This window comes from Nonomuraea sp. NPDC049649, assembly GCF_040675175.1.
Taxonomy (GTDB): Bacteria; Actinomycetota; Actinomycetes; order Streptosporangiales; family Streptosporangiaceae; genus Nonomuraea.
On sequence record NZ_JBFAOH010000010.1, the window covers coordinates 55326 to 112146 of the forward strand.

The 56821-nt window shown below is 71.5% G+C and carries 46 protein-coding genes and 3 tRNA genes (2 of these 49 only partly in view); 19 read left to right on the forward strand and 30 right to left on the reverse strand.

All coding sequences use genetic code 11. The features are described 5' to 3' along the window. From AB0J42_RS15830 to AB0J42_RS15860, 7 genes are all read right to left on the reverse strand, one after another. On the reverse strand, positions 1–1577 hold the 5' portion of the coding sequence (locus AB0J42_RS15830; protein WP_364294235.1) for a glycoside hydrolase N-terminal domain-containing protein. 1237 nt of this gene lie to the left of the window's left edge; the window shows 1577 of its 2814 coding nt (coding positions 1–1577); its start codon is at positions 1575–1577; the stop codon falls past the left edge of the window. Between the two features lie 154 nt (positions 1578–1731). Beyond that, positions 1732–5214, reverse strand: coding sequence for a ThuA domain-containing protein (locus tag AB0J42_RS15835; protein WP_364294238.1), 3483 nt, complete (start codon positions 5212–5214; stop codon positions 1732–1734). Positions 5215–5416: 202 nt separating this feature from the next. Beyond that, the gene (locus tag AB0J42_RS15840) at positions 5417–6250 is read right to left on the reverse strand and encodes a sugar phosphate isomerase/epimerase family protein (RefSeq protein WP_364294241.1); all 834 of its coding nucleotides are present in this window, start codon (positions 6248–6250) and stop codon (positions 5417–5419) included. Between the two features lie 40 nt (positions 6251–6290). Beyond that, complete coding sequence (locus tag AB0J42_RS15845; RefSeq protein WP_364294244.1) at positions 6291–7487, reverse strand: substrate-binding domain-containing protein; 1197 nt, start codon at positions 7485–7487, stop codon at positions 6291–6293. Beyond that, positions 7474–8424, reverse strand: coding sequence for an ABC transporter permease (locus tag AB0J42_RS15850; protein ID WP_364294247.1), 951 nt, complete (start codon positions 8422–8424; stop codon positions 7474–7476). The genes AB0J42_RS15845 and AB0J42_RS15850 overlap by 14 nt, the downstream gene beginning before the upstream one ends. After that, positions 8421–9389: an ABC transporter permease gene (locus AB0J42_RS15855; RefSeq protein ID WP_364294250.1), complete on the reverse strand. Its 969-nt coding sequence runs from the start codon at positions 9387–9389 to the stop codon at positions 8421–8423. The genes AB0J42_RS15850 and AB0J42_RS15855 overlap by 4 nt, the downstream gene beginning before the upstream one ends. After that, the gene (locus AB0J42_RS15860; RefSeq protein WP_364294253.1) at positions 9390–10829 is read right to left on the reverse strand and encodes a sugar ABC transporter ATP-binding protein; all 1440 of its coding nucleotides are present in this window, start codon (positions 10827–10829) and stop codon (positions 9390–9392) included. 280 nt (positions 10830–11109) lie between these two features. Here AB0J42_RS15860 and AB0J42_RS15865 point away from each other — a divergent pair, with 280 nt between their 5' ends. Genes AB0J42_RS15865 through AB0J42_RS15895 form a run of 7 tightly spaced genes read left to right on the forward strand, consistent with a single transcriptional unit; the run spans position 11110 to position 17688 of the window. Next, complete coding sequence (locus AB0J42_RS15865) at positions 11110–12240, forward strand: inositol-3-phosphate synthase (RefSeq protein WP_364294256.1); 1131 nt, start codon at positions 11110–11112, stop codon at positions 12238–12240. Beyond that, positions 12237–13082, forward strand: a complete 846-nt coding sequence (locus AB0J42_RS15870; RefSeq protein ID WP_364294259.1) for an SCO3242 family prenyltransferase — start codon at positions 12237–12239, stop codon at positions 13080–13082. Before AB0J42_RS15865 ends, AB0J42_RS15870 begins: the two co-directional genes overlap by 4 nt. Continuing rightward, positions 13079–13945, forward strand: a complete 867-nt coding sequence (locus tag AB0J42_RS15875; protein ID WP_364294262.1) for a sugar phosphate isomerase/epimerase family protein — start codon at positions 13079–13081, stop codon at positions 13943–13945. Before AB0J42_RS15870 ends, AB0J42_RS15875 begins: the two co-directional genes overlap by 4 nt. Beyond that, entirely contained in the window at positions 13890–14396 is a 507-nt protein-coding gene (locus AB0J42_RS15880; RefSeq protein WP_364294265.1) for an EboA domain-containing protein, read from the forward strand. Before AB0J42_RS15875 ends, AB0J42_RS15880 begins: the two co-directional genes overlap by 56 nt. Further along, positions 14397–15242 (forward strand): TatD family hydrolase, encoded by an 846-nt coding sequence (locus AB0J42_RS15885; protein ID WP_364294268.1) that lies wholly within the window; start codon positions 14397–14399, stop codon positions 15240–15242. A 2-nt stretch (positions 15243–15244) separates the two neighbouring features. After that, a complete protein-coding gene (gene eboE / locus AB0J42_RS15890) occupies positions 15245–16357 on the forward strand; it encodes a metabolite traffic protein EboE (RefSeq protein ID WP_364294271.1) in 1113 nt (370 codons plus the stop codon). Then, on the forward strand, positions 16357–17688 hold the full coding sequence (locus AB0J42_RS15895) for a nucleotide pyrophosphatase/phosphodiesterase family protein (protein ID WP_364294274.1): 1332 nt from the start codon (positions 16357–16359) through the stop codon (positions 17686–17688). Before eboE ends, AB0J42_RS15895 begins: the two co-directional genes overlap by 1 nt. A gap of 73 nt (positions 17689–17761) precedes the next feature. Here the strand turns inward: AB0J42_RS15895 and AB0J42_RS15900 are convergent, their stop codons facing one another. The 3 genes from AB0J42_RS15900 to AB0J42_RS15910 are packed head-to-tail and all read right to left on the reverse strand — an operon-like array spanning position 17762 to position 24738. Beyond that, positions 17762–19492 (reverse strand): ThuA domain-containing protein, encoded by a 1731-nt coding sequence (locus AB0J42_RS15900; RefSeq protein WP_364294277.1) that lies wholly within the window; start codon positions 19490–19492, stop codon positions 17762–17764. Between the two features lie 11 nt (positions 19493–19503). Further along, on the reverse strand, positions 19504–22335 hold the full coding sequence (locus AB0J42_RS15905) for a PQQ-dependent sugar dehydrogenase (protein WP_364294280.1): 2832 nt from the start codon (positions 22333–22335) through the stop codon (positions 19504–19506). 45 nt (positions 22336–22380) lie between these two features. After that, the gene (locus AB0J42_RS15910) at positions 22381–24738 is read right to left on the reverse strand and encodes a ricin-type beta-trefoil lectin domain protein (RefSeq protein WP_364294283.1); all 2358 of its coding nucleotides are present in this window, start codon (positions 24736–24738) and stop codon (positions 22381–22383) included. Between the two features lie 371 nt (positions 24739–25109). Between AB0J42_RS15910 and AB0J42_RS15915 the strand changes: the two genes are divergently transcribed. Next, complete coding sequence (locus AB0J42_RS15915; RefSeq protein WP_364294286.1) at positions 25110–25847, forward strand: FCD domain-containing protein; 738 nt, start codon at positions 25110–25112, stop codon at positions 25845–25847. 10 nt (positions 25848–25857) lie between these two features. Here the strand turns inward: AB0J42_RS15915 and AB0J42_RS15920 are convergent, their stop codons facing one another. After that, positions 25858–27024 carry a mandelate racemase/muconate lactonizing enzyme family protein gene (locus AB0J42_RS15920; protein WP_364294289.1) on the reverse strand — a complete coding sequence of 389 codons (1167 nt, stop codon included), beginning with the start codon at positions 27022–27024 and terminating at the stop codon, positions 25858–25860. A 606-nt stretch (positions 27025–27630) separates the two neighbouring features. Between AB0J42_RS15920 and AB0J42_RS15925 the strand changes: the two genes are divergently transcribed. Beyond that, positions 27631–28953: a lectin gene (locus AB0J42_RS15925; RefSeq protein WP_364294292.1), complete on the forward strand. Its 1323-nt coding sequence runs from the start codon at positions 27631–27633 to the stop codon at positions 28951–28953. 213 nt (positions 28954–29166) lie between these two features. Here the strand turns inward: AB0J42_RS15925 and AB0J42_RS15930 are convergent, their stop codons facing one another. Continuing rightward, positions 29167–30480 carry a tryptophan 7-halogenase gene (locus AB0J42_RS15930; protein WP_364294295.1) on the reverse strand — a complete coding sequence of 438 codons (1314 nt, stop codon included), beginning with the start codon at positions 30478–30480 and terminating at the stop codon, positions 29167–29169. A 237-nt stretch (positions 30481–30717) separates the two neighbouring features. Between AB0J42_RS15930 and AB0J42_RS15935 the strand changes: the two genes are divergently transcribed. Beyond that, positions 30718–31188, forward strand: coding sequence for a hemerythrin domain-containing protein (locus AB0J42_RS15935; RefSeq protein ID WP_364294298.1), 471 nt, complete (start codon positions 30718–30720; stop codon positions 31186–31188). Positions 31189–31333: 145 nt separating this feature from the next. Here the strand turns inward: AB0J42_RS15935 and AB0J42_RS15940 are convergent, their stop codons facing one another. The 7 genes from AB0J42_RS15940 to AB0J42_RS15970 all read right to left on the reverse strand — a co-directional run bounded on the left by AB0J42_RS15940 (position 31334) and on the right by AB0J42_RS15970 (position 39486). Continuing rightward, positions 31334–32875, reverse strand: a complete 1542-nt coding sequence (locus AB0J42_RS15940; protein ID WP_364294301.1) for an aldehyde dehydrogenase family protein — start codon at positions 32873–32875, stop codon at positions 31334–31336. Further along, the gene (locus tag AB0J42_RS15945) at positions 32872–33777 is read right to left on the reverse strand and encodes an NAD(P)-dependent oxidoreductase (RefSeq protein WP_364294304.1); all 906 of its coding nucleotides are present in this window, start codon (positions 33775–33777) and stop codon (positions 32872–32874) included. Before AB0J42_RS15945 ends, AB0J42_RS15940 begins: the two co-directional genes overlap by 4 nt. A 40-nt stretch (positions 33778–33817) precedes the next feature. Continuing rightward, the gene (locus AB0J42_RS15950; RefSeq protein WP_364294307.1) at positions 33818–34657 is read right to left on the reverse strand and encodes an alpha/beta fold hydrolase; all 840 of its coding nucleotides are present in this window, start codon (positions 34655–34657) and stop codon (positions 33818–33820) included. Further along, positions 34654–35745: an ABC transporter permease gene (locus tag AB0J42_RS15955; protein WP_364294310.1), complete on the reverse strand. Its 1092-nt coding sequence runs from the start codon at positions 35743–35745 to the stop codon at positions 34654–34656. Before AB0J42_RS15955 ends, AB0J42_RS15950 begins: the two co-directional genes overlap by 4 nt. Continuing rightward, positions 35742–37295 carry a sugar ABC transporter ATP-binding protein gene (locus AB0J42_RS15960; RefSeq protein ID WP_364294313.1) on the reverse strand — a complete coding sequence of 518 codons (1554 nt, stop codon included), beginning with the start codon at positions 37293–37295 and terminating at the stop codon, positions 35742–35744. The genes AB0J42_RS15955 and AB0J42_RS15960 overlap by 4 nt, the downstream gene beginning before the upstream one ends. Positions 37296–37304: 9 nt before the next feature. Then, complete coding sequence (locus AB0J42_RS15965; RefSeq protein WP_364294316.1) at positions 37305–38318, reverse strand: sugar ABC transporter substrate-binding protein; 1014 nt, start codon at positions 38316–38318, stop codon at positions 37305–37307. A gap of 304 nt (positions 38319–38622) precedes the next feature. Continuing rightward, positions 38623–39486, reverse strand: a complete 864-nt coding sequence (locus AB0J42_RS15970) for a MurR/RpiR family transcriptional regulator (RefSeq protein ID WP_364294319.1) — start codon at positions 39484–39486, stop codon at positions 38623–38625. 242 nt (positions 39487–39728) lie between these two features. Between AB0J42_RS15970 and AB0J42_RS15975 the strand changes: the two genes are divergently transcribed. Continuing rightward, entirely contained in the window at positions 39729–39920 is a 192-nt protein-coding gene (locus AB0J42_RS15975) for a hypothetical protein (RefSeq protein WP_364294322.1), read from the forward strand. Positions 39921–39941: 21 nt separating this feature from the next. Here the strand turns inward: AB0J42_RS15975 and AB0J42_RS15980 are convergent. Continuing rightward, a tRNA-Val gene (locus AB0J42_RS15980) sits at positions 39942–40016 on the reverse strand. Positions 40017–40450: 434 nt separating this feature from the next. Here AB0J42_RS15980 and AB0J42_RS15985 point away from each other — a divergent pair. Continuing rightward, positions 40451–40867 carry an SsgA family sporulation/cell division regulator gene (locus AB0J42_RS15985; RefSeq protein ID WP_364294325.1) on the forward strand — a complete coding sequence of 139 codons (417 nt, stop codon included), beginning with the start codon at positions 40451–40453 and terminating at the stop codon, positions 40865–40867. A 10-nt stretch (positions 40868–40877) separates the two neighbouring features. Here AB0J42_RS15985 and AB0J42_RS15990 read toward each other — a convergent pair whose 3' ends face one another. After that, a complete protein-coding gene (locus tag AB0J42_RS15990; protein WP_364294328.1) occupies positions 40878–41519 on the reverse strand; it encodes a DUF305 domain-containing protein in 642 nt (213 codons plus the stop codon). 55 nt (positions 41520–41574) lie between these two features. Here AB0J42_RS15990 and AB0J42_RS15995 point away from each other — a divergent pair, with 55 nt between their 5' ends. Next, the gene (locus AB0J42_RS15995; RefSeq protein ID WP_364294331.1) at positions 41575–42924 is read left to right on the forward strand and encodes a hypothetical protein; all 1350 of its coding nucleotides are present in this window, start codon (positions 41575–41577) and stop codon (positions 42922–42924) included. On the opposite strand, the gene AB0J42_RS16000 is transcribed toward AB0J42_RS15995, so the two are convergent. The 4 genes from AB0J42_RS16000 to AB0J42_RS16015 are packed head-to-tail and all read right to left on the reverse strand — an operon-like array spanning position 42918 to position 47308. Next, positions 42918–44579 (reverse strand): serine/threonine-protein kinase, encoded by a 1662-nt coding sequence (locus tag AB0J42_RS16000; RefSeq protein WP_364294334.1) that lies wholly within the window; start codon positions 44577–44579, stop codon positions 42918–42920. The two genes, AB0J42_RS15995 and AB0J42_RS16000, sit on opposite strands and share 7 nt — an antisense overlap. Before the next feature lie 7 nt (positions 44580–44586). Next, positions 44587–45417 (reverse strand): aminotransferase class IV, encoded by an 831-nt coding sequence (locus tag AB0J42_RS16005; protein ID WP_364294337.1) that lies wholly within the window; start codon positions 45415–45417, stop codon positions 44587–44589. After that, complete coding sequence (locus AB0J42_RS16010) at positions 45414–46427, reverse strand: chorismate-binding protein (RefSeq protein WP_364294340.1); 1014 nt, start codon at positions 46425–46427, stop codon at positions 45414–45416. Before AB0J42_RS16010 ends, AB0J42_RS16005 begins: the two co-directional genes overlap by 4 nt. Then, positions 46394–47308 (reverse strand): LysR family transcriptional regulator, encoded by a 915-nt coding sequence (locus tag AB0J42_RS16015; RefSeq protein WP_364294343.1) that lies wholly within the window; start codon positions 47306–47308, stop codon positions 46394–46396. The genes AB0J42_RS16010 and AB0J42_RS16015 overlap by 34 nt, the downstream gene beginning before the upstream one ends. A gap of 58 nt (positions 47309–47366) precedes the next feature. On the opposite strand from AB0J42_RS16015, the gene AB0J42_RS16020 reads away from it, so the two are divergent. Then, positions 47367–48530: a Rid family hydrolase gene (locus AB0J42_RS16020; protein ID WP_364294346.1), complete on the forward strand. Its 1164-nt coding sequence runs from the start codon at positions 47367–47369 to the stop codon at positions 48528–48530. An 8-nt stretch (positions 48531–48538) separates the two neighbouring features. Here AB0J42_RS16020 and hutH read toward each other — a convergent pair whose 3' ends face one another. The 3 genes from hutH to AB0J42_RS16035 are packed head-to-tail and all read right to left on the reverse strand — an operon-like array spanning position 48539 to position 51310. After that, positions 48539–50089: a histidine ammonia-lyase gene (gene hutH, locus AB0J42_RS16025; RefSeq protein WP_364294349.1), complete on the reverse strand. Its 1551-nt coding sequence runs from the start codon at positions 50087–50089 to the stop codon at positions 48539–48541. A 17-nt stretch (positions 50090–50106) separates the two neighbouring features. Next, the gene (locus AB0J42_RS16030; RefSeq protein ID WP_364294352.1) at positions 50107–50811 is read right to left on the reverse strand and encodes a helix-turn-helix domain-containing protein; all 705 of its coding nucleotides are present in this window, start codon (positions 50809–50811) and stop codon (positions 50107–50109) included. A gap of 43 nt (positions 50812–50854) precedes the next feature. After that, a complete protein-coding gene (locus tag AB0J42_RS16035; RefSeq protein WP_364294355.1) occupies positions 50855–51310 on the reverse strand; it encodes a DUF4383 domain-containing protein in 456 nt (151 codons plus the stop codon). An 84-nt stretch (positions 51311–51394) separates the two neighbouring features. On the opposite strand from AB0J42_RS16035, the gene AB0J42_RS16040 reads away from it, so the two are divergent. The 3 genes from AB0J42_RS16040 to AB0J42_RS16050 all read left to right on the forward strand — a co-directional run bounded on the left by AB0J42_RS16040 (position 51395) and on the right by AB0J42_RS16050 (position 52365). Next, positions 51395–52141: an SDR family oxidoreductase gene (locus tag AB0J42_RS16040; protein ID WP_364294358.1), complete on the forward strand. Its 747-nt coding sequence runs from the start codon at positions 51395–51397 to the stop codon at positions 52139–52141. Between the two features lie 64 nt (positions 52142–52205). Next, a tRNA-Gly gene (locus tag AB0J42_RS16045) sits at positions 52206–52277 on the forward strand. Positions 52278–52290: 13 nt separating this feature from the next. Next, positions 52291–52365: transfer RNA gene (locus AB0J42_RS16050), tRNA-Val, on the forward strand. 173 nt (positions 52366–52538) lie between these two features. Here AB0J42_RS16050 and AB0J42_RS16055 read toward each other — a convergent pair. Then, a complete protein-coding gene (locus AB0J42_RS16055; protein WP_364294361.1) occupies positions 52539–55310 on the reverse strand; it encodes a LuxR C-terminal-related transcriptional regulator in 2772 nt (923 codons plus the stop codon). 167 nt (positions 55311–55477) lie between these two features. Here AB0J42_RS16055 and AB0J42_RS16060 point away from each other — a divergent pair, with 167 nt between their 5' ends. Then, positions 55478–55825: a VOC family protein gene (locus AB0J42_RS16060; protein ID WP_364294364.1), complete on the forward strand. Its 348-nt coding sequence runs from the start codon at positions 55478–55480 to the stop codon at positions 55823–55825. 51 nt (positions 55826–55876) lie between these two features. After that, positions 55877–56329: a DUF1801 domain-containing protein gene (locus AB0J42_RS16065; RefSeq protein WP_364294367.1), complete on the forward strand. Its 453-nt coding sequence runs from the start codon at positions 55877–55879 to the stop codon at positions 56327–56329. Here the strand turns inward: AB0J42_RS16065 and AB0J42_RS16070 are convergent. Further along, positions 56298–56821, reverse strand: the 3' portion of a protein-coding gene (locus AB0J42_RS16070) for a TetR/AcrR family transcriptional regulator (protein ID WP_364294370.1). 160 nt of this gene lie beyond the right edge of the window; the window shows 524 of its 684 coding nt (coding positions 161–684); its start codon lies beyond the right edge, outside the window — the gene reads right to left on this strand; its stop codon occupies positions 56298–56300. The genes AB0J42_RS16065 and AB0J42_RS16070 overlap by 32 nt on opposite strands.

Consider the following 56821-nt stretch of genomic DNA (forward strand, 5'->3'; position numbering starts at 1 on the left):
CCCGCGTGGTGGGCCAGTTCCGGGGAGTTCGACGGGTTGGTGACCAGGTATCCGAGGTTCGGTTCCGGTACGAGGGTCTCGAGGAAGAACTGGGCGGCGCCTTTCATCACCGGGTAGTACCGCTGGAGGAACTCCAGGTCGCCGGTGAAGCGGTAGTGGTCCCAGACCAGGGTGGCCAGCCAGGCTCCGCCGGTCTGCCACATGCCCCAGAAGGCGCCGTCCACGACCGACGTCCCCCGCCACGCGTCGGTGTTGTGATGGGTCACCCAGCCGCCGGCGTCGTACTGGACGCGGGCCGTCCGGGCGCCGCTGACCGCGAGGTCCTCCAGCATCGCGAAGACCGGTTCGTAGCACTCGGACAGGTTCGTCGTGTCGGCGGGCCAGTAGTTCATCGGCAGGTTGGCGTTGATCGTGTATTTCGAGTCCCAGGCCGGGGTGAGCGAGTCGTTCCAGATGCCCTGCAGGTTGGCCGGCTGCGTGCCCGGCCGGGAGGAGGAGATCAGCAGGTATCGCCCGTACTGGAACAGCAGCGCGGAGAACTGCGGGTCGTCGGTGTTCGCGTGCCGGGCGATCCGCACGTCGGTCGGCTGATCCGCCGCCGGGGTCCGGCCGAGGTCGAGCGTCGTACGCGTGAACAGCCGCTGGTAGTCGGCGACGTGCCGGCCGCGCAGGTCGCCGTAGGTCCTGCTGGTGGCCGCGTCGAGGTGGCGGCGGGCGATGCCCTGGTAGTCGCCGCCGGTGTCGCGGAAGTCGCGGTAGCTGGTGCCGATGGAGATCAGCACTGTCACGCTGTCGGCGGAGGTGACCTGCAGGGTGCCGCCGGAGCTGGTGACGCTGCCGCCTTCGGCGACGGCCCGCGCCAGCGCCAGGAACCGGACCGAGCCGGACACTCCTTCCATGTCGCCCGAGATGCCGTCGAGCGCGACCGTGGTGCCGTCCGGGCTGGAGCGCGTCGCCCGCTGCGGGCTGCCGAAGGTCGCGGAGAACGTGATGGAGCCCGGCCTGTCGGCGGTCAGGCGGACGGCGATCACCTGGTCGGGCGCGCTCGCGAGCATCTCGCGCCGGTACCGGACGCCGTTCTGCAGGTAGGACACGGCGGTGGTGGCCGTGGTGAGGTCCAGGTGGCGGTGGTACTCGGCGACTCCGGCGGCGCTGCCGAAGCCGAGCCGCAGATCACCGACGGTCTGGTACGCGAGCTGACCGGCCGGGTTGCCCAGCATGTTCTGGTCGATCATCGTCTGGGCCTGGCTCCACTGGTTCTGGAAGACCAGTTGCCGGATCTGGCCCAGCGCCGCCGCCCCTCGGGGATTGCTCTGGTCGTACGGCCCGCCGGCCCAGACGGTGTCCTCGTTGAGCTGCAGCCGCTCGGTGTCGACGTTGCCGAACACCATGGCGCCCAGGCGGCCGTTGCCGATGGGGAGCGCTCGCAGCCAGTCCGTGCCGGCGCTCTCGTCGTACCACAGGGCCAGGTCGCCGGCGGCGCTCACCTCGGGAGGGGGCGCCGAGGCGGGCCGGGCGGCGGCGGTCCAGCCCGGCAGCATGGCGGCTCCGGCGCCGGCCGCGCCGAATCTGAACACTTGCCTTCGCGACAGATCAGACATCTCGCATCCCTCCGGAGGGGGTGAATCGGTCCCCGCCGCGCTGTCACGCGCGGCGGGGACCGCGGCGGCGGCTGCCGTCAGCCGATCCGCCTGAGCCGGCGTCGCGGCTCGTCGGGGCGTGGCTCGGGGATCAGAGGCGGGTCCACTTCTGGTTGGCGCCGCCGTGGCAGGTCCAGATCTGCACCCTGGTGCCGTTGGCGGTGCCGGCGCCGTTGACGTCGAGGCACTTGTTCGCGCCCACGGCGGTGATGCTGCCGTCGGCGTTCAGGGTCCACTTCTGGTTGTTCTGGCCGTTGCAGTCCCAGATGATCACCGCGGTGCCGTCCGACGTGCCCGCTCCGTTGACGTCCAGGCACTTGTTGCCGTACACGCGCAGCTCACCCGAGCTGGTGGTGGTCCACTGCTGGTTGGGCTGGCCGTTGCAGTCCCAGATGAGCGCCTGGGCGCCGTTGGCCTGGGAGGCGCCCTCGACGTCCAGGCACCGGTTCGACGCCACGCCCCGCAGCGCGCTCGTGCTGTCCGGAGGCTGACCGTCGCCCTGCCCGACGCCGCTGCCGATGAAGGTGACGGAGTCCAGGTCGAACGAGTTCGCGGCCGGCGCCTTGAACACGACGTAGAGGTCACGGGTGCCGCCGGGGTCGGTGACCGTCACCGGGGACAGCGACACGTAGGTGTTCCACCCCCCGGTCGCGGGCACGGGGCCGGAGGCGATGAGCGCCCCTGTCGGTGAGCCGGCGCGCAGCTCGATGGACGCCCCGGTGCCGGACGGCGCCGAGACGCGGAAGGACACCGAGTCGATCCCCGACAGGTTGACCGGGCTGAAGGAGATCCAGTCGTTGTTGGAGATGTCGCCGATGCGCCTGCCGCCTTCGGCTCCGGACTCGTCGATCACGCGGATGCCGGACGAGCCGGTGAAGTGCTCGGCCTGCTTGCGTTTCGGTTGCAGGGTGATTCCGGCGGTGCCCTTCAGGCCGCCGCTGTCGGTGTAGTCGGCGGACAGGACGTAGTAGATGTCGGCGGCCCCGTCATGGCCGGAGGCGGTGGTCGTGACCGTCCCGGAGCAGCCGGTGTACTGGCCGGTGTCGTGGGCGTGCTGGTCATGGCCGAGCGCCGTGGTCACGGTGACCTCGGCGCAGTCCGCGGCGCCGTCCTCGGCGTCGGTGGCGGTCACCGTGTAGTCCACCTGGTCGCCGAGGTCGATGAACCCGCCGTCGGGCGGGGCCGAGAAGGCCACCTCGGGACGGGTGTTGCCGACCACGATGGGCAGCGTGACGCTGCCGGTCTTCCCTCCGGAGTCCCGTACGGTCAGCCTGGCGGCGAAGGTGCCGTTGGCCTGGTAGGTGTGGGAGGGGTTGGCGCTGGTGGAGGTGCCGCCGTCGCCGAAGTCCCACTCGTAGGTGATCGGGTCGCCGTCGGGGTCGGCCGAACCGGCCGAGGAGAACGCCACGGTGAGCGGTGCCACGCCCGAGTCGGGGGTGGCGCTCGCCTTGGCCAGAGGTGCGCGGTTCCCGGCCACGTAGTCGATCCGGTAGATGCTGTCGTCGGTGTTGGCGTGGCCGAAGCCGTTGCCCCAGTCGGCCATGTAGAGGGCGCCGTCCGGCCCGAACTTCATGTCGATCGGCGCACGCGGGGCGATCTGCGCCACGAACGGGTTGATCTTCAGCAGGTTCCCCGAGGAGTCCAGGCGGAACTCCTTGACGAAGTTGCGGCTCCACTCGTAGAAGAACGGCGTGCCGTCGAAGTACGCGGGGAACTTCCGCTCGGAGTCGCCGGCCTCGTCGTAGCGGTAGATCGGGCCGCCCATCGCGGCGGCGCCGCCGCAGCAGTCGATCTCGGGGAACTCGGCCGAGGCGTGGTAGTCGTACCACACGGTCGCCGGCTTGGCCGCCGGCAGGTTCGTCAGGCCGGTGTTGTTGGGCGAGTCGTTCACCGGCGCCGAGCAGTCGAACTTCGGGCCGGAGGTGCCGGTGGCGAAGTCGTAGTCGTTGAACGGGATGTTGTCGCCGACGCAGTACGGCCAGCCGTAGAAGCCGGGTTCCTTGATCAGGTTCCACTCGACGGTGCCCTCGGGGCCGCGGTTGGGGTTGGCGGCGCCCGCGTCCGGGCCGTAGTCGCCCAGCGAGATCCAGCCCGTCTCCTTGTCCACGGAGAAGCGGAACGGGTTGCGGAAGCCCATCGCGTAGATCTCCGGCCGCGTCTTGGCGGTGCCGGGAGGGAACAGGTTGCCGGACGGGATCGTGTAGGTGCCGTCGGGCTCGGGGTGGATGCGCAGGATCTTGCCGCGCAGGTCGTCGGTGTTGGCCGAGGACCGCTGGGCGTCGTAGTGCTCCCGGCCGGGCCGTTCGTCGATCGGGGTGTATCCGCCGGAGGCGTGGGGGTTGGTGTCGTCGCCGGGGCCGATGTACAGGTTCCCGTCCGGCCCGAACGCGAGGTAGCCGCCGGTGTGGCCGGGCTCGTCGACGTGACGGTACGCGGGGACCTCGATGATTTTCTTCTCGCTGGACAGGTCGAGGCTGGTCCCGTCGAAGGTGAACCTCGACACCCGGTTCACCTCACCGCCGTTCGCCGGCGAGTAGTTGAGGTAGATCCAGCCGTTGGCGGCGAAGTCAGGGTCCAGCGCCAGCCCGACGCCGCCGTCCTCACCGCCGTCGTACACCGGCAGGGTGCCGATGACTCTGGTGGCCCCGCCGCCGGCGGGGATCAGGTTCACCTTGCCGGAGCGCGAGATGTAGAAGACGCTGCCGTCGGCGGCCACGTCCAGTTCCATCGGCTGGTCCGGCGCGCCGTCGAGGGTCACCTTCTGGAACCGGGACGCGACCGTGCCGCCGCAGTCGCCCGGCGCCGCGCCCGCCGCCCAGCGCACGCCGCCCAGCAGGTGCTGCCGGAACAGGGGCTCGGAGTAGGAGGACGACTGGTGGCCCATCGCGGTGGCCCACACCCGGCCGCCCTCCGGGTTGTGGCACCAGGAGATCGGGTGGTCGGCGCCCATCCGGCTCGGCCCCGCGTCGTACGTGGTCTCGTCCGCGGTCACCAGCACGTGCACCGAGCCCCGCGCGTTCTTGTCGAAGTTGTACCACTCCTCCGTGCGCACCCACCGGTCCGGCAGGCCCGCCGTGGAGGGGTGGACCTTGTCGGCGACCTTGGCGGTGCCCTGGAGGACCGACGAGTGCGCGGTCATGTGGGCGCCCGCCATGATGACCTGGTCCCACCAGGGGAACTGCGCCTCGATGTTCATGTCGGTGGCGTTGTGGACCGCGACGACGCCGTGGCCGGCGCGCACGTAGGCCTGGAACGCCTGGCGCTGGGCGTCGTTGTCCCACACCATGCCGCTGGTCTGGAACATGATCACGGCGTCGTAGGTGTCCATGGCCGCGGACGTGAAGACGGCGGAGTCCTCACTGTGGTCGAGCTCGAAGTCGTTCTCGGACGCCAGCTGCTGGAACATCGCGACACCCGCGGGGATGGAGTCGTGCCGGTATGCGCCGCTCGCCGTCTCGGTGAACAGCAGCACCCGGAACTGCGGTGCCGCCGCCTGCGCCACCTGCGGCGACAGGGTCATCGACAGCCCTGTCAGGGCTGCGACCAGGGCTGAGAGCAGGCGTGATCTTCGCATGAAGGATCTCCTGGGGGGGTGCCGGCTGCGGTCGGAGTCGGAGGTGAAGCCCGCCGACAAACCTATTAAGCATGCTTATCCGGGATATCGGAACCGATGTTCCTCATCTATCCGACGCGGGCTTCTCTCAAGGGTTCACAAATCAGCAGGTCGAAGGGCCCAGAAGATCTCGCCCCAGGCGGATAAGTATGAAACTTTCAGGTCACAGGGTGCGCAGGTGGGCGAGACCGTCCACGGCCAGCCTGTCCTGGCTCTCCGCCAGCGGCCGCCAGACGGAGGCCGCGGTGGCGATGGTCCGGTTGTGCGCGGTGAACGACTCGATGACGAGCGGCCCCTGATAGCCGGCGTCGCGCAGGGCCCGGCTGAAGCCCGGCCAGTCGAAGCGGTCGGCCCCCGGCGTGCCGCGATCGGTGCCGCACACCTGCACGTGCGCGACGCGGCCGGCCGCCTGCCGCACCGCCCGGGCGGGGTCCTTCTCCTCGATGTTCATGTGGTACACGTCGAGTGCCAGGTGACAGTCCTCGGGCAGCGCGTCCAGCGCCTGCTCGACGGTGTTGACGAGGCTGGTCTCGTACCGGTTGAGCGGCTCGACGGCGAGCTTCACCCCGCGCTCGGCCGCATGGTCCAGGACGGGCCGCAGCCCCTCGCGCAGCTCGGCGTAGACCTCCCGGCGTTCGTCCGGCGAGAGCCGCCAGGTACGGCCGACAGAGGCGTAGGCCGGCCCCGCGATCACCGGGGAGCCGACGGTCACCGCCACGTCGACACAGTGCCGCAGGTAGTCCTGGGTGTCGCGGACGGTCTCCGGGGAGGCGGCCACGAGCTCGCGCCCCGGCGGCATGACCAGCACCACGGACGCGGCCAGCCCGTGCTCGGCCAGCACCGCCGCGGCCCGGTCCGGGTCCCAGTCGCCGGGCCGCTCGACGGGCAGCTCGATGACGTCGAAGCCCCACCGGGCGACGCGGGGCGCGAGCCGCGCCAGTTCGCCGTCGGTCAGCGGGGAGACCCAGACCCAGGTGTTCACTCCGATGGCGAACATGGCGCCCCTCCTCGTCGTCGGTTCAGCGGGAAGGAGCCGGTCAGCTCTTCTTCCCGCCCCAGGCCTCCGGGAACCCGGGCAGGTCCTCGCAGCCGCAGAGCGCGTAGTGCAGCGGCGGCATGTCGGGCTGGAGGTAGTCCCCCAGGGTCTCGCCGGTGACCTTGGGCTGCGGCAGGTTCCACGTCTCCGGCACCTGCTCGCCCCCGAGGATTCTCAGTGCGGCGATGATCGGGGTGCGCCACTGATAGGTCGGGTACGTGGGCGCGACGGCGGTGAGACCGGCGTCCTTCCACTTCTGCAGGAAGTCCTGCTGGTCCTCGCCGTTGATCGGCGGCACCGGCAGGCCGGCGTCCTCGAACGCCTCGATCGCGGCCACCGCCGTGGCGCCCGCGTCCATCCAGACGCCGTCGATCTTGCCGTGCCGCTGGATGTAGTCGCTGACGATGTTCTTGGTCTTGGCGGCGTCGCCGTCGGTGAACTCCACCCCCACCACCTGGAGGTCGCTCTGGTCGAAGACCACCTTCGCCGCCGACCAGCGGGTCTCCAGCACGTCGACGCCGGGCAGGATGCGCAGCGCCAGCACCTTGCCGCCCGCGGGCACCTTCTCGGTCAGGAACTCGGCGGCGTCGGCGCCGAAGGCGTAGCCGCCGATGGGTTTGATGAACGTCACCGGGCAGTCCGTCTCCACGCCCCGGTCGAACACGATGACGGGCACCTTCTCGCAGGCGGCCGTGACGGCGGGGGTGAGCGTCGCCGTGGTGTTCGGCGAGACGATCAGCGCGTCGCAGCCCTTGGCCTGCAGCTCGGCGATGTCGGAGATCTGCTTGTCGTCCTTGCCCTCGGCGTCCAGGGCGGTGAACTTCCCGATCTCCTCGTGCAGGCCCACCTCGGCCTGCATCGTCTTCCATCCGACCTGCCGCCAGGGGTTGTCGATCGCCGCGTTGGAGAAGCACAGGTGGTACGGCCCGTCCTTCTTGTACTGCGCCGTGTCGATCATCTTCGGGGCGATGGCCTGCTCCCAGGGCCTGTCCTCCGGGCCCTCGGGTGTCTGGGAGCGCATGGCGAGCTGGGCGTCGAAGTCCGCCTGGACGAAGAACTTCGACTGGGCGCCCGTACCGGAATCCTGGGTGCTCGCGGCGGACGCCGCGGGCTCGGTGGCGGCGGTCGGTTTGTCGGTCGTACAGCCGGTGAGGACGAGCGCGGCCAGCACGGCGATGGCGGCCTTAGGACGCGGCATGGGCGTCTCCTGTTCGGGGGGTGGGCTTGCGGGGAAGCCGGACGGCTCCTGCCGCGATCGCGGCGATGATGATGACGCCCTGCACGGTGAACTCCAGCGCCCCCGAGACTCCGTACAGGTTGAGCAGGGTGAACAGCGCCTCCAGCGTGACGGCGCCCGCCATGGCGGCCGGCACGGAGCCGCGGCCGCCGCCGAGCGTCACGCCGCCGAGGACGACGGCGGTGATGGCGGAGAACTCCAGCCCCTGGCCGACCTGGGCCGAGACTCCGGCGAAACCGCCGAGCAGGATCGCCGCGACGGCCGCCGCCAGGCCGGAGAGCATGAAAGCGAAGATCTTGACCCGGTCGACCCGGACCCCGGACAGCGCCGCGGCGCGCTCGTTGTCGCCGGCGGCCATCAGCGTCTTTCCGAAGTCGGCGCGCATGAGCCGGATCGCCGCCGCGCCCAGGACCACGAGGATCAGCACCGACCACGGCACCGGCCCGAGGCCGCCGCGGCCGAAGACGCGGAAGCCCTCCGACAGCGCGCCCCGCGGCGCGCCGCCGGTCCACAGGAACACCGCCCCGGACAGGACGAGCAGCATGCCGAGCGTCACGATGAACGACGGCACCCGCATCTTGGTGGTGACCACGCCGTTGACCAGCCCGACGAGCAGCCCGGCGGCGATCAGCAGGGCGAGGACCGGCCAGGTGGCGGACTCGTCGCCGTCGATGAGGCGTGCGGCGATCACCACCTCGGCCGTCACCAGCGAGCCGACCGACAGGTCGAACTCGCCGGAGACGATGACGAAGTACTGTCCCGCGGCGAGGATCACCAGCGGCGCGGCCCGCTTGAGGAACGCCAGGAATCCGGCGGGCTCCAGGAAGTGGGGGTTGACCAGGGCGATCGCGGTGAGCAGCGCCGCGAGGACCGCGAGGACGGGAAGCGCCCGCCTCATGCCGGCCGTCCCTGGGTGCGCCGGGCGTAGACGGCCACGGCGACGACGATGACCACGCCGCGGACCACGTCCTTGACGAAGGAGTTGACCTCGAGCTGGTTGAAGAGGGTGTCCAGGACGGCCAGCAGCAGGACTCCGGCCACGGTTCCGGCCACGCCGCCCTTGCCGCCTGCCAGCGCGGTCCCGCCGAGCACGACCGCGGCGATCGACTCCAGGTCGTAGCCGCCGTCGGTGCCCACCGTGGGGGCTCCGGCGCCGAGCCTGCTGGCCAGCAGCAGGCCCGCGACGCCGGCGCAGACGGAGCACAGCACGTGGGCGAGCACGATGACCCGGCCGGTGCGGATCCCGGACAGGCGGGCGACCTCCTCGTTCCCGCCGACCGCGTAGATGCGGTAGCCGAGCCGGGTCCTGCTCAGCAGGAACCAGGCCGCGACGGCCACGCCCGCCCAGAGCAGGGCGGAGACGGGGACCGGCCCGATCCGGGAGTAGCCGAGGACCTGGAACGACTCGGGCACCGCGCCCGCGGGCCCGTCGTAGAGGTGGTCGACGACGCCTTTGATGATCAGGGCGACGCCGAGCGTGGCGATGAAGGCGTGGACCCGGAGCCCGGTGATGACCAGGCCGTTGACCAGCCCCACCAGGGCGCTGACGGCCAGCACCGCGGCGACCGCCTGCCCGATGTTCCCGTCCTGGCCCGCCATGATCTCCGCCGCGACCAGCGAGGTCAGGCTGATCAGGTACGCCACCGACAGGTCGAGCGACCCGGCCAGGATCGCCAGCGTCTGCCCGATCGCCACGATGCCGAGGGCCGCGGAACGCTGCTGGATCCCGACGACGCTCTCCAGGGTGAGGAACTGACCGCCGTCGAGCGCGACGAGGGCCCAGCCGGCCGCGACCAGGCCGAGCAGCGCGAGGAACAGCACCTGCGCGGGGTCGCGCGGGCGGGCGCGCGTGAGCAGGTGCATTCAGGCCGCCTCTCCCGCGGCCAGCCGCATGACGGCCTCCTCCGAGGCACCGGCCGGCAGCGTGCCCGCGATGCGGCCGTCGCGCAGGACGACGATGCGATCGCTCATGCCGATGAGCTCGGGCAGCTCGGAGGAGATCATCATGATGGCCATGCCGTCGTTCGCCAGTTCGCGCATCAGGTCGTGGATCGCGGCCTTGGCCCCGACGTCGACCCCCCGGGTGGGCTCGTCGAACAGCAGCACCCGCGGCGCCATCGTCAGCCATTTGACGAGCACCGCCTTCTGCTGGTTGCCGCCGGACAGGTAGCGGACCTCCTGGTCCCGGCGCGCGGGCGAGAGGCGTACGCGTTCGAGCAGGCCGCCGACGGCGGCGCGGTTCCCGCCGCCCACCGCGCGGGCGACGAGCAGGACGTTGTCGCGTACGGACTGGCGCAGCGCGAGCCCTTCGGCCTTGCGGTCCTCGGTCACGAGCCCGATGCCCAGGGCCACGCCTTCCCGGACCGAGCGCGGGCGTGCCGGGATCATCTCGCCCGTGGTGAACGGCTCGGCGCCGAAGATCGCCCGGGCCAGCTCCGATCGGCCGGAGCCCTGCAGGCCCGCGATGCCGACGATCTCCCCGGCCCGCAGCTCCAGGTCGATGTCGCGGAGTCGGTGGTTGCCCGCGCCGCGCAGGCTGAGGCGTACCTCGCCGGCGCCCGCCGAGCGGGGCGGGAAGTAGGTGCCGAGGTCGCGGCCCACCATCAGGCGGATCAGCTCGCCGGGGGTGATCTCGCCGATCGGCAGGGTGGTGACGCGGGAGCCGTCCTTGAGCACGGTGACCCGGTCGGCGAGGTCGAACACCTCGCGTAATCGGTGGGAGATGTAGACGACGGCGACGCCGCGTTCCCTCAGCCGCCCGATCAGCCGGTAGAGCGATTCGACCTCGTGCTCGGCGAGCGCGGCGCTGGGCTCGTCCATGACGACGAGCCGGGCGTTCACCGACAGCGCCTTGACGATCTCGACGATCTGCTGCTGGGCCACCGGCAGGCGCTTGACGACGTCGCGCGGGCCGAAGGAGTTCTCGCCCAGCTCGTCGAGGAGCCGCGCGGTCGCCTCTTCCATGGCGGCCCGGTCGACCAGGCCGCGCCGGACGGGCTCGCGCCCGAGGAACACGTTCTCGGCGACGGTGCGCTCGGGCAGCAGGTTGAACTCCTGGTAGATGATCGCGATGCCGGAGCGCCGCGCCTCGATCGGATGGCCGAAGGAGACGGGCCGGCCGTCGATCTCGATGGCGCCCTCGTCGGGCGCGTGGACCCCGCAGATGATTTTCATGAGGGTGGATTTGCCGGCGCCGTTCTCGCCGACGACGGCGTGGACCTCGCCGGCCGTCACCGACAGGTCCACCCCGGACAGCACCCGCACGCCCAGGAAGCTCTTGCCGATGCCTCGCATGCTCAGCATCCGGTCAGCCTCCCGGGGCTGTGAGGAAAGTTTCAGGCCCAAGCCTCTTGGTGCGGGATGCTAAAGCGGGCTTATATCGACGGTCAAGCAAAAGTCAGGCACCCTAATGACGTAATCATCGGGATGACGTGGGCGAGACGGGCGGCGATGGGCCGGCAGCGCCGCGGAATCGGACGACGAAGAGCCTACTTATACTTGACCATCGGCGAAATCGGCTCTTACCATCGCGAAGACTCACTTCCGTTACATGCGGGGGTAGTCCCGACACGATGGGGCTTTCATGAGCAAGCTCGGTGTGTGGCTTATCGGGGCACGAGGGTCCGTGGCGACCACTGCCATTGTGGGCGCCGCGGCCATAAGAGCGGGAGCGGCGTCCCCCCGTGGATGCGTGACCGAGTCCGCCGGCTTTCCGGGGCGGCTGGTTCCGCTGACCGCCCTGGTCTTCGGTGGCCATGACGTCGCTGAAATCTCCTTATGCAAGCGCGCCGAACAACTGGCCCGGGCGGAGGTCATCTCACCGGACCTGCCGGAGCTGCTCGCGTCCGATCTGGAAGCCGCCGACGCCGAGATCCGGCCGGGCCACGTCCCCGGCGACGGGCAGAGCGCGGCGCGGCTGATCGACGACATCGCCGGCTTCCGCGCCCGCAACGGGTTATCCCGGGTGGTCGTCGTCAACGTGTCCTCGACCGAGCCGCCGGTGGACGCGCGCCCGGAGTTCGGCACGCTGGCCGACCTGGAGGAGCGGATCGCCGCGGGGGACGACGTCCTGCCGCCGAGTTCGCTGTACGCCTACGCGGCCTTCCACGCGGGGTGCGGTTACGTGGAGTTCACTCCGTCCACCGGGCCGGCCCTGCCCGCCCTGGCGGAGCTCGCCGCCCTCCAGAAAGTGCCGTACGCGGGACGCGACGGCAAGACCGGCGAGACCCTGGTCAAAAGCGCCCTGGCACCCATGTTCGCGGACCGGGCGCTCCGGGTCCGCTCCTGGTCCGGGCTCAACCTGCTCGGCGGCGGCGACGGGGCGACGCTCGCCGATCCCGCCGCCAGGTCCAGCAAGCGGCTCTCCAAGGACCAGGTCGTCGCGAAGGTCCTGGGAGAACCCGTGGAGGGTGAGACGCACATCGACTACGTCCCGGATCTCGGCGAGTGGAAGACCGCCTGGGACCACGTGAGCTTCGAGGGCTTTCTCGGCGTCCGGATGACGATGCAGTTCACCTGGCAGGGCTGCGACTCGGCGCTGGCCGCGCCGCTCGTCCTGGACCTGGCCCGGCTGGTCGCCCGCGCGCACGAGAAAGGACGGCACGGCGTCCTGCCAGAGCTGGCGTACTTCTTCAAGAGCCCGCTGGGGACGGACGAGCACTCCCTGGCCGCCCAGTACGCCCGGCTGCGCGCCTTCGCCGAGGAGCTGTCATGAGGGCACTGCTCGAACTGGTCCGCGCACCGGCCGCGCTGTCGGTGCCGGGCGACACCCTGGCGGGGGCCGCCGCCGCGGGACGGCGGCCGGCGGCCGGCCTGGCCCTGGCGTCGGTACTCATGTACTGGTCGGGAATGGCGCTCAACGACTGGGCGGACCGCGAGGAGGACGCCGCCGAGCGTCCCGAGCGCCCGATCCCGTCGGGCCGGATCAGCCCGGGCGCCGCGCTCGGGCTCGCGGCCGCCCTGACCGGCGCGGGCCTGGCCACCGCCGCCCTCGCCGACGGCCGTCGCGGTCTCACCGTCGCCGGTCTGCTGGCCGGCGCGGTCTGGGCGTACGACCTGCGGCTCAAACGGACGGCGGCGGGACCGGCGTCGATGGCGGCCTGCCGGGTGCTCGACGTTCTGCTGGGCGCGGGCGACCAGACCAGGGCCGCGCTGCCCGCGGCGCTGTCGATAGGCGCGCACACGTACGGGATCAGCGTCCTCGGCCGTGCCGAGGTGACGGGGGCGGCACCCGGCACGGCCGAGCGCGCGCTGGCGGCCAGCACCGTGGCGGCCGGGCTCGCGGCCGTCACCTGCGTGCGCGGCGGAGCCGCCGCCCGGGCCGGGGCGGGCGTCCTCATCGCCGGCTACCTCGCCTCCACCGTCCCGGTCCAGGCCGGGTTACGGACCCTGCCCGACCCCGGGAACGTCCGGCGGGCCGTCCGGCTGAGCATCCTCGGCCTGATCCCGCTCCAGGCGGCGGTGGTCGCGGGCGGCGGCCGGTTCGCGACGGCGGGCGCGCTGCTGTGCTCGCTCCCCGCGGGCCGGTGGCTCTCATCCCGGGTGGCGACCTCGTGAACTGGGCCTACTGCACCAACGGCTTCGCCGGCCACCGGCTCCCCGAGGCGCTCGCCGTCCTGGCCGACCTGGGGTACACGGGTGCGGCCATCACCCTCGACCACGGTCACCTCGACCCCTACGCCCCCGGGCTGGCCGCGGAGGTGTCCAGGATCGCCGGGGTCTGCGACCGCCTCGGCCTCGGCGTCGTGGTCGAGACGGGCGGGCGCTACACCCTCGACCCCGTGCGCAAACACCACCCGACCCTCATCAGCGAGGACGCCGGACGCCGGGCGGAGTTCCTGATCACGGCGATGCGCGTCGCCGCCGACCTGGGCGCTCCCGTGGTGCATCTGTGGAGCGGCGTCCAGCCCGGCGGCATGCCGGAGGCGGAGGCGTACTCGCGGCTGGCCCGCCAGTGCGCGCGGCTGCTCGACGAGGCCGATCGGGCGGGCGTCACGCTGGGGTTCGAACCCGAGCCCGGGATGCTGGTCGCCGACCTGGACGGCTACGAGCGGCTGCGCGCGATGCTCGGCGGCCATCCCCGGTTCGGCCTCACTCTCGACATCGGGCACTGCCACTGCGTGGAGCCGGAGGATCTGGACACCTGTCTGCGGCGGGCGCTCCCGTACACCGTGCACGTGCAGATCGAGGACATGCGGCGGGGCGTCCACGAGCACCTGGAGTTCGGCGAGGGCGAGATCGACTTCGCGCCGGTGCTCGCCGCCCTGCGCGGCTACCCGGGTCTGGTGGCCGTGGAGCTGGCCCGGCACAGCCATGCGGCCCCGCAGGTGGCCCGCCGATCGATCGAGTTCCTGAGGAGGGCCCATGAACGAGCCGGCACAGGAGTGGCGGGCCTCGGCCGTCCGGCAGGTCGAGGCTGACCCGCAGGCGATCCACCGGCTCTTCCCGCAGGCCGAACGGCGGGGCGGCCCGGGCGCCCGGCGCGCGCTGCTCGGCGCGCTGCGCGGCGACCACGCCGTGATCCGCAGCCTGTACGAGGGCGGCGACAGCGGCGAGCGGCTGGCGATCCTGACCGTCCTGCACGAGCTCGGCCTGGAAGACGCGGCCGTCGCGCTGGTGGAGGACGCGCTGCGCACCAACGACGCGCGGCTGGTCGCCGCGGCCCTCGGCCCGTACGGGTCGGCGTGGCTGGACGACCACGCCTTCCGGCAGGGGGTGCTCAAGTGCGTCTTCATGTCGATCCCGCTGGCGGCGGTGGCCGGGCTGGACCGCCGCTTCGACGCCGAGCTGGCCCGGATGCTGTCCGACTACGCCGCCGAGCTGCGGGCGGCCGGCCGGCCCGTCCCGCGCGACGTCCTGGAGAGGATCTGAATGCGCATCTTCGACCCCCACATCCACATGACCTCCCGGACCACCGACGACTACGAGCGCATGCACGCCGCGGGGGTGCGGGCCGTCGTCGAGCCCGCCTTCTGGCTGGGACAGCCCCGCACCAACGTGGGCAGCTTCCTCGACTACTTCGACGCGCTGCTCGGCTGGGAGCCCTACCGCGCCGCGCAGCACGGCATCCGCCACCACTGCGCGCTCGCGCTCAACCCCAAGGAGGCGAACGATCCGCGGTGCGCGGCGGTGCTGGCCGAGTTGCCGCGTTATCTGCTGAAGGGCTCCGTCGTCGCGGTCGGGGAGGTCGGCTACGACTCGATGACGGCGGAGGAGGAGAGGGTGTTCGAGGCCCAGCTCACGCTGGCGCAGGAGCACGAGCTCCCGGTGCTCGTGCACACTCCGCACCGGGACAAGGCCGCGGGCACCCGCCGGACGCTCGACGTGGTGCGGGTCGCCGGGATACCGCCCGGGCGGGTGCTCATCGACCACCTCAACGAGATGACCGTCGGCATGGTCGCGGAGTCGGGCTGCTGGATGGGGTTCTCGATCTACCCGCACACCAAGATGGACCCGGACCGGATGGTGGCCCTGCTCAAGGAGTACGGCACGGACAGGATGCTGGTGAACTCGGCCGCCGACTGGGGACGGAGCGACCCGCTCAAGACACGCCAGGTGGCCGACGCCATGCTCGCGGCGGGCTTCGGCGAGGACGACGTGGATCAGGTGCTGTGGCGCAATCCGGTCGCCTTCTACGGGCAGAGCGGCCGGCTCGACATCGACACCGGCTCGGAAACCGGTGCCGACTACGCCGGCAACACGATCAAGCGGGGCTGACCATGCGGCTGCGCCATCCGGACGGCTCGACGGTTCATCTGTCCTACTGCACCAACGTCCACGCCGCCGAGGACCTCCCCGGCATCCACCATCAGCTGTCCGGCGTCGCGGCCCGGGTCCGGCGCCTGCTCGGCACCGAACGGCTCGGGCTCGGGCTCTGGCTGTCCCAGCGCGCCGCCGCGGACCTCACCGCCCGGCCCGGAGAGCTCGCGGCGCTGCGCGAGCGGCTGACCGCGCTCGGGCTGGAGGTCGTGACCCTGAACGGGTTCCCCTACCGCGGCTTCCAGGACGAGGTCGTGAAGTACCGCGTCTACACCCCCGACTGGGCCGACCCGGAGCGGCTGCGCCACACGCTCGCGCTCGCCCGGATCCTCGCCGCGCTGCTGCCGGACGACGTCTCCGAGGGCACGATCTCGACCCTGCCCCTCGCCTGGCGGACCGGGTGGACGAGCGAGAAGGCGGCGGCGGTGCGGGCCAACCTCGACGCGGCCGCCCGGGGCCTGCGCGCGCTGGCGAGCCGTACCGGCAAGGTGATCCGGCTGGGCTTCGAGCCCGAGCCGGGCTGCATCGCCGAGACGACGTCCCAGGCGAGCGCCCTGCTGGGCGACGCGGACCACGACCACCTCGGCCTCTGCATGGACGCCTGCCACATGGCCGTGGGGTTCGAGGAGCCCGGGGTGGACGCCGCCGGCGGGCTGCCGATCGTGAAGCTCCAGGCGTCGTGCGCCCTGGTGGCGCCGCCGGGGGCGCAGCGGGCGCTGGCCGCGTTCGACGAGCCCCGCTTCCTCCATCAGACGCGCTCCGCCAGCGGGTACGCCGACGACCTGGGCGAGGCCCTGGCCGGCGCGCTGCCCGCGGACGAGAGCTGGCGCGTGCACTTCCACGTCCCGCTGCACGACGCGCCGCCCCCGCCGCTCACCACCAGCGCCCCCTACCTGCGGCGCCTGCTGGAGACGCTGCTCGGCGGGGAGCGCCCGCTGACCAGGCACGTCGAGGTGGAGACCTACACCTGGCACGTGCTGCCCGGCGCGCCGGCCGACATCGCGGAAGGCATCGCCGCCGAGCTCGACTGGATGCGGGGGCAGCTCGCCGCCCTCGGCCTGAAGGAGACGTGATGGCACCGCTGATCGTGGTCAACGTGGTCGGGCTCACCCCGCGCCTGCTCGCGCACATGCCGAACGTGGCGAAGGCGGGCTCGGCGGCGACGCTGCGGCCCGTGCTGCCCGCCGTCACCTGCTCGATGCAGGCCACCCTGCTCACCGGTTCGATGCCCCGCGACCACGGCATCGTCGGCAACGGGTGGTACTTCCGGGATCTCGGCGAGGTGCTGCTGTGGCGCCAGCACAACGCGCTCATCCAGGGCGACCAGCTGTGGACCGCCGCGCCCGGCCTGCGTACCGCCAACGTCTGCTGGTGGTACGCGATGGGCGCGCCTTCCGACCTGCTCGTCACCCCGCGCCCCGTCTACCACGCCGACGGCCGCAAGTCGCCCGACTGCTACACCCGCCCGCCCTCGCTCCACGACGACCTGGAGGCCGCGCTGGGGCCGTTCCCCCTGTTCACCTACTGGGGCCCCACCGCGGGGATCGCCTCCTCCGAGTGGATCATCGCCGCCGCCCGCCGCATCCTGGCCCGCGAGCGGCCGGACCTGCTGCTGGTCTACGTGCCCCACCTCGACTACGACCTCCAGCGGTACGGTCCCGACGGTCCCGAGGCGGTCGCGGCCGCCCGCGCGGTCGACGCCGCGCTGGCTCCGCTCCTGGCCGAGGAGGCCGAGGTGGTCGTGCTCTCCGAGTACGGCATCACCCCGGCGTCCCGCCCGGTGGACATCAACCGGGCGCTGCGCCGCGCGGGTCTCCTGGAGGTCTACGTCCAGGCCGGGATGGAGTATCTCGACCCGTGGACGTCCCGGGCCTTCGCCGTCGCCGACCATCAGGTGGCCCACGTGTACGTGCGCGACCCCGGCGACGTCGACCGCGCCCGCGCCGTCATCGCCGAGCTGGCCGGCGTGGACGAGGTGCTCGGCCAGGCGGGGAAGGCGAAGTACGGGCTCGACCACGAACGCGCCGGCGAGCTCGTCGCGGTGGCGGAGCCGGACGCCTGGTTCACCTACTACTACTGGCTCTCCGACGACCGCGCCCCCGACTTCGCCAGGATCGTGGACATCCACCGCAAACCCGGCTACGACCCGGCCGAGCTGTTCATGGACCCGGGCGATCCGTTCGTCAAGCTGCGCGCGGCGACGGCGCTCGCCAGGAAGAAGCTGGGCTTCCGGTACACGATGCGGGTGGTGCCGCTCGACCCGTCGCCGGTGCGGGGCAGCCACGGCCGGCTGCCCGATCGCGCCGACGACGGGCCGGTGATCATCGGCCCCTTCGACCGCGACTCCTACGACGCGACCGAGGTCAAGGGACTCCTGACCGCGCTGGCCCGGAGAGTCCGCTGACCGCTCCCCCGTGACCGGAAGCCCCGGCGCGGCGGCCCGGATCGCCGCGCCGGGGGCCGGTGGACGGGCGGCGTCAGCCGCGGGTCCACTTCTGGTTGGTCGCTCCGGTGCAGGACCAGATCTGCACCCTGGTGCCGTTGGCGGTGCCGTACCCGCTGACGTCCAGGCACTTGTTCGCGCCCACGGCGGTGACGCTGCCGTCGGCGTTCAACGTCCACTTCTGGTTGTTCTGGCCGTTGCAGTCCCAGATGATCACCGCGGTGCCGTCCGCCGTGCCCGCTCCATTCACGTCGAGGCACTTGTTGCCGTACACCCGGAGCTCACCGGCGCCGGTGGCGGTCCACTGCTGGTTGGGCTGGCCGTTGCAGTCCCAGATGTGCACCTGGGCGCCGTTGGACTGGGAGGCGCCGCTGACGTCCAGGCACCGGTTCGAGGCCACGCCCCGCAGCGCTCCCGTGCCGCCGGCCAGTTCCTTGATACGGATGTCACGGAAGGAGACCACGTCACCGGGCCCGTGGTTCTGGATGCCGATGTGGCCCTGCTGCAGGGAGCGGGCCGGGTCGGTGTTGGTGAAATCGTTGATCTTGCTGCCGTTCAGGAACACCTGCAGCCGCTCACCCTCGACCAGCAGTTCGTAGGTGTTCCACTGGCCCGGCAGGTTGAGCGCCGCGTCACGGGCGGCGAGGTCCGCGGACTGGACCCCGTAGATCGCCCCGGTGGTCTTGTCCGGGGTGTCGGTCGCGTCGATCTGCACCTCGTATCCGGTGTCGAGCGCCGCCTGGGGATCGCCGGTGGCGGGGAACCCGACGATCACGCCGGAGTTGGCGTCGCCGGTCAGCTTCCAGTCGAGCTTGAGCGAGTAGGAGCCGAACTCCTTCGCGTCGTACCACAGCATCCCCATGCCGCCCTGCGAGGTCAGCGTGGCGTCGCTGTTGGCGAACGACCCCGGCCCCGCCTGCGACCAGCCGGTCGTCGAGCCGTTGTACAGCGGCGTGTACCCGGTCTCCGGGCGGCAGTCGGCGTTGACGGCCTTGGCCGCGTACCGGATCCCGCCGAGCAGCAGCGCGCGGAAGTCCGGGTCGGCGTACGACTCCTGGGTGTGGCCCAGGCCGGTGTAGAACGCACGGCCGGCGGCCTGCGGGTGGCACCAGGTGATCGGGTGGTCGCCCATGCTGCCGCCGCTGTAGCTGCCCTCGTCCAGGCTCTGCAGCACCCGGACGTCCGGGCGGGGGTTGGAGCGGTAGTTGTACCACTCGTCGGTGCGGGTCCAGCGGGTCCCGAGGTGCGCGGTCGCGGCGTGCGCCCGGTCCTCGTTCCGTACGGTGGCCTGCTGGATCGCCGGATGGCTGGCGAACCAGGCGCCCATCAGCTGCCCGTAGTACGGCCAGTCGTACTCGGTGTCGGCGGCCGCGTGCACGCCGACGACTCCGCCCCCGCCGTCCACGTACGCCTCGAAGGCGGTCTGCTGGCTGTTGTTCAGTACGTCGCCGGTCGTGCTGAGGAACACCACCGCCTGGTACTGGGCCAGGTTGGCCGTGGTGAAGGCGCTGGAGTCCTCGGTGGCGTCGACGTCGAAGTCGTTGGCGGTCCCCAGGTCGCGGATGGCCTGGATCCCGGCGGGGATCGCGTCGTGCCGGAACCCGGCCGTCTTGGAGAACACCAGCACCTTGAAGGCGGCGGCCTGGGCGGGGACGGCGGGGAGCACCGTCGCGGCGGCGGTGATCGCCGCCACTGTCAGTACTGACAGGCGCCGCAGTACGGAGGTCTTGCGGGCGCCCCCGGGCGGGGTCGGATGTCGCAGCATGAGTGTCCCTTTCAGACGCGGGTCCAGCGCTGGTTGGTTCCTCCGGTGCAGGTCCAGATCTGTGCCTTGGTGCCGTTGGCGGTTCCGTTGACGTCCAGGCACTTGTTCGCGCCGACCGCGGTGATGCTGCCGTCGGCGTTCAGCGTCCACTTCTGGTTGTTCTGGCCGTTGCAGTCCCAGATGATCACCGCGGTGCCGTCGGCCGTCCCGGCTCCGTTCACATCGAGGCACTTGTCGCCGTACACCCGGAGCTCACCGGCGCCGGTGGCGGTCCACTCCTGGTTGCTCTGACCGTTGCAGTCCCACAGCTGCGCCTGCGCGCCGTTGGCCTGGGAGGCGCCGTTGACGTCCAGGCACCGGCCCGACGCGACGCCCTCGAACGCGCTCGTGCTCTCCACGGGCGGGGTGCCGGTCTCGAAGGTGAAGGCGTCCACGTCGAACAGGTAGCCCTGTCCGGTCGGGCCGCGGAAGACCAGGTACAGCGTCGTCGTGCCGGCCGGCGCGCCGCTGAGCTGTGCCGAGACCTCGGTGAAGGTGTCCCAGCCGCCGGTGCTCGCCACGTTCGCGGTGCCGAGCAGGGTGCCTGTCGCCGAGCCCGCCCGCACCTCGATCCTGCCGCCCGCGCCGGCCGAGGACACCCGGGCGGTGATCCTCGTCGCGCCGCTCAGCCGGTACGGGTGGAAGGAGATCCAGTCGCCGTCGTCGATGAAGCCGGCCGTCACGCCGCCTTCCGCGCTCTCGTGCTCGGCCGTCTGGATGCCCTGGTGGGCGGCGAAGTGCTCCGCCTGCCGGTGCCGTGGCTGGAGCGTGCGGACGCTGGTGGAGGTCAGACCGCCCTGGTCGGTGTAGGAGGCCTCCAGGACGCCGTAGATGTTGGCCGCGACGTCGTGCTCGCCGTCGATCGGCACCGAGATGGTGCCCGAGCAGCCGGTCTTGGAGGTGATCTGGTGGCGGTGGCTGTCGTGGCCGAGGAAGTAGGCGACGGTGACCCGGCCGCAGTCGATCGTGCCGTCCTCCGGGTCGCCGACGGTGACCTCGAAGGGCACGGTGTCGCCGAAGGAGAAGAGCTGCCCGTCGGCCGGGGCGGTGAGGGTGACCGTGGGCGCGGTGTTGCCGACGGTCACGATCACGCTCGCCGTGCCGGTGAGGCCCTGCGGGTCCCGGACGGTGAGCGTCGCCGTGTAGGTGCCTTCCGTGGAGTAGGTCTTGGTCGGGTTCGCCGCCGTGGAGGTGGTGCCGTCGCCGAAGTTCCACGCGTACGTGAGCGCGCCGCCCTCCGGATCCGAGCTGCCCGCCGAGGAGAAGGCCACCGTGAGCGGCGCCGGTCCGGACGTCCTGTCGGCGGAGGCCTTGGCGATCGGGTTGCGGTCGGCGTCGCCGATGTACTCGATGCGGTAGAGCGCCTGGTTGTTGCCGCCGGTGCCGTAGTCGAGGACGTACAGGGCTCCGTCGGGGCCGAAGGCCATGTCCATCACCTGCGTCCCGGACCAGGGGAAGGCCGAGATCTCCCCGTACCCGCCGTCCTGCCTGACCTCGATCGCCTTGATCCAGCGCCGGCCGTACTCACCGGCGAAGAACCGCCCGTCGAGCGACTGGGGGAACTTGACGGCCGAGTTCAGGCTCGGGTCGTAGCGGTAGACGGGGCCGCCCATCGGCGACTCCGACCCGGAGCCGAACTCGGGCGGGCTCCCCGCGTCCCCCGCGTACCGGATCCACGCCGGCTTCGCCGGCGGCAGTGTGGTCAGGCCGGTGTTGCGGAAGGAGTCGTTGGCCGGGCCGCCCGCGCAGTCGTACTTCGGGCCGGTGCTGTTGGTGGCGAAGTTCCACGCGTTGTAGGTCTCGGCGGTGGTGTTCGTGCCGGTGCAGTACGGCCAGCCGTAGTTGCCCGGACCGGTGATGCGGTTGAACTCCACCTGCCCGCTCGGCCCGCGGCTGGAGTTCGTCACGCCCGCGTCCGGCCCGTAGTCGCCGAGGTAGACGACGCCGGTCGCCTTGTCCACGCTCATCCGGAACGGGTTGCGGAAGCCCATCGCGTAGATCTCCGGCCGGGTCCTGGCCGTGCCCGGCGGGAACATGTTGCCGGCGGGGATCGTGTAGGTGCCGTCGGGCTCGGGGTGGATGCGCAGGAGCTTGCCCCGCAGGTCGTTGGTGTTGGCGGACGAGCGCTGGGCGTCGTACTGCGGGTTGCGGTTGGTCCGCTCGTCCAGCGGGGAGTAACCGCCCGACTCGAACGGGTTGGTGTCGTCGCCGGTGGTCAGATAGAGGTTGCCGGCGGCGTCGAAGTCGATGTCCCCGCCCACGTGACAGCACTGGCCGCGGTCGTTCGGGACCCGCAGGACCACCTTCTCGCTGCTCAGGTCGAGAGTGTCGTCCGCCTTGAGGGTGAACCGGGACAGGTACAGCTCGCCCTTCCACTGGTCGAACTGGCTCTGCGTGCCGGTGCTCGGCGCGTCACCGTTCGGGGTGCTCAGCCGCGGCGAGTAGTAGAGCCACAGGTGCCGGTTGGCGGCGAAGCCGGGGTCGGCCGCCACGCCCTGCAGGCCCTCCTCGTCGTGGGTGTAGACGTTGAGCTTGCCGGCCACCTTCGTGTTGCCGGCGGCGTCGGTGACGCGGACCGTGCCGTCGCGTGCCGTGTGCACCACCGAGCGGTCCGGCAGCACGGCCAGCGACATCGCCTCGCCCAGTTCGGCGCCGCCCGAGGCGAGGGACACCTGCTGGTAGTCGGACGGCGGGATGTCGAGCGCGTTCGCGGGGGTGGCGGTGAGCGCGAGCGCGCCGGGGATGATGAGCGCCATCGTGGTCAGCATCGTGGTCAGCGAGGTGAGCCACGGACGTCGGGGCATGGGTGTTCCCTCCTGCGGCAGGAAGACCGGTCGGGGTAGGCGATGTCAGGAGCGGGTCCACTGCTGGTTGGTGCCGCCGTGGCAGGTCCAGATGTGCACCTTGGAGCCGTTGGCGGTGCCGTAGCCGCTGACGTCCAGGCACTTGTTCGCGCCCACGGCGGTGACGCTGCCGTCGGCGTTCAGCGTCCATCTCTGGTTGTTCTGGCCGTTGCAGTCCCAGATGATCACCGCGGTGCCGTCCGCCGTGCCGGCGCCGTTCACGTCCAGGCACTTGCCGCCGTAGACGCGCAGCTCACCGGCGCTGGTGGCGGTCCACTGCTGGTTCGTGCCGCCGTGGCAGTCCCAGATGTGCACCTGGGCGCCGTTGGACTGGGAAGCGCCGTCGACGTCCAGGCACCGGTTCGACCCGACACCCCTGAGGGTGCCCGTGTCGTCTCCCGGGGACTGGCCCCCGGGCCCGGCGGCGGCGATCACGGCCTGGGCTCCGGCCGGCCAGGCGCCGTTGGCGACGGTGACGTTGTTGTTCACCACGTTGCCGCGGTCGCCGTCGGTGACGTTGGTGCTGCCGTTGGTCGACCAGTTGCCGGTGACGGTGAAGTCACCCATGTTCTCGCCGTACCAGTAGTTGGCGGTGGCCCAGGTGCCGGTGTTCGACAGGACGTTGTTCCTGACGGTGTAGTACCGCGAGCCCTCGTCGAAGTAGATGCCGAACCAGCCGTTGGTGCGCAGGCAGTGGTTGTCGCTGATCACCGCGCCCGGGTTCCACGAGAGCGTGTAGATGCAGCCGCCGTCGGTCATCTGCTGCATGACGTCGTGCACGTAGTTGCCGACGAGCCGGTTGCCGGAGGCGGTGGTGGGCGTGGTGTAGCGCGGCTGGAAGTCGTACAGGCCGCGGTCGGCGTAGTGGGTGCTGCCGCCCGGCTCGTTGGCTCCCCAGCCGTACCCGATCGACAGGCCGGTGTACGGCAGGTTGTAGATCTCGTTGTGGGACACGTCGGTGCCGGTGACGTACGTGGTCAGGACCGAGACGATGCCCCGGTGGTCCAGGCCGAGGTCGTGGATGCGGTTGTGGCTGACGGTGATGTTCCGGTTGACCATCCGCTGGTCGCCCGGGTGGTGCGCGTCGCCGCGCACGCCGCCGGCCACGATGCCGCCGGCCGCGCTGTGGGCGATCTCCGACCGGGTGACCGTGATGTCGGAGGCGCCCAGGCCGACCCCGCTGGCGTGCGCGTTGGCGTCGTTGCCGATGCCGATGGCCGTCTGTCCCAGGTTGACGAAGCGCGAGTCGGTGAAGGTGACGTTGTTCGCCGCGGAGATCTGCACGGCGGCGGGCATCTGGTACCAGTTCGGCCGGGCCGCCTCGAACTGGCGGCAGCCCTGGTGGCAGGAGGTGAAGGCGGGCCAGTCCCAGTCGCCCGCTATGTAGGCGCCGGTCTGCTGGTCCACGTAGCCCTGGTCCTGGCCGGGGCCGAGCCAGCTCGTGCCGGTGAAGGTGATCCCGCTGAACGTGATGTGGTGCGCGGGCGCGTCGTAGGTTCCCCCCACGTGCACCAGCGACTCGAGCACCGGCAGCTCCACGCTGACCTCGGCCATGTTCTGCCCGGCGAGCGGGATGTAGGACAGCGCGCCGTTCGCGGGGTCGAGGTACCACTCCCCCGGCGAGTCGAGGAACTCGTAGGCGTTGACCAGGTAGAGCGGCCCGGCGCGGTGCGGGCTGGTGAAGGTGTCGTAGCCGAAGTTGTTGTTGTTCCAGGCGGGCTGCCGCATCGTGATGAGGTTTCCGCTGATGCTCTGCACGGGCGCGTACCGGTCGGTGAACGAGCCGATGCTCTCCATCTCCACCCGGCCCTGGTCGGCGAGGTTGTTCAGGTAGCTCAGCGCGCCGCTGGTGAACCTCATCCCGGTGCTGTTCGCGGTGAAGTCGGACCGGTTGACGGCGGTGCGGGCCCGGGTGGCGAGCGCGCCGTCGACGTACAGCTGGCGGGTGTCGGTCCCGGTCGCGACGGTGGCGCGCCAGATGTTCTTTCCGGCGTCGGCCAGGGTCCATCCGGTGACCGCCCTGGCTCCGCTGATGACCGGGTCGGCCCCCGCCGCGGCCTGCCATCTGACGGAGTAGCCGTTGTTGCCGGAGTCCGCGGCGGTCAACTGGAGCGGCGTGGACAGCCGGTACACCCCGCCGGCCAGTTCCACGACGATGTCGCCGGACATCCCGGCGTTCAGCGAACGTACCGCCGTCTGCGCGGCGGCCAGCGAGCAGGGCTGGGCGGAGGTGCAGGCGGTGCCGGTGCCGGCGGGTGACGCGTACAGGGTCGTGGTGGCCGCGCGGGCCGGGGACGCGGGGGCGACGAGGACGAACGCCGCGGCCAGCGCGGCGACGACGCCGATCAGGACCGGTCTCAGCATCGTGACGAGTGGCGGTAAGGGCACGGTGGTTCCTTCGGGGGGTAGGCGTATGGCCAGGTCACGCCCTGATCGTCAGGAAAGGCCGCGCCATTGCGGGGTCGAGCGGACGTGGAACGCCGGCCTCGCTCCCCATTAGCTTCGCCGCGGGCATACCCGTCAACCCCTTAAGCCTTCCTATTTCCCGCCTCGGACACCGGGAGTGCGGCCGTTTTCCGCGTTCACCAGTATCGACACCTGTGACTCCGCGCCTCCACAGCCACAAGCTCGGATGAACCGTTCATAATGCTTCAGACTTATCGCGCAGCTCTGGCGGCGGTGAAGAGTCGGCTCTTGCGTCATACTCTTGCAAGGAAGGGCGAGGAGGAAGCACCGTGAGTGAGGCGCCGCGCCAGAGCGGATACCGGCCGGGCTACGAGGTAGCAGCCGAGCAGGTGCTGGAATTGATCGTCAGGCTCGGCCTGCGTCCGGGCGACCGCATGCCGACGGAGCTCGAACTGGCCCGGCAACTCGGCACCAGCCGCACCGTGGTGCGCGAGGCGGTGAAGATCCTCTCCGCGCTCGGCCGCGTACGCGCCCAGAAGGGCCGCGGCCTGTACGTGGCCGACGACGAGGGGATGTTCGGCACCGGGCGCTGGGGGGCCTTCTTCCTCCCGACCGACCTCGACCACGTCTACATGCTGTTCGAGTTCCGCCGGACGCAGGAGATGGAGACCAGCCGGCTGGCCGCCCGGCGCGCCACCCCCGCCGAGCTGAGGGCCATCGAAGAAGCGGCCGCCCGGTGCCGCCGCGGCTTCGAGACCGGACGCGAAGAGCTGTTCAACGAGGGCGACGACTCCTTCCACACCGCGGTCGCCGCCGCCTCGCACAACATGTTCCTCCAGGTCGGCGTGCGGGAGGCGCGCAGGCTGCAGGCGCAGTCGAGCATCATCGGCCTGCACGGCTCGGTGGGCGGGCACGCCGCCAAGGCCGTGGAGGAACACGAGGCCATCTACGAGGCCATCCGCGCCGGCGACCCCGAAGCGGCCGCCCAGGCCGCGGCCACGCACATCGACAACACCCTCGACGACTACCGCCGGGAGATCCAGCAGCGCCTCTTCTCGTCCCCCTGATCCCGGCGGCTCATCCGGAGGACCGCGCCGCGGAGGGGTCTGCGGCCGCCAGCAGCCGGCGTCCGGCATGCTCCGGCCGGATGTGGGGGCCCTCGGCCGGCCTGGCGTCCGGCCGGTGGGCGTCGATCGCCTGCTCGTCGACCGTGATGCCCAGCCCCGGAGAGTCGCCGAGGACGAACGCGCCGTCCTCGACGCGCAGGTCGAGCGAGAGCCCGAGCGGCGGGCTCAGATCCTGCAGCTCGCTGGCGATGTGGTTCGGCACCGACGTCGCGGCGTGCAGCAGCGCGACCGGCGTGGACCCGATCGGGCTGACCGGCAGGTCATGGGCGTGCGCCAGCGCGGACACCCGGAGGAAGTGGGTCACCCCCCACACGGCGGCCGTCTGGACGATGTCCACGCCCCCCGCGGCCAGCAGCGGCCGGAACTGCTCCAGCCCGGTGAGGTTCTCCCCCGTGGCGACGGAGGCGCGGATCCCCCGTCCGACCGCGGCCAGGCCCTCGGCGTCCCACCGCCGTACCGGCTCCTCGATCCACGTGAGATCCAGCGTGCGTTCGAGCTCGCAGACGTGCCGGACCGCCTGCTTGCGTGTCCAGGCCTCGTTCACGTCGAGCATCAGGCCCGGCCGCGCTCCGCGCCCCGCCTCGGCCAGGACGTCCCGCACCAGCGTGAGGCGGTGCCGGTCGCGTTCGATGTCGAGGCCGCCCTTGACCTTGGCCGCGCGCAGGCCGTGCCCGGCGTAGACCTGGTAGGCCTCGACGAGTTCGTCGTCGGTCAGGTCGATGTCGAGGCCGGAGGCGTACGCGGGCACCACCCGGTCGCGCCCGCCGAGCAGCCGCCAGAGCGGCTCACCGGCCGCCTGCGCCTTGATGTCCCACAGGGCGGTGTCGAGCGCGCCGATCGTGCCGAACACGGCGCCGGCGTGGCCCGCCTTGAAGGTACGCCGCAGCATGTGGTCGTAGAGCGCCGTCACGCCGCGCGGATCCTCACCCTCGATCGCGGCGAAGACCGTCTCGATCTCCACATGGGGCCCGAGGCCGACGCCGGTGATCCCCTCGTCGGTGTCCACCAGGACGAGCGGCACCTGGACGACTCCGCCGGCGAAGACCCCGTTGACGTCACCGACGGGACGACCCCACTCCTGGACCGTCGTCATGGTGCGATAACCCGTGATCCGCATGTCAACCCTTCGTGAAACCGTCGGTGATCTGACGCTGGAGGACCAGATCGATCATCAGCACGGCAGGACCCCTGGACGGGGATGTCGCCGCAGTACTGCCCGTGCAGCGCGTTGACCCTGATCACGAGAGTACGACGCTCCGGCGACGACATCATGATCAGGAACGCATCGTTCCCGATGAGCAGGGTGTCAAGAAATGCCGACCGACAGCTGGACCGTCCGCCGCAGCGGCACGGCCGATCCCGCCGCACGGATCGGGCTGAAAGTTTCACGGCGGAGGATCGGCGGCGGCCGCGGCGGCCCTTCCTGGTCAGGCGGAGGAGCGCCGCCCTCCTCCCGGTCCACGGCCCTTGACGCCGATCGGGCCGAGGCTTGACAGCTCTCGTCGTGGTCGTATTTGCTCCGCTGCACCATCGCCGACAACCGCCGCAAAGAAAGGAGAACCGATTACGGCGGTATTGAGTTAGCGCTAACATCCGGTCGTCCGAAGCGCAGCCGAATGACGTCTCTCCGCATAGGCCCCCGAAACAGGAAACGCCAGAAAAGGCGATGCGAATTCTTCCCTTTCACGTGTGTCACCACGACAACGGCAAAGGAAATTGCGTGATGTCGAGGCTCAGGTCCCTTTTCACCGCCATCGCGTCGGCGGCGCTGCTCGTCGTCGCGGCCCCAGGCCAGCCCGCGCTGGGCGACAGCGCGAACCAGTCGAACACGATGCTCGCGCCCACCGCGGGATGCGGCAAGTCCCCGACCCTCAGCAGCGGTACTCATACGATCACCACGAACGGCAAGAATCGAAGCTTCATCCTGCGGATCCCGGACGGCTACAACAACACGACGCCCTACCGGCTGATCTTCGGCTTCCACTGGAACGGCGGCACCGCCGGCGACGTCGACTCGGGCGGGACCAGCGGCTACCCGTGGTCCTATTACGGACTCCGGGCGCTGTCGAACAACACCGCGATCTTCGTCGCGCCGCAGGGCCTCAACAACGGCTGGGCCAACTCGGGCGGCGAGGACGTCACCTTCGTCGACGCCATGATCCAGAGGATCGAGGCGGACCTCTGCGTGGACACCGCACAGCGCTTCGCCCTCGGCTTCAGCTACGGCGGCGGCATGAGCTACGCGCTCGCGTGCGCCCGGGCGGACGTCTTCCGCGCGGTGGCGGTCTACGCCGGAGCGCAGCTCAGCGGCTGCAGCGGCGGCACGCAGCCCGTCGCGTACATAGGGTTGCACGGCCTGAGGGACTCGGTGCTCAACATCTCCGCGGGCCGCTCGCTGCGCGACCGGTTCGTCAGGAACAACGGCTGCACGCCACAGAACCCGCCGGAGCCCGCCCAGGGCAGCCTCACGCACGTCGTCACCTACTACTCGGGGTGCCAGACCGGGTACCCGGTCGCCTGGGCGGCCTTCGACGCGGGCCACACCCCCGGTCCCGTGGACGGCCGGCCCGGCGACTTCGAACCCGGCGAGAACTCCTGGACCAGGCCGGTGGTCTGGGACTTCTTCACCCAGCTGGGAGGCGGCCCCCAGAACCCGCCGGACACGGGCGCCCTCAGGGGCGTCGGGTCGAACCGGTGCCTGGACGTCGACGGCGCCTCCCAGTCCAACGGCGCCCAGGTGCACATCTGGGACTGCCACGGCGGCACCAACCAGCAGTGGACCGCCACCAGCGCCGGCGAGCTGCGCGTCTACGGCGGCAAGTGCCTGGACGTGAACGGCGCCGGCACGGCGGACGGCACCGCGGTGATCATCTGGGACTGCAACGGCCAGAACAACCAGAAGTGGACGTTGAACGCTGACGGCAGCATCACCGCGGTCGGCGCGAACAAGTGCCTGGACGTCAGCGGCTACGGCACCGCCAACGGCACCAAGGTGCACATCTGGACCTGCCACGGCGGCACCAACCAGCAGTGGACCCGCTCCTGACACCACGGACACCCGCCATCGGCGCGGGCGGCCCCGCACCCTGATCACGGCCCTATCCCGCTTGAGCAGGCCGGCGCGGTGTCGCCGTTGACCTGGAAGCCGGTCTGGGTCGAGCCCGGCTACGGATTCGAGAGACGCGAGCCCGCCGAGGCATGGTCACCGCCGCCCGCCACGTCCGGCGGCGCCTTCCCGGCGGGCCGCCCAGGCAGCGGGTCAGGCCGATCGGTAGCCGGGATCCACGACGGCACGCCCGCCGGAGCGGCGTAACACCCGTAACAGGCAGGCCGGTCGCAGGAGCGCGGACGGAGGATCGAGGAGGTTGGCCACGCGCAGGAAACGCCGGCCGAGTTCGGCGTCGTGCTCGGCCGCGCGGTGGAACCGCTCCAGATAGGCGTTGATCATGTTGATCTTGGCGGTTCGCCGTCCGCGGACTCCGGGCAGCCGCAGGTCGCCGGCGACGACGATGTCCCACGGTCCGTCGACGACCCGGGCGATCGACCGGAACAGCTCGCCCACCGGTCTGTCCCGACCGGCCCAGTCCCTCAGCTTCAACGCCTCCACCGCGGCGACGCTCATCCCCTGACCGTAGATCGGGTTGAAGGCGCACACCGCGTCGCCGACGACCGCCAGACCGCGAGGGAAACGGGACAACCGCTCGTAGCGCCGCCGCACACTGGCCGGCGTGCGGTGATGGCGTCCTTTCTCCAGAGGTTCGGCGGAGGTGACCAGTTCGTGGATGTCCGGCGCCGGCAGAGATCTCGCGTACGCGACGAAACCCTCGTAGTCGGACGGCGGATCATCGCCGTACCCGCCGACGGTCACGATCCACCGATCACCCTCCATGGCCAGCGCCACCCCGGCACGCGGGATCGCCCGGGTGGCCGCCATGATGACCACCGGATCCCCGGCGAGGTCGTCGGCACGCCGGCGAAGCACCCAGGTGGTATAGGTCAGATCGATCTCGACCCGTTCCTCCCGAGGCGCGGGGAACCCCAGCTCGCGCAGCCAGGAGGGAGTCCGCGAGCCCCGCCCCGACGCGTCGACGACCAGGTCGGCGCTGATCGTCTCGCCGGAGACGAGCCGGACACCGGTGACCCGGTCGCCGCTGTGGGTGAGGCCGGAGACCTGACTCCCCCCGATCACGGACACCCCGGGGAGCGCGGCGACCCGCCGCCGGATCTGCCCTTCCAGGAGAAGACGGCTGACCAGCAGCCCGGTCATGCCACCCGGCGCCGGCGCCAGGCGGCGTCCCTCGTTGATCCAGCGGCAATCGGCCTGCAGATCTCCGCCGAACGCCCCGCGAGCCGTCAGCTCTGCGGTGAGACCGGGCAGCAGCAGTTCCATGACCTCCAGGCCCCGCGCCAGCAGCCCGTGGGCGTGTTTGCTCTGCGCCGTGCCGCGGCGGTGGACGTCCTCCCGCGGCAACTCGTCCCGCTCCAGCACGGTGATCCGCTCCGCGATCCCGCTGAGCGCGGCGGCGGCCAGAAGCCCTGACACACTGGCCCCGATGATGACGACGTGATCCACGGCCGCTCCGAGGAAATGGGGGGGTCTCGCCCCAGAATGACTCTCCCCCGGCGGCTCCGCACCTTCGAGCTTGCTGCCCTTCTCCCGGGCTTCATCTCTCGGCGTACATCACGCCACACCGGCCGCATGTCCGGTATGGTGCGGTCAGCGTCGCGTGCCGGTGGCAGACCGTGTCAGGCATGGAGGCGCCGGATCGAAGGAGCCTGACGATGTCCTCGTCGCATCCTTCAGCCTTGCGTGGCTGAGCGCGAGACGCCCAGGCTGATCGCCTGGAGCCGAGAACTGCGCAGCGTGCATACCCGTCTCCGTGCCGCCCTGCACGTCACCCGTACCGCGATCGAGGACGGCAACCCCGGCGAGAGCGCCACCCGTGACCTGCTGCTGTACTGCCACGGGTTCTGCGCCGCGCTCGACGGGCACCACCGGAGCGAGGACCGGAAGCTGTTCCCCGCGATCGAGGCCGCGCACCCGCACCTCGCCCCCGTGCTGCGCACACTCGAACAGGACCATTCGATGATGGCGCACCTCCTCGGCGGCCTGGCCGCTGCGATCGAACGTGCCGCCACCCCCGCCGAGCTCGATCGGCACCTGGAAGGGATCGAGGCGATCATGGAGAGCCACTTCCGCTTCGAGGAACGGCAACTGCTCACGGTCCTGGAAACCCTGGAACTCGACGGCACCACCGAGGAAGTCCTCGGCCCTCTCTGAGCCACCTCGCCCTCCCGCAGCAGGTCACAGCCGAGATCCGGTGTTCTGTCACTTCCGTCATCAGCCCGATTCCGGCCGGAGTACTAGGCGCTCTGGTCAGATCGTGGCGCGCACATGACGCCCACGACCTGACCAGAGCGCATGCTCAGGATGCCCGCAAAGACGGAAAAGGTGCAGGATACGCGGCCGTCGGCACCCAGACCGCCTTCGCCTGGGTGTACTCGCCCAAGACATCTGGGCCGGATGAACGGCCCCAGCCCGAGTCTCCGAACCCCCCGAATGGCACCGCCACATGGATCGTCTTGTAGGAGTTGATCCAGAACGTGCCGGCCCGGACGTCGTCGGCGATTCGGTGCGCCCTCTCGACTGACCGCGTCCAGACCGCTCCGGCCAACCCGAACTCGGTGTCGTTGGCCTGCCTGACCGCGTCCGCCTCATCGACGAACGTGCTCACCGCCAGCACCGGGCCGAAGACCTCGGTCCGAGCCACCGTGTGCTCGGTGGTTACGCGGTCGAGCACGGTAGGCTCGACCCAGTAGCCTCCCTTGCTCAGCCCGTGCCGTTCGCCGTGCCTGCTGACCCGCGTGGCGCCCTCGCCCACTGCCTGCTCGACCAGTTCGCACACGCGCTCGTACTGCCGGGCGTTACCGACCGGGCCGATCTCGACCTCGGGGTCCAGCGGGTCGCCGACCTTCAGCAGGGCGGCCTTGCGAACGACTTCGGCGACGAGTTCCTCGTGCAGGTCAGCGTGCACCAGCAGCCGGGAACCCGCCACGCAGGACTGGCCCGCACCGGCGAAGATGGCCGCGAGCACGCCGTCGGACGCTGCGTCGACGTCGGCGTCGCCGAAGACGATGTTCGCGCTCTTGCCGCCCAGTTCCAGCAGCGCTGGGACGCCTCTGGAGGCGGCTGCCGTGGCGACCGTACGGCCGGTGGCCACCGACCCGATGAACGCCACCTTGCGCACCCGGGGATCGGCTACCAGCGCCTGCCCGACCGTTTCCCCCAGCCCGCTCGCGACGCTCAGGGCGCCGGGTGGCAGGCCGGCCTGCTCAGCCAGCCGGGCCAGCACGATGGTGGTGGCCGGCGTGAACTCGCTGGGCTTCAGCACCACGGTGTTGCCGCAGGCCAGGGCCGCCGCCGAGTTCCACGCCGCAGTGAACAGCGGAGCGTTCCACGGGGTCAGCAGCCCGACCACCCCGTACGGCACGCGGCGGGTGTAGGTCAGCCACGGTCCGGGGACCGGCAGCGTCTGGCCGGTGATCTTGTCGGCCCAGCCGGCGTAGTAGTCGAAGAAGTCGGCGGCCCGCAGAGCCTCCACGCGGCTGTCGCGCAACGGCTTGCCCGCGGTCGCCGACTCCAGCCTCGCCAGTTGTTCGGCCGTCTCCCGGATCAGCGCGGCCAGACGGCGCAGCACCTCTGCGCGGCCGAACGGGCCGGCTTCCTGCCAGGGCCGCAGCGCCGCCGCGGCGGCGTCGATCGCGGCGGCCGTGCCTTCGGCGCCGATGTCTCGCCAGGTGGTCAACAGTTCCCCAGTGGCTGGGTAGCGTGCTTCGACGACCGCGCCGCGCCCGGCGAGGTGCTCACCGGCGGCGTACCCGCCCAGTCCCTCGGGCAGGGCTTCGCTGAGGATGCCGGCGGCAGTGGCGGCGGTCGCGCTGAGTTCGAGCGATGGCGAGTCGGTCACTGGTTCCTCCCGGTCTGAGCCAGCACCCCGGACGAGGCGGCGATCACCTGGGCCACTCGGTTGAAGTCGGCGTCCGGCGACAACTGCCGCGCGGCCTCCTGCCAGGTGCGGCGGGTGGCGTCGATGACGGTCATGGCGGTGCCGGTGCTCGCAGCCAGGTCGGCCGCCAGGTTGACGTCCCTCGTCATGAGGCGGACCGGGAAGCCGGAGTCGTACGTGCCCGGCAGCACCCAACGCGGGAAGTTGACGTCGGTCGCCGCGTTGCGTCCCGAGCCGCTGTTCAGCGCCGCGACGACCTTGTCCGCCTCCATGTCGTACGCGGCGGCGATGTCGACGGCCTCCGCGCACAGCGCTATGGCACCGGCGCACAGAGCGTTGTTGAGCAGCTTGGTGACGTTGCCCGACCCGGGACCTCCCATGTGCCGCCATCCGCCGGCGGTGATCGCATCGAGCAGTGGAGCCGCCGTTGCGACGGTTTCCGGCGCGGCGCCGACGAACGCGGCGAGGGTTCCCGCGGCGGCACCGGACGGGCCGCCGGACACCGGCGCGTCCACGAACACGACGTCGTGTGCCGCGGCGCTCGTGGCCAGGCCGACGCTGGTTCGCGGGTCGGAAGTGGACGTGTCGACGATCAGCCGTACCGAGTCCAGCTCCAGGAGTTCGGGGACGACGGCGCTCACCTGCTCAGCGCCGGGGAGGGAGAGCAGGACCTGTTCCGTTCCGGCCAGTTCCTCGATGGCGGTGACCGTGGTGACGCCGGCGTTGCGCGCCCGGGCTAGAGACTCCTCCGACGGGTCGCAGCCCAGCACTGACCAGCCGCGCCGGACGAGCATCGCCGCCATCGCACCTCCCATCGCGCCCAGGCCGATTACGGCCACCGACTCTGGTGTGGTCTCGCTCATTCCTGTCCTTTCTGGGAATCAGTTCGTCTTGCCGACCGGCTCAGTGCCGTTCGAGCCAGTCGCGTACGACGGTGAGGAACGGTTCAGGGCGCTCGATGAAGGGGAAGTGCCCGCACTCGGGCAGGACGGCGAGCGCTGCGCCCGGGATGCCGGCGGCGAGCCGCTGCGAGCAGAGCTCCAGCGGCAGGATCCAGTCGTCGTCGCCGGAGACGACGAGCGTGTCGCTGGTGATCTCGCCGAGCCGTCCGCTGACGTCGTAGGCGCTCAGCGCCCGCAGGTGCGCGGTGTTGAACGCCTCCGCGCTGAAGTAGGTGCCCTCCGACGCGCGGGCGACCAGTTCGGGGGTGGGCGCGTGGAAGTACAGCGGCAGCAGGGTGCGCCACAGGTCGGCCCACTCGTCGTCGCTGGCCTGCGGTCGGGCTAGCCGCACCCGCACCGCGTCCACCTGCTCCGGGGTACCGCGCCGCGCCGCGTTCTCGGCGATCACGTCGCTGTGGTCGAGCTTGGGCGCTGTCGAGACGAGGATCATCGGCCGGCCGGCGCCCGACGGCGTCAGCGCGTACTCCAGCGCCACGTAGCCGCCGTAGGAGTGGCCGACGATGACCGGGTTATCCAGGCCCATCGCCTCGATGACCTCGTCCACCTGCCGGACCCAGATGGTGTTGTCGCGGATCGCCGCGTAGTCCAGCGTCCGGTCTGACCGGCCGTTGCCGACGAAGTCGAGGTAGACCACCCGGTGGCGGTCAGCCAGCGTGTCGAAGGCCGCGCGCAGGTAGCCGTGGTCGAGCCCCAAGCCGCCGTGCAGCACCAGGATCGGCCGGCCGGATCCGACCTCGGCCACGTACGTTTCACCGACCGAGGTCGTAATGGTGATGCTCATCGTGATACCTCCTGATCACCGGACGTGGTGTTTCTGGTCAGACGCAGCCGGCCCCAAGGCAGCAGCGCGCGGCGGCCGCGCCGGTGGTTGAACAGGTCGAGCCCGACGGACGCGATCAGCGCGACGCCCTGGGAGATCTGCTGCCAGGCGTTCGCGACGTTCATCATCGTGAGACCGGCCTGCAGGATGTTGAGGAACAGTACGGCGAGCAGCACCCCGAACAACCGTCCCCTGCCGCCGGTGAAGGCGACCCCGCCGAGCAGCACCGCGGTGAGCACCTGCAGCTCGAAGCCGACGCCGAGCGTGCCGGGAGGCGCGCTGTTGAGACGAGAGGCGAGGATGACCCCGGCCAGGCCGGCCGCGAGGCCGTTCAGAGTAAACAGCACGAACCGGATTCGCCGCAGGTTGAGTCCGGCGAGGTAGGCGGCCTCGCGGTTCATCCCGACCGCGTAGATGTGCCGCCCGGTGGGAGTCAGCACCAAGAACGCCCCGCCCAGCGCGAACACCAGCACGGCGATCCAGATCGGGATGGCTATGCCGAGGAACGTGCCGTTGCCCAGGAGCAGGAAGCCCTCGGTGAAACCGAACACCGGCGCTGTGGTGATCAGGTAGGTCAGGCCCCGGGCGATGTTTCCCATGCCGAGAGTGACCACGATCGAGTTGATGCCAACCACGGTGACCAGGAAGCCGTTGACCGCTCCGGCCGCGGCACCGGCCGCCAAGCCGACGAGCACCGCCGTGGTCGCGCCCCAGCCGCTGGCGGCCATGAGATACCCGGCCGTTACTGCGGAGACCGCCTCCAGCGAGCCGACCGACAAGTCCACCTCTCCGGAGATCACCAGCAGCGTGCTGGTGACCGCGACGACGGCCAGCACGGTGCTCTGCAGTGCGATGTTCTTGAGCACGTCGACGGTGAGGAACGTGGAGTCGGCGGAGGTGAAGACGATCAGCAGCACGGCGATGCCGATGACGAGACTGTTGCGGACCAGGAGCGCCCCGACGCGCTGCGCGGTCCACCGCTGCCCCGGCTCGCCGTGGCCGTCGCCGTGCGGGGCGGTGGTCACGTCCGCCGCCTTGACCTGGCTCATGGTCGGGAGGCTCCTTCCGTGTGGGGTGCGGTGGGCACCGGGTCGAGAATTCCGAGGTGGGAAAGGTGCAGCATGCGGTTGCGGTCGAGCGGTTCAGCCGGGAGTTCTGCCACGATGCGCCCCCGTACCAGCACCAGGACCCGGTCGGCGAGCAGCGCGACCTCGTCCGGGTCCGACGTGGTGAACACGATCGTGCGGCCGGTGAGAACCTCTTCGGAACGGAGGGTCTGGTAGATGTCGGCGCGGGCGCCGACATCGATGCCCTGGGTCGGTTCGTCCAGCAGCAGGACGCGTACCCCCTGGTAGGCGGCGAGCCACCGGCTGAGCACCAGCTTCTGCTGGTTGCCGCCGGAGAAGGCCTGTGCCGGCAGCGTCGGGTCGGCGGGGTGCAGTCGCACCTGGTCGGCTCCGGCGGCGAACCGCCGCCGCTCGGCCTCTCTGTTCCGCAGCAGCGGCGGGCCGAGCTGTCCGAACGCCGGTTGCAGCACGTTGTCCGCCGCGTCGAGGTCGGGAAAGACGGCCTGCCGGGCCCGGTCGCCGGGCACCAGCGCGATCCCGGCGCGTAGTGCGGCCCGGGGACTCGACCGGCGTGGAACCGTACGGCCACCCACTTGTACGGTGCCCGCGTCGGCGCGGCGGGCCCCGTACAGCGTCTCCAGCAGCTCGCTGCGGCCCGAGCCGACGAGACCGAAGATCCCGACCACCTCGCCCTCGTGCGTGGTGAAGGTGACGTCGTCGAAACGCTCGCCGGACAGCCCGGACACGGTCAGCATGGGGGTGCGCCGTCGCGACAACGCGGGCCCCGCGACGCGGCGTGGAGCCGGAAGGCGGCCGGTGATGGCCTCGGTGAGCTGCTCGGTCCGCACCGAGCCGACCGGCTCGTCCAGCGCGACCACGCCGTCCCGCAGGACCGTGATCCGGTCGCAGAGGTCGAACACGTCACTGAGGATGTGTGTGATGAACAGGACGTGCACCCCACTCGCGGCGATGCGCCGTACCACGTCCTTGAGCTTTCCAGCCTCGCGGTCGGACAGCGCGGCGGTCGGTTCGTCCAGGATGAGCACGCGAATGCCGGGGCGCGAGGTGGCTTTAACGATCTCGACGAGCTGCTGACTCGCGATTGGCAGATCGCCGACGATCGTGTCCTCGCTCAGGCCATGACCCGGGCCGAGGACGCTGCTGAGCGCCTCCCTGGTACGGCGTCGCTGCTCGGCTCGCGCGAGCAGCGGGCCACGGCGCAGTTCCCTGCCGAGGAAGACGTTGTCGCTGATCGACAGGGACGCGACCAGGCTCAGGTGCTGGTAGATCACCGCGATTCCGGCCTCGGCCGCCCGCTGCGGGGTCAAGCTGGTCCACACCTCGCCGTCGAGCTGGATCGTTCCAGCGTCGGGCATGTGGGCTCCACTGAGGCATTTGATCAGCGTGCTCTTGCCCGCGCCGTTGGCGCCCAGCAAGGCGTGCACCTGCCCGGGCTCGCAGCGCAACGACACGCCCTTGAGTACCTCGTTGGCGCCGTAGCTCTTCCGTACGCCGTCGATGACAAAGCTCATGACGACCCGCTACGCCAGGTCCGACAGGTAGGCGGCCAGCTTGTCGGTGTCCGCCGCGGTCAGCGCCTCGATCTCCATCTGTACGATGGGCGAGCCGGCGGTGCCGGCGGCGAGCGCGATCGGGTGCTCCACGCAGACCTTGGCCAGCTCGGAGATCCGCAGCGCGGAGCTGCAGCGCAGCATCGAGCCCTGCTGGATGAGTTCCAGCGCCTCCTTGGCGCCGTCCTGCCCGCCAATGAAGACGCTGGGGTCGTTCTTGTCGAATCCCGCGTTGACGAAGGCTCGGTAGGCGCCGGTCGCGCCGTCGTCGTTGTAGCAGAGCACCACGTTGATGTCCTTGCGGTTGCTCAGGATGGACTGCATCACCTGCAGTCCGGTCGCGGGGTCGCTGGCGGCCTGGGTCGCGACGATCTCCGCGTCGGGTGCGCTCTGCTTGAGGCCCTCGATCATGCCGTCGCACCGCTCGATGCCGATCGTGCCGGACTCGCGGTACTCCAGCAGGACCACGTTGGCGCGGCCGCCGTGATTCTCGGTGACCCACCGGCCGGCCTGCCGGCCGAGCTGCAATCCCGATTCCTTGTTGTTCAGCAGGACCGAGCCGCTCTGGTTTTCCATCTCACCGGCGTAGGTGACCCATGCGAGTCCGGCGTCCAGAGCGGACTTGGCGACCGGTTCGAGGCTGGTGACCTCCATCGGCAGCACGGTGAACGCGGGGACCTTCTGCGCGATCCATCCCTGGAGGTTGGCGAGCTGCTTGTCGAGCTGCGCGTCGTCGACGGCGGTGAGCAGTTCGGCGCCGGCCGCCTTAGCGGACTGCTCGGCGAACTTCATGATCGTCGACCAGAGCGGGACCGTGTTGAACGGGTGGTCGAAGCCGACCTTGTCCACCTTCTTGCCGCCACTCGCCGAGGGCGGCGCGCTCTCGGGGGCGGAGCCGCAGGCGGACAGCAGAGGAGCGGCGGCGCCGAGGGCGGCGACGGTGGTGGCGTACCGGAGGAAGGAACGGCGAGTCTGGGCAGTCATCAGATCTCCTTGAGCTGGGTCAGGGGGGGTGCCCTGGGAAGGATTGGGGGCTGCGGGGCGGCATACACGGCCTCTGCGGGCCGGGACCGGCCGTCCCGAGGAGAGGGCTCTTCGTCACGGGCGCCTACGGCGGGACACCGCAGGCAGTGACGACGGCCGAAGACAGCTGGGCATACGCCGGTACGGGTTCGGCGCAGACTGGAGGAATTCGGGTGACAACGAAACGGCGTCAGGGTGTGCGGCGCGTGGCCGCCGGACTATAAGCCCAGCGGGCGGAGGACAAGGCAGAGCATGCCGGGCATGGTCACCTCCGTTGGTCGAACACGTCGAGCGCTTTCCACAGCGCCTGCGTGCGCTCGTGGGCGTTCCGCGCGTCCGCGGCGACGTGGGACTCGATCCCGGCCAGCAGCCCGTAGACCACCGAGGTGGCCGCGGTCACGGACTGGAAGAACGACACTCCCTCGCTGGGAACCGTGATCAGGTACGTGGCCGCGGACGCCAGGCGGGTGTTGGCGGCGTCCGTGATGACCACGACCGGCACGCCTGCTTCACGCACCGACTCGGTCAGGACGGCGATCTCGCGGAACTGCTTCCAGAAGCTGATCGCGACCAGGCAGTCTTCGGAGCCGAGCCTTCCGGCCGCCGAGGCCAGGTGCACTCCGCCGCGGCCCTCCAGCGTGAACGGCAGGCCCATGGTGCTCGCCAGATGGGCCAGCACGTGCGCCGGGGCGGTGAACGAGCCGGAGGCCACGACGAGGGTGCTGCGGGCGCCCGCCATGGCGACCGTCGCCGCATTCACCACTTCGGGGTCGACCAGCTCCAGCGCCAGCGTGAGATTGCGTATGTCGCGCCGCACGGCCTCGTGCACCGGGCCCATCGCACCGCCGTCGGCGTGCTCGGCCTTGGTCTGGTCGGTACTGAGGCTGGCCAAATAGTGTGCCCGCAACTCCTGTTGCAGCGCCGGCCAGCCCCGATAGCCCAGTGCCTGCGCGTAGCGCACCACGGTGCTCGGCGTGGTGCCTGCCAGCTCGGCCACCTCCGCGACCGGCGCGTAGGAGCATCGTTGCGGGTTGGCGGCGAGCGCCTGGGCGACGCGCCGCATGGTCGGGGATATGCCCTGATGCGAGTCGCCGCCCCCGAGCCAGGCCGGGATCGCCCGATCTTGCATCGCAACAATCCTTCCAATTGCGGGTGATTGGCACGATAGTTGCACAACCTGGACCTCTTGAGAAGAGACGTTTTGTAACAGATGGATCCAGGAGGCCGGCACCGCTGGAGCTTCTGAGGGGACGTCGCCGGTAGTGGCTTTGCCGGAACCGGGCTTGGCGGCGCCTTCGCCGGCGGACCGAGGTCAGGTCAGCGGAGTACGCGACTGGCCGGCCCTGGAGCCCGCGGGCCGACGCCCACGAGGTGGTCTCGAGCAAGCTGTCGGCGGACGGCGTCCCCGTCGAGAACATCACCCGCCTGGTCGGGCACTCTGGCGCGTCGGCGGTTACCGAGAAGGTCTATCGTCTGCCCGTCATCCAGGACGGCGCGATCGCCATGGACCGGAGACAGTCGCTCGGTCAGTCACTGGAGAAATCACAAAAGGCCACTTCCTGACTGGGAAGTGGCCTTTGACCGTGGTGGGCGATACTGGGATCGAACCAGTGACCTCTTCGGTGTGAACGAAGCGCTCTCCCGCTGAGCTAATCGCCCGCCCTGCCCGGCCCCCGTAGGGCCCGACGGGGAAAACCATACCGCACTCCGGGCCCCGCTGGCGAAACGATGGGGGTGGGGTGAGGATTCGGGATGAAACGCGGCGGTTGCCCACCGCCGGGGCAGGGCGGTGGCATACCATCGTCCTGTCCCGGGTAGACGCCCGATCGTGATCAGCATCGAGAGCGGTCGGCGGCGCCCATCGGGACGAGATCCACAACGCGCAAAACCCTTGCAAATACGACCCGACTGATCCCGTTTAGCCAGGTAGATGCCTAAATGTCCAGCTGTGAGTTGCGTTACAGAAGGGCCTCAGAGCGGAATCTTTCCAGGAGGTTTCTTCGTTCCGCCGTCATAGCTCGGATGTGGACGAAGTACGCCCGAGCACTGAAAGCCCCGTAGAGGGGACCTACGACGAAAAGGTTTGGCTGACGATGAACAGCACCACCGTCTCCGCCGAGCTTGGCCTTCGGCTTGTGGTCCCCGACCGTACTACCGTCCCCCTGCTCGCCGGGCTGAGCTACACAGCCGACGACCCGTACGCCATCCGCATGGCCTTCCACGTGGGGAACGACGAGCCGGTCGAGTGGATCTTCGCCCGCGAGCTGCTGACCGTCGGCATCGTGCGACGGGTCGGCGACGGCGACGTCCAGGTCTGGCCCGCCCGCGCCGACGGCGAGCGCACCCTGCACATCAGCTTGACCTCGCCCTTCGGGCAGGCGCTGTTCGAGGTGCCGCTGGCCCCGCTGACGGAGTTCCTGCACCGCACCTACGAGGTGGTGCCGGCCGGACGGGAGACCGACTACATGGATCTGGACGCCGAGCTGTCCAACATGCTCTGGTCGAGCTGAGCGCCGCGGGTCAGTGCAGTTCGTTCAGGGTGGCGCGCATCCTGGCGATCTCGATGCTCTGGCCCGCGTACATGTCTCTGGCCATGACGCGCATCCGCTGGTCCTTGCCGTCGGCCAGCTCCTCCTCCGCCATCTTGAGCGCGCCCTCGTGGTGCCTGATCATGAGCTGCAGGAACAGGCGGTCGAAGGCGCTGCCCTTGCTGGCGCGCAGGGCCCTCATCTGCGCCTCGGTCGCCATGCCGTAGCCCTCCATGTCCTTGGCGCCGCCGTGGTCGTGGCCAGACGGGACGCGGCGGCCCAGGCTCGCCAGCCAGCGCGACATGACGGTGATCTCGGGCTGCTGGGCGACGGCGATCTGCTCCGCGAAGCGGAGGACGGGCGCCGTGGTGGTGCGGTCGGGCGCCAGGGCGCACATCTCCAGCGCCTGCCGGTGGTGCGGGATCATGCCTTCGGCGAAGCGCACGTCCGCCGCCGCGGGCGTGATCGGTCCCTGGCCGAGCCGCTCGCCGGGGGTCGCGGTGCGGGCCGTCTCGCCGGGGCCGCCCGGGACGATCACCGGTGCGTCGGTGCCGATGGGCGAGGGCTGGCGGGGCTCGTCACCGCAGGCGACCAGGGCGGAAGTCAGCAGAACTGTGACCAATAGAGCGCGCATTCCGGACCAGTCTGGCATAGCTTCCATACTGAGCTATGACACGAGGGGGACTGGCGTGACGTTCGCCAAGGTTCGATGGGCCGCTCTGGGGGCGGCCTTTCTGCTGGTCACCGCATGCGCGGGAAGCCCGGAGGCCGAGGCGCCAGCCACCAGCCAGGAGACGAGCGTGTCCAGCGGGGTGATGACGAGCGACAACGTCACGCACGTGGCGAACGTCCCGCCCACCGCGCCGCTCGACGGCGAGATGGACTGGAACACCGACATGGCTTTCCAGGGCGACTACCTCTTCATGGGCAACTTCGGCGGGTTCACCATCTACGACATCGGCGACCCCACCGCTCCGAAGATTGTCAGCCAGGTCGCCTGCCCCGCGCAGCAGAACGACGTGTCGATCTACGAGAACCTGCTGATCCTGTCGATCGACGCGCCGCGCAGCGGCCCCGAGTGCGACTCGACGGAAGACCGGGGCGCGTGGGAGGGCCTGCGCATCTTCGACGTCAGCGACAAGACCGAACCGAAGTACGTGGGAGCCGTCGCCACCGACTGCGGCTCGCACACGCACACGATGGTCCCCAAGGACGGCAAGCTCTTCGTCTACGTCTCCTCCCCCGGCCCCGAGCCGGAGTCCGAGACCTGCCCGCCGCCGCACCAGCTGCTGCAGATCGTGGAGATCCCGGTGGACGACCCCGCGTCGGCCAGGCGGCTGCCCAGCCCGCAGCTGCCGATCGCGACCCAGAGCGAGGGCACCGGCTGCCACGACATCACCGCGTACCCGGAGAAGAACCTGGCCGCGGCCGCCTGCTTCGGCGACGGCTTCCTGCTCGACATCACCGACCCGGTGAACCCCACGCTGATCCAGCACGTCACCGACACGGTGAACTTCCAGATCTGGCACTCGGCGACGTTCAACAACGACGCGACCAAGGTGGTGTTCAGCGACGAGCTGGGCGGCGGCTCCTCCCCCACCTGCGTCCCGGAGGTCCCCTCCGCCAAGGGCGCGAACGCCGTGTACGACGTCGTGGACGGCAAGCTGGAGAAGCGCGGCTACTTCAAGATCCCGCGTCACCAGCAGGAGACCGAGAACTGCGTCGCCCACAACGGCTCGCTGGTGCCGGTCCCGGGCAAGGACATCATGGTGCAGGCCTGGTACCAGGGCGGCGTGTCCTTCTTCGACTTCACCGACTCCAACGACATCAAGGAGATCGGCTTCTTCGAGCGCGGCCCGTACCCGGAGGACGACGGCGGCATCGCCGGCTCCTGGTCGGCGTACTACTACAACGGGTACGTGTACTCGGCCGACATCCGGATGGGCCTGGACGTCCTGCGGATCGACGACCCGCTGACGGACCCGGCCAAGGACGTGAAGATGGACGACTTCAACGTCCAGACCCAGAAGAGTTACTGAGGCGGCGTGATCGTCCCCGCGCGCCAGCGCCGGTACGTGGTGCTCCAGGTCGAGGCGAGCACCGCCCCCTCGATCGGGGCACGCCAGGCCAGCGTGTAGGCGCGCGGGCGGTCCGCCGCGTCCAGGGTGAGCCGCCAGCTCAACGTCGACCGGGCGAGCTGCTCGCGCTCCCAGTTCGCGATCTCCTGCAGGAAGAGCTGCATGCCCGGGGGCGTCTCGTGGGCGTCGAGGGAGCCGGCGTAGGTTCGGCCGTCCCGGCGGATCTTCCCGGTGAGGGCGATGGTGTCGGCGGCGACCCCGACGGAGGTCATCATCGCCACCATGCGGGCCGCGAACGCGGTGTCGGAGTCGTCCTCCTCCGCCACCTTGCGGCCGTCCAGGTAGAGGCCCTGGCCGGGTCCGGCCGTGATGAGGACGGCCTGGGACCGGCCGGGCCGGGCGAGGGTCATGGCGTAGTCGACGCTGTTGTACCCGTCGGCGTGAGGCCGGTAGGCCAGCCGGCCGGTCGCCTCCGCGTGCACGTTGCTCTGGCTCAGGCCGCCCTCGTGGGTGAAGTCCGCCAGCGGGGTGACGGCCATGGCGTCCTGTAAGGCGGAGGCCAGCCTCCGGGGATCAGGCGAAGGCGGGGCGGCGGAGGTGCGGGACGACGCGGTGCGGGTGGGGGTGGACGGCGCGGGGGTCGTGCTCGGCGAAGGGGACGTCCCCGACGCGGGGGACGTGCTGGGCGAGGAGGACGTGAGCGCCCCGGTCCGGCCCCCCGGCAGGACGCGCCCCCACAGGACGGCGCCCGCGGTGCCGAGGGCGGCGGTCACCGCGCCCGCGCCGATCAGCACGGTGCGGCGGGAGACGCGGGCGGGCGTCGCCTCCTGCTCGGCGGCCGGCCGGTTCTCGCCCAGCAGTTCCAGCAGCAGGTCGCGGGCCGCGGGGCGGCGGGCGGGGTCCTTGGCCAGGCAGCGGGCGACGGTGCCGCGCAGCGGCTCGGCCAGGCCGCTCAGGTCGGGCTCGCCGTGCAGGATGCGGTGGATGGCGGCGGGCAGGGCGTCGCCGCCGAACGCGGGCCGTCCCGTCGCCGCGAACACCATCGTGCAGCCCCAGGCGAACACGTCGGCGGCGGGCCCGACCGGCCCGCCCGCGAACTGCTCGGGCGCCATGTAGCGCGGGGTGCCGGACAGCCCGCCGCTGGTGGTGCTGGAGTCGACGAGGCGGGCGATGCCGAAGTCGATGACCCGCGGCCCGCCGGAGGCCATGAGCACGTTGGCCGGTTTGAGGTCGCGGTGCACGACGCCGGCCCGGTGGATGGCGGTGAGCGCGGTCGCGGTGGCGATCGCGAGCCGCATCAGGGCGGCGCCGCGCAGGGGCGCGACGGCCGAGAGCGGCGGGCCGTCGATGTACTCGCTCGCCACGTACGGCGGGTCGTGGCCGAGGTCGGCGGCGATGACGCGGGCGGTGCAGAAGTCGGCGACCTTCTGGGCGGCGGCCAGCTCGCGTTCGAACGAGCGGTCGAGGTCGCCGGTGAGCGTCTTGACGGCCACGCGCTCGCCGCCGGGCCCGTGGCCGTGGTAGACGATGCCCTGGCCGCCCTGGCCGAGGCGGCCGGTGATCCGGTAGGGACCGAGCCGCTCCGGGTCGCCGGGGCGGAGGGGGGCGACGGTCACGCCGGGCTCAGGGGTCGAGGTCGGCGGCGGAGCGCTCGGCGAAGACGCGCATGGCCTTGGCGGTGAGGGGGCCGGGGGCGACGGGCAGCACGGTGTCGTCGACGCGGGCGATGGGCTGGACGTCGCGGGTGGTGGAGGTGAGGAAGGCCTCCTCGGCGGAGTAGAGGGCGGACAGCGGCAGGTCCGTCTCCTCGGCGCCGGACCATTCGAGGACGAGCGCCCGGGTGACGCCGGCCAGGCAGCCCGAGGCGAGCGTCGGGGTGAACAGCCGGCCGTCGCGGACGATGAAGATGTTGGAGCCGGTGCCCTCGCAGAGGTTGCCGGCCAGGTTGCCGAAGACGGCCTCGCCGCCGCCGCGGGCCTTGGCGTAGGCCAGGGCCTTGGCGTTGTCGCCGTAGGAGGTGCTCTTGACGCCGGACAGGGCGCCGCGCTCGTTGCGCGGCCAGGGCACGACGGTGACGTCGGCGGTGGCGGGGAACGGCTTCTGCTCGCCGACGATCACGATCGTGGTGGTGCCCTGGTCGCCGCGGTCGGAGCCGAGCGGGCCGGGGCCGCTGGTGTAGGTGATGCGGATGCGGCCGAGGTCCCAGGCGGGGGCGGCCGCCACGCAGCGGGCGACGCCGTCGCGGATGGCCTCCTGGTCGGGCTCGGGCAGGTCCATGCGCTGGGCCGAGAGCTTGAGCCGGTCGAGGTGGCGGGTGAGGGCGAAGGGCCTGCCCTTGACGGTCTTGATGGTCTCGAACACGCCGTCGCCGACCATCAGGCCGTGGTCGAAGACCGAGACGGTGGCCTGCGCGGGGTCGAGCAGCTCCCCGTTGACCCAGACAGGGACGTTCATGGATTTCCTCCTGAGGATGCCAGTGCGATCAGCCTGGACGCCTTGAGCTCGGTTTCGGACCATTCCCGCCCGGGGTCGCTGCCCCAGGTGATGCCGGCTCCGGTGCCGAAGCGGAGCAGGCCGGCGCGGATCCAGAACGTGCGGATGCCGACGGCCAGCGCCGCCGTGCGCCGGTCGGCGTCGACCCAGCCCACGGCCCCACAGTAGGGCCCGCGCGGCTCGGGTTCGAGCTCATCGATGATGCGCAGCGCCGAGGATTTCGGCGCGCCGGTGACGGAGCCGGGCGGGAAGGTGGCGGCGAACAGCTCGGCCCAGCCCGCGCCCGGCTCCAGCCGGGCCCGGACGGTGGAGACGAGGTGGACGAGGCCGGGGTGCTCCTCGACGGCGCAGAGCTCGGGCACTTCGACGCTGCCGGTGGCGGCGACCCGGCCGAGGTCGTTGCGGACCAGGTCGACGATCATCACGTTCTCGGAGTAGTCCTTCTCCAGCAGGTCGGCGGCGGTGACGCCGGTGCCCTTGATGGGGCGGGACTCGATGACGTCGCCGTCGCGCGACAGGTAGAGCTCGGGCGATGCGGAGACGACGTCGAGGCCGGGCAGGTGGATGACGGCGGCGTGCGGGGCGGGGTTGCCGGCGGCGAGCCGGGCGGCCAGCGCCAGCGGGTCGGACCCGGCGGGCAGCGGCGCGGTGAGGACGCGGCAGAGGTTGGCCTGGTAGACCTCGCCGCGCTCGATGTACCCGCGGATGGCGCGCACGCCCGCCTCGTAGGCGGCCTGGTCGAGGGAGCTGCGCCACTGGTCGGGGCGGGGGCCGTGCCAGGGGCCGCGCGGCGGGGGCAGCGGGGCCGGGCGTACGCGGTCGAAGCGGGCGCAGGTGACCTTGCCTTCGTAGTCGACGACGACGGCCCACCAGCCCTCGCCGTCGAGGGCGGCCAGGTCGGTGGTCACGTCGCGCAGCCCGGTGGCGAGCCGGTCTCCTAAATACGCGTAGCCGTCGTACACGTCTCCCATTCTCCCAGCATTCCGGCGAGCTCGGTCGCGGCGGGCAGCGCCGGTTCGGGCAGGGCCGCGTACACGGTGCGGGCGGGCAGCCGCCCGCGCAGGGGGCGCAGGACGAGTGAGGGCGGCACGGCGCGGGCGGCCAGTTCCGGCACGAGGGTGACGCCGAGCCCGGCGGCGACGAAGCCGAACTTTCCGGACCATTCGGCGACGCGCAGCCCGGTGCGCGGGGTGAAGCCGGCGGCGGCGCAGGCGGCCAGGAGCAGGGTGGGGTGGCCGCGCGGGGCGGCCTCGATCCACCGCTCGTCGGCCAGGTCGCGCAGGTCGACGTCGTCCTGCCCGGCGAGGGGGTGGTCGCGGGGCAGCGCGACCAGGAGGCGGTCCTGGAGCAGCGGGACGAGGCGGAACTCGCCGGGCGGCGTCACCAGGTAGTCGCTGATCACGGCGATGTCGAGCGCGCCGGCGTGCAGGCGTTCGATGAGGCGCGGGCTGAGCGCCTCTGCGAACCGCAGGTCCACGCCGGGGTGGCGGTCGGCGAACCGTTTCAGGGTGGCGGGCAGCAGGTCGGCGTTGGCGGTGGCGAACGAGCCGACGCGCAGCGTGCCGCCGCTGCCGCGGTGCAGCGCGGTCAGCTCCTCCCCGGCCCGGTCGAGCTGGTCGAGGACGCGGGCGGCGTGCCGGTGCAGCAGGTGTCCGGCGGGGGTGAGCCGGACGCCGCGCGGGAGGCGTTCGAAGAGCGGGCCGCCGGCGGCGCGTTCGAGCGCGGCGATCCGGCGGGAGACGGCGGACTGGGTGTAGCCGAGCAGGTCGGCGGCGGCGGTGAACGATCCGCTCCTGGCGACCTCGTCGAACAGGCGCAGGGCGGCGGTGTCGAAGGCATTCGGGTCAGGCATGGCTGGCATGCAATCTAGTCGGTGGTGGAATGCCGCGCGATCCCTTTCACTGTGGGACATGATCACTTTTCTCGGACAGGGACGGATGGGCGTCCCCATGGCCCGGCGGCTCACCGAGGCCGGGCACCAGGTGACCACGTGGCGGCGCGGAGCCGGGGTCGACGCGGCGTCGGCGGTCGAGGGCGCGGACCTGGTCATCACGGTGCTGCGGGACCCGGACGCGGTGCGCGAGGTGCTGACGGCGGCGCTGCCAGGGCTGCGGCCGGGGGCGACGGTGGTGGAGATGTCCACGATCGGGCCGCAGGCGGTGCGGGAGCTGCGGGCGCTGCTGCCGCCGGAGGTGCGCCTGGTGGACGCGCCGGTGCTGGGCGGCGTCGGCCCGGCCGCCGCGGGCACGCTGACGGTGCTGGCCGGCGGTGACGTGTCCGGCTGCCGGGAGGTGCTGGAGGTCTTCGGCACCGTGCGCGAGTGCGGGCCGCTGGGCGCGGGCGCGGCGCTGAAGCTCGCCGTCATGAGCGCGCTCGTGCCCGCCCAGGTGCTGGTGGCGGAGACTCTCGCGTACGGGAACGCGCACGGGATCGATCGTGAGGCGCTGCTGGACGTGCTGGCGGGCACCCCGCTCGGCGCGGTGGCGGAGCGGCTGCGCGAACCCGCCCGGGAGACCCGCTACGCGCTCGGGCTGGCGGCCAAGGACCTGTCGCTGGCGGCCTGGCCGGAGGCGACGCTCGCCGCCGCGGCCCACCGGCGGCTGCGCGAGGCCGAGGCGGCGGGCCTGGGCGAGCGGGACCTGACCGCCGTCGCCGGGCATGTGGCGGCCGGGCATGGCCCGGTCGCGCGGGTGGTGCCGCTCAATCCGGCGACGGTGCCGGCCACGAACGGGATGTACTCGCACGCGGTGCGGGTGGGAGACATGCTCTACGTGTCCGGGCAGGCGGCCTTCGACGAGCGGGGGAACCTGGTCGGCGAGGGGTCGATGACGGAGCAGGCCGAGCACGTCTTCCGGTGCCTGGGCAGGATCCTCGCCGACCAGGGCGCGGGGTTCGGCGACATCGCGTTCCTCCGTACGTACCTGACGAACATGGACGATCGCGTCGAGTACGGTCAGGTACGCCGGAAGTACATCACCGGCACTCCCCCGGCCAGCACGACCGTCGAGGTGTCGCGGCTGTTCATGCCGGGGCTGCTGCTGGAGGTGGACGCGATCGTCGCGCTGCCGTCCTAGCCGTACACCTAGCTGAGCGGCCCGGTGACGCTCTCGGCGGCGCCGACCACGCCGCCGGTGACCACCAGCCGCACCGCCGCGTCGATCTCCGGCGCGAGGAACCGGTCGGGCCCCGGCCCCGGCACGGACTCGCGCAGCGCCTTCACCACGGCGGCGGTCGCCGGGGCGGGGGTGAGCGGGCGGCGCAGGTCGAGGGCGCGGGCGGCGGTGAGCACCTCGATGGCCAGCACGCGGGCCAGGCCGTCGACGGAGCGGCGCAGCTTGCGGGCCGCCGACCAGCCCATCGACACGTGGTCCTCCTGCATGGCGCTGCTGGGGATGGAATCGACGCTGGCGGGCACGGCCAGCCGCTTCAGCTCCGAGACGATGGCGGCCTGGGTGTACTGGGCGATCATGTGGCCGGAGTCGACGCCGGGGTCGTCGGCCAGGAACGCGGGCAGGCCGTGGTTGCGGGCCACGTCCAGGAAGCGGTCGGTGCGCCGCTCCGCCATCGAGGCCAGGTCGGCGGCCACGATGGCGAGGAAGTCGAGCACGTACGCGAGCGGCGCGCCGTGGAAGTTGCCGTTGGACTCGACCCGGCCGTCGTCGAGCACGGCCGGGTTGTCGACGGCGCTGGCCAGCTCGCGCCCGGCGACGGCGGCGGCGTGCGCGATCGTGTCGCGGGCGGCGCCGGCGACCTGCGGGGCGCAGCGCAGCGAGTAGGCGTCCTGGACGCGGGTGCAGGCCTCGGGGTCGCGATGGCTGGCCATGATCTCCGATCCGGCGAGGATCTTGACCATGTTGGCGGCGGCGACGGCCTGGCCGGGGTGCGGGCGCAGGGCCTGGAGCTCGGGGGCGAAGACGCGGTCGGTGCCGAGCAGCGCCTCGACGCTCATGGCGGCGCTGACGTCGGCGGTCCTGGCCAGCGTGGTGAGGTCGGCGATGGCGAGGATGAGCATGCCGAGCATGCCGTCGGTGCCGTTGATGAGGGCCAGGCCCTCCTTGGCGGCCAGTTCGACCGGTTCGACGCCGGCCTGCTTGAGCGCCTCGGCGGCCGAGGTGACATTTCCGGACTCGTCTCGTACGACTCCCTCGCCCATCAGCGTGAGGGCGACGTGCGCGAGCGGCGCGAGGTCGCCCGAGCAGCCGAGACTGCCGTACTCGTGCACCACCGGCGTGATGCCCGCGCTGAGCAGCGCGGCGAGGGTCTTGGCGGTGGTCGGGCGGACGCCGGTGTGGCCGGTGGCCAGGGTGTGCAGGCGCAGCAGCATGAGCGCGCGCACCACCTCGGTCTCCACCTCGGGGCCGTTGCCGGCGGCGTGCGAGCGCACCAGCGAGCGCTGGAGCTGGGCGCGGAGCGAGGGGTCGATGTGGCGGGTGGCCAGCGCGCCGAACCCGGTGGAGATCCCGTACGCGGGGACGGGGGCCTCGGCCAGGTCGTCCACCCGCTGGCGGGCCGCCGAGACCGCGGCGACCGCGTCGTCGGTGAGCCGGACGGGGGCACCGTGGCGGGCCACCCGGATGACGTCGTCGAAGGTGAGGGGCTCGGGACCGACGTTCACGACCTCGTTGTCGCGCATGATGTGTTTCTCCCGCCTTAGGTAACCGGCGAATGCGATGTTAGCTCCTTACCGGAGAACAACGCGGCCAGCCCCTCCCGTCCCTCGCCGGTGAGCACGACGGCGCGCGGCAGGCTCCCCCTGCGAAACCAGCCGCGCTCCAGCAGCACCCCGGTGATCGCCGCGCCGAGCGCGCCGCCGAGGTGGGGGCGGCGCTCGGTCCAGTCGAGGCACTCCGGGGCGAACCTGCGCCGCGACCGGCGCGCCCGCTCGACGTCCACGCCCAGCTCCGCCAGCAGCCGCTCCCCCGCCGGGGTGACCCGCTCGCCGTCGAGGCAGCCGTGCCCGCGCAGCGCCTCCAGCAGCGCCACCCCGGCCCGCCCGGCCAGATGGTCGTAGCAGGTGCGGGCCTCCTCCAGCAGCCGGGCCTGGCGCGACTGCCGCAGCGACCGCACCGGCGGCCGGCCGCTCACCCGGGCCAGCACCTCCAGCACCTCGGCCACCTCGTGACCGGCCAGCCGGTAGTAGCGGTGGCGGCCCTGCCGCACCACGGCGACCAGCCCGCCGTCGAGCAGCCGGGCCAGGTGGGCGCTCGCGGTGGCGGCGCTCACCCCGGCCACCCGCGCCAGCTCCCCCGCCGCCAGCGCGGTCCCGCCCAGCAGCGCCGTCAGCATCGCGGCCCTGGCCGGGTCGGCGATGAGCGCGGCGACCGGCGCGATGTCGGCATCGGATCGGTTGCCCATACGGCGACCGTAACGCAGGCACGTTTCGACGCCGGGCGAAACGTCAGCGGTGCCGGGTGCCGAGCGTGCGGCGGCCCAGCACCACGCCGAGCGCGATCATGCCGAGGCCCAGCACGAAGTGCAGCCAGTCGTCGGCGGTGTTCAGCGGCACGAAGTTGGCCGCGCTCTCCTTGTCGATGAGCAGCCCGTAGACCCAGAGCAGCAGGTAGATGACCCCGCCCCCGATCAGGAACCACTTGGCCAGGTTCATCGTGCGCGCCATGAGCAGCCCGGCGACGCCGAACAGCAGGTGCACGATGTTGTGCAGGATCGACACCTGGAACACGCCGAGCAGCCGCGCCTCGGAGTGGTGGCCGGCGAACGCCATGGCGTCGAAGTTCGTGGTGATGCCCGGCACGAAGCCGAGCAGCCCGACGATCAGGAACAGCAGCCCGACGAGCAGCGACGCCGCCTGTACGGGCGTGCGCGCGACGTTGGTGTGCGACTTCGGGGTGACCATGAGACCCTTCCCCCGGTTGCCGGTACATGGTGCCGATCAGCTACCCCGCGATGGCCACCCCATACCCCTGGATAGGGTGACGGAATGCATGAGCAGGCAAGAGTCGCGCTGGTCACCGGCGCCTCCCGCGGCCTCGGCGCCGCGATCGCGCGCAGGCTGGGCGCCGACGGCTGGGCCGTCGCGGTCAACTACCGGTCCGACACTCCCTCCGCCGCCGCGGTGGTCGACGAGATCAAGGCGGCGGGCGGGCGCGCGGAGGCGTTCCAGGCGGACGTGACGGACGAGGCCGCCACCGCCGCGCTGGCGGCCCGGGTTTCGGAGGCGCTCGGGCCGGTCGAGACGCTGGTGCTCAACGCCACCGGGCCGCAGCCGGAGCTGGGCGTCGAGGAGCTCACCTGGCAGGACCAGCTCGACCAGCTCACGTTCTTCGTCAAGAGCCCCACGCTGCTCGTCCAGGCCTTCCTGCCCGGGATGCGCGAGCGCGGCCGGGGCCGGATCATCCAGATCGGCTCCGACATCGTGGACCGGTCGCTCCCCCGTACCTCCGCCTACACCGCCGCCAAGGCGGCGCAGCACGCGATGTCCCGCAGCTGGGCGCGCGAGCTCGGCCCGTACGGGATCACCGTGAACGTGGTCGCGCCCGGCTGGATCCCGGTGGAACGGCACACCGGGCTGGCGGTCGACGGCTACGTGGCCGAGGTGCCGGTCGGCCGGATCGGCTCACCTCGGGACGTGGCTGCGGTGGTGGCCTTCCTCGCCTCCGACGAGGCCGCGTACATGACCGGGCAGCGGGTCACCGTCAACGGCGGGCACACCTCGATCCCGATCTGAGTTTGGGGAGTCGGCGACTTTTCGCTATGGTTCTCTCGTCACCCGGAGTTCATCCGGGGAAGACGCGGAAGTGGCTCAGGGGTAGAGCATCACCTTGCCAAGGTGAGGGTCGCGGGTTCGAATCCCGTCTTCCGCTCGGTCTCACGCGAGGACGATTAGCTCAGCGGGAGAGCGCTTCCCTGACACGGAAGAGGTCACTGGTTCAATCCCAGTATCGTCCACCATCAGCCCCCGGCCTCTGGCCGGGGGCTTTCGCGTTTCCGGGGCCGTCCCGGCTGCTCGCCCTCGTGGACGCGCTCAACGAGGAGAACGCGGGCGTGAGCCGGACGTCGCCGGGCTCGGGACCGCTGCTCCCCGCATATGACGACCGCCCCGCGTGGGGACGGTGAGGAGCGGGTCAGAGGCCGAGGTCCCGGAGCAGGGCCTCGCCGTGGGCTTCGCCGGCGAGGAACAGGGTCCGGGCGGACTGGTAGCGGCACCCGGCGGCGTCGAACGCGTCCTTGGTGGCGAGCAGGGCCTGCCGGTCGCCGTCGAGCAGGGCTGCGGCCCGTTCCACCAGGGCGCTCGCGACGGGGTTGCCGGACACTGTTGTGCGGGCCTCGGCCAGCCGCTCGCGGGCGCCGGGGGCTCCTGACAGTACGGTGGCTTCGGCGCGCAGGGCCACATACCAGTGGAGCCAGGTCCAGGTGATCCACTGCCACACCTCGCCCGGTTCGGGGGCCAGCCGCTCCAGAGCCTCGGCCGCCTGACCGCGGTGGAGCAGGAGGATCGCGGCGAAGATCGCGCCGTAGCCGCGGGTGCCGGCCGGTGACTGGTCGACCTGGCCGAGTACCGCGTTCCATTCTTTGCAGGCGTCCTCGTCGCCGCGCAGGCCGTGGATCGTCGCGACGGCGGCGGCAGGAGGGCCGAGAACCGACCCGGCGGGGCTGGCCGCCCGCCGCCATCCGTCGAGGAAGCGGACGCCGCCGGTGAGCACCTGCGCCGCGTCTCCGGCCAGTGCGTCGGCGACCAGGAGCCAGCCCGTGGCCCGGTGGCCGACCTCGGCCAGCAGGGGGTGGTCCGCGAGCCTGCGGGCCCACCGGCGGGCTCCCGGCAGGTCGCCGGTGCCGATGGCGGCCTCGGTGGCCTCGCCCAGCGCCTCGATCAGCTCGTGCGTACCGGCCGGGGTGTACGAGGCGGAGGTCCGCAGCCCGTATCCGGCCGTGGCACCGGCGTCCGTACCCGCCGGGATGTACGAGGAGGACGTCAGCAGCGCGGCGCGGTGGGCGGCGGTGGTGGCGGCGGCGAATGCGTCGCCTGTCCAGCTCTGGGCGCAAGTGAGGGTGTCGAGTGCGGCGGACTCGGCGAGCGGGTCGCCTGTGCGGCGGGCGAGTTCGACCGCCCGTCCGGCGCGGGCGATCGTGGTGTCGTCCAGGCTCTGGTCGACGAGTGCGCGGCCGGCCTCGGCCAGGGCCAGTGCGGCTCCGGCGGCCGGGTCGTCACCGGCAAGCTCCCGTGCCCTGGTGATGAGGGCGTCCGTCTCCTCCCGTGGACGTTCCCGTACGAACCTGCTGGAGAAGCGGTAGACGTCGGCGGCGGCGGTCGCCAGGTCGCGGGCGGCGCCGGCGGGGTCGCCGGAGCGGAGCGCGGCGTCGGCGGCGGCGCGGCGCAGGCGGTACATGTCGTCGCCGCGCATCCGGCAGCCCGCCACGGCGGCGGCGTGCCTCAGCATCGGCGCGCAGGCGGGGTCGGGGGCGAGTTCGGCAGCCTGTTCGTAGCGGGCTTGGGATTCGCCGATCAGGTTGCGGGTGAAGGTCAGTTCGGCCAGGGAGCGGGCGAGGTGATAGGCGTCCTCACGCCTGTGCGGGCGGTCGGCGGTCCAGGCCAGGGCGGCGCGGAGGTCGTCGGCCACCGCGTCGAATCCGGCCCTGCCGCCTTCGCTCGTGGTGAGCCTGGTGGCCTGGGTCAGGCACCAGCGGGCGTGACGGGTTCTGGTGTCGTCCAGTTCCTTGGCCTCGGTCAGGCGTTCCAAGCCGTACTGGCGGATGGTCTCCAGCGCGCGGTACTCCGTCCCGAGCGGGGAGGGCGTCACGGCCAGGAGGCTCTGTTCGGCCAGGCGGGCCAGGCCTTCGGCGACGATGCCCTCCTCTCCCCCGGTCACGCCGGCCGCGGCCGTGGCGGTGAAGGGGGCGACGAAGACCGACACGCGGCGCAGCAGTTCCCGGTCGTGCGGTTCGAGCAGGGCGTGGCTCCAGTCGAGCGCGCCTCGTACCGAGCGGTGCCGTTCGTCGGCGCGGGAGCCGCCCGTGAGCATCCGCAGCGGGTGGGACAGGGCGGCGGTGATGCCGTCCAGGCCGAGCGTGGCGCAGCGGGCAGCGGCCAGTTCGATGGCCAGGGCCATGCCGTCCAGCCGCTCGCAGACGGCGGCGATCCGGTCGCTCGATGCGGGATCCAGGGGGCTGCCCACGGCGGCGGCGCGCTCCATGAACAGCGCGACCGCGTCCGCGTCCACCGAGAGCGGCGGCACCGCGTAGACCCGTTCGAACGGCACCATCAGGCGGGCCCGGCTGGTCGCCAGCACGGTGAGCCGCGGGCAGTCTTTCAGCAGCCGCTCGACGAAGAACGCCACCCCGTCCAGCACGTGCTCGCAGTTGTCCAGGACCAGCAGGGCACGGCGGTCGGCCAGGGCGGCGACCACGGACTCGGTCAGGTCCTTGCCGGGCTGCTCGCTGAGACCGACGGCGCCGGCGACCGCGGTGGCGACCAGGCCGGGATCGGTGACCGGGACGAGATCGGCGAACCACACCCCGTCGGCGTACTCTCCGGCCGTCGCGGCGGCCACCGCCAGGGCCAGCCGGGTCTTGCCCACGCCGCCGGGGCCGACCGCGGTCACTTGACGGTGGTTTCGGATCAGCGCGCTCAGGTCGGCCTGTTCGCTCGCCCGGCCGATGAACGAGGTCAGGGGGGTGGGCAGGGCCGGGTGGGGTTCGTACGAGGTCCGCTGGGGTGCTCGGCGGGCCAGCGCCCGGCGGTCCGGTAGCTGGAGCTTGCGGAGCAGCGACGAGACGTGGCTCTCGACCGTGCGCACCGAGATGAACAGGCGGGCCGCGATCTCGGCGTTGCTGAGGTGGGCCCCGACCAGTTCCAGCACCTCGGCTTCCCGAGGTGAGATCTCCACATCTGTCAGCACCGGTCCAAGTTTGCCGTATTTCTCGCCGTACGCACCCGGGGCGACCACCGAGCACGGTCCGTGCCGCCGATCCGTGGTCACCACGGATGTGGGCGGGCCGGGCCGGACGACAAGCTGAGCCTGTCCGAAACACCGGGCCGGCGCGGCCCACGACCACCGGAGCGACCATGACCACCTACGGCATCAAGACCGTGCTGCATCCCGTGTCCGACCTGGCGAAGGCCAAGCCGGTCTACGCGGCGCTGCTCGGAATCGAACCCCAGACCGACTCGCCGTACTACGTCGGCTTCGACGCCGGGGGCCAGCACATCGGGCTGGTGCCGGACGGCGGGCCGCAGGGCATGACCTCGCCGGTGGCCTACTGGCACGTGCCCGACATCGAGGCGACGCTGACCGCCATGACCGCCGCGGGCGCCGCCGTGAAGGAGGCCGCGCACGAGGTCGGCGGCGGCCGGCTCGTCGCCACCGTGACCGACCCCGACGGCAACGTGCTCGGCCTGATCCAGGACCACTGAGCCCGGCGCGGGTTTCCGCCAGATCGACACATCTTCGAGAGGAATTTCGTCATGAGCAACACCGAAAGCGCCACGTACGAGGGGTTCACGGCCGAGGAGCGGGCCGCGATGAAGGAGCACGCCCAGGAGCGGAAGAAGGCGGCACGGCGCGCCTCGCGGGCGGACAAGGCGGCGGAAGCGGTACGGGACGTGCTCGCGAAGATCGCTGAGATGGGCGACGCGGACCGGGTGACGGCCGAGCGGGTCCACGCGGTCGTCATGGCCGCCGCGCCCGACCTGGCGCCGCGGCTCTGGTACGGGATGCCCGCCTATGCGCTGGACGGCAAGATCATCTGCCACTTCCAGCCCGCGGCGAAGTTCAAGACCCGTTACGCGACGCTCGGCTTCAGCGACCAGGCCGGGCTGGACGACGGGGCGATGTGGCCGGTCGCGTTCGCGCTGGCCTCGGTGACGCCCGAGGTCGAGGCGGAGATCAGCGTGCTGGTGAAGCGGGCGGTGGGCTGACGGGCTGAAGTTTTTCGCACGCCTCGTGCAGGGCGGGGGTCGGCGCCAGGTCGCGGGCCGCCCGGATCGCGGCCGACAGGAACGTGATCCAGATGTCGACCAGGGTCTCGATCGGGTGGTGGCGGCCGCTTCTGAGCCAGGTGAGCGCCGTCTCGTCGCAGGCCGCGGCGAATCCGCGCAGCGGCAGCCGGAGGGCGGGCTCGTCGGCGTCGAGGCCGAGCATGCGGCAGATGCCGCGGAGACCCTCGCGGCGGCTCGCCTCGAAGGCCTCCGCCGCGACGTCGGTGGTCTCGGCGCGGCGCAAGATCAGGTTCTGGGCGGCGTCCTCGTGCTCGGCCAGGAACCGCAGGTGACCGGTGAAGTGGCGGCGCAGCTGCTCCAAGGGGGGTCCGCCGGGGCCGGCCTCGCAGGCGGCGCGGAGGCGGCGGTCGATCTCGCGCACCGTCTCCGCGTACAGGCTCTCCTTGCCGTTGAAGTGGTGGGACAGGAGGC

What these genes read in the sequence shown, in the direction of transcription:
- AB0J42_RS15835 (WP_364294238.1), bottom strand. Translation starts at nt 5,214, where the DNA reads ATGCGAAGATCACGCCTGCTCTCAGCCCTGGTCGCAGCCCTGACAGGG.
- AB0J42_RS15840 (WP_364294241.1), bottom strand. Translation starts at nt 6,250, where the DNA reads ATGTTCGCCATCGGAGTGAACACCTGGGTCTGGGTCTCCCCGCTGACC.
- AB0J42_RS15845 (WP_364294244.1), bottom strand. Translation starts at nt 7,487, where the DNA reads ATGCCGCGTCCTAAGGCCGCCATCGCCGTGCTGGCCGCGCTCGTCCTC.
- AB0J42_RS15850 (WP_364294247.1), bottom strand. Translation starts at nt 8,424, where the DNA reads ATGAGGCGGGCGCTTCCCGTCCTCGCGGTCCTCGCGGCGCTGCTCACC.
- AB0J42_RS15855 (WP_364294250.1), bottom strand. Translation starts at nt 9,389, where the DNA reads ATGCACCTGCTCACGCGCGCCCGCCCGCGCGACCCCGCGCAGGTGCTG.
- AB0J42_RS15860 (WP_364294253.1), bottom strand. Translation starts at nt 10,829, where the DNA reads ATGCTGAGCATGCGAGGCATCGGCAAGAGCTTCCTGGGCGTGCGGGTG.
- AB0J42_RS15865 (WP_364294256.1), top strand. Translation starts at nt 11,110, where the DNA reads ATGAGCAAGCTCGGTGTGTGGCTTATCGGGGCACGAGGGTCCGTGGCG.
- AB0J42_RS15870 (WP_364294259.1), top strand. Translation starts at nt 12,237, where the DNA reads ATGAGGGCACTGCTCGAACTGGTCCGCGCACCGGCCGCGCTGTCGGTG.
- AB0J42_RS15880 (WP_364294265.1), top strand. Translation starts at nt 13,890, where the DNA reads ATGAACGAGCCGGCACAGGAGTGGCGGGCCTCGGCCGTCCGGCAGGTC.
- AB0J42_RS15885 (WP_364294268.1), top strand. Translation starts at nt 14,397, where the DNA reads ATGCGCATCTTCGACCCCCACATCCACATGACCTCCCGGACCACCGAC.
- eboE (WP_364294271.1), top strand. Translation starts at nt 15,245, where the DNA reads ATGCGGCTGCGCCATCCGGACGGCTCGACGGTTCATCTGTCCTACTGC.
- AB0J42_RS15895 (WP_364294274.1), top strand. Translation starts at nt 16,357, where the DNA reads ATGGCACCGCTGATCGTGGTCAACGTGGTCGGGCTCACCCCGCGCCTG.
- AB0J42_RS15900 (WP_364294277.1), bottom strand. Translation starts at nt 19,492, where the DNA reads ATGCTGCGACATCCGACCCCGCCCGGGGGCGCCCGCAAGACCTCCGTA.
- AB0J42_RS15905 (WP_364294280.1), bottom strand. Translation starts at nt 22,335, where the DNA reads ATGCCCCGACGTCCGTGGCTCACCTCGCTGACCACGATGCTGACCACG.
- AB0J42_RS15910 (WP_364294283.1), bottom strand. Translation starts at nt 24,738, where the DNA reads ATGCTGAGACCGGTCCTGATCGGCGTCGTCGCCGCGCTGGCCGCGGCG.
- AB0J42_RS15920 (WP_364294289.1), bottom strand. Translation starts at nt 27,024, where the DNA reads ATGCGGATCACGGGTTATCGCACCATGACGACGGTCCAGGAGTGGGGT.
- AB0J42_RS15925 (WP_364294292.1), top strand. Translation starts at nt 27,631, where the DNA reads ATGTCGAGGCTCAGGTCCCTTTTCACCGCCATCGCGTCGGCGGCGCTG.
- AB0J42_RS15945 (WP_364294304.1), bottom strand. Translation starts at nt 33,777, where the DNA reads ATGAGCGAGACCACACCAGAGTCGGTGGCCGTAATCGGCCTGGGCGCG.
- AB0J42_RS15950 (WP_364294307.1), bottom strand. Translation starts at nt 34,657, where the DNA reads ATGAGCATCACCATTACGACCTCGGTCGGTGAAACGTACGTGGCCGAG.
- AB0J42_RS15955 (WP_364294310.1), bottom strand. Translation starts at nt 35,745, where the DNA reads ATGAGCCAGGTCAAGGCGGCGGACGTGACCACCGCCCCGCACGGCGAC.
- AB0J42_RS15960 (WP_364294313.1), bottom strand. Translation starts at nt 37,295, where the DNA reads ATGAGCTTTGTCATCGACGGCGTACGGAAGAGCTACGGCGCCAACGAG.
- AB0J42_RS15965 (WP_364294316.1), bottom strand. Translation starts at nt 38,318, where the DNA reads ATGACTGCCCAGACTCGCCGTTCCTTCCTCCGGTACGCCACCACCGTC.
- AB0J42_RS15970 (WP_364294319.1), bottom strand. Translation starts at nt 39,486, where the DNA reads ATGCAAGATCGGGCGATCCCGGCCTGGCTCGGGGGCGGCGACTCGCAT.
- AB0J42_RS15985 (WP_364294325.1), top strand. Translation starts at nt 40,451, where the DNA reads ATGAACAGCACCACCGTCTCCGCCGAGCTTGGCCTTCGGCTTGTGGTC.
- AB0J42_RS15990 (WP_364294328.1), bottom strand. Translation starts at nt 41,519, where the DNA reads ATGCGCGCTCTATTGGTCACAGTTCTGCTGACTTCCGCCCTGGTCGCC.
- AB0J42_RS16005 (WP_364294337.1), bottom strand. Translation starts at nt 45,417, where the DNA reads ATGAACGTCCCTGTCTGGGTCAACGGGGAGCTGCTCGACCCCGCGCAG.
- AB0J42_RS16010 (WP_364294340.1), bottom strand. Translation starts at nt 46,427, where the DNA reads ATGGGAGACGTGTACGACGGCTACGCGTATTTAGGAGACCGGCTCGCC.
- AB0J42_RS16015 (WP_364294343.1), bottom strand. Translation starts at nt 47,308, where the DNA reads ATGCCTGACCCGAATGCCTTCGACACCGCCGCCCTGCGCCTGTTCGAC.
- AB0J42_RS16020 (WP_364294346.1), top strand. Translation starts at nt 47,367, where the DNA reads ATGATCACTTTTCTCGGACAGGGACGGATGGGCGTCCCCATGGCCCGG.
- hutH (WP_364294349.1), bottom strand. Translation starts at nt 50,089, where the DNA reads ATGCGCGACAACGAGGTCGTGAACGTCGGTCCCGAGCCCCTCACCTTC.
- AB0J42_RS16030 (WP_364294352.1), bottom strand. Translation starts at nt 50,811, where the DNA reads ATGGGCAACCGATCCGATGCCGACATCGCGCCGGTCGCCGCGCTCATC.
- AB0J42_RS16035 (WP_364294355.1), bottom strand. Translation starts at nt 51,310, where the DNA reads ATGGTCACCCCGAAGTCGCACACCAACGTCGCGCGCACGCCCGTACAG.
- AB0J42_RS16040 (WP_364294358.1), top strand. Translation starts at nt 51,395, where the DNA reads ATGCATGAGCAGGCAAGAGTCGCGCTGGTCACCGGCGCCTCCCGCGGC.
- AB0J42_RS16060 (WP_364294364.1), top strand. Translation starts at nt 55,478, where the DNA reads ATGACCACCTACGGCATCAAGACCGTGCTGCATCCCGTGTCCGACCTG.
- AB0J42_RS16065 (WP_364294367.1), top strand. Translation starts at nt 55,877, where the DNA reads ATGAGCAACACCGAAAGCGCCACGTACGAGGGGTTCACGGCCGAGGAG.